Genomic DNA, 57,291 nt, shown 5'->3' with positions numbered 1-57,291 from the left:
ATCCAAATCCTTGTCGATTGGGCCTTTTGCGGCCGTCCAAACGTTGTTTTCGGCATTGATGTCCGGCAATTGTCCTTTCGGATCCAAATTGATCGACTCCAATTCTTCGGTCGATTGATGCTTGAAAGTCCAAGTTGTGTTTCTTTCCCAGATTTCCACCGGAAGCTTCACGGTTTCGGTCTTGCCCGATTTGTATTTGATCTCCATAATGACCGGAGCCGGCATCTGGTTCAGGTTTTCTAGTGTAATGTAAACGCCTTTCGCAGGATTGTTCTTCACATACATGATCTTGCTCACGGCCTGGTCGAGTTGCCATTTGTTGACGAACCACGATCTCCAGAACCAATTCAGGTCTTCGCCAGCGACGTTTTCTATCGTATGGAAAAAATCCTCGGGTTGCGGATGCTTGAAAGCCCAACGCTTGATATAAGTGCGGAAGGCATTGTCGAATCTTTCTTGGCCGATTATCGTCTCGCGCAGCATTTTGAGTCCGGCCGCAGGCTTGTAATAGACGATGAATCCGATGCTGGATTCTTTCATGTTGTCGGGCGCAGTCATGATCGGCTCGAGTTTTTGCGTCATCAAGGCCACTTGCGACATTGGCGTTTCGGGCTGTTTGTACTCACCGTTGTTGAAAGCCGCCGTACTGAAATCGTTGATGAAAGTGTTGAAACCTTCGTCCATCCAACCGAACAATCTTTCGTTCGATCCGACGATCATCGGAAACCAAGTGTGCCCGAACTCGTGATCGGTCACGCCCCAAAGTCCTGCTTCGGTTGACGTATATTCGCAAAAAACGATTCCCGGATATTCCATTCCGCCCACGACTCCAGCGACATTCGTGGCCGCCGGATAAGGAAATTCGAACCATTTCTGGGAGTAATGCTCGATGGAAGCTTTCGTGTATTCTGTCGATCTTGACCACGCTTTCTGTCCGTCGCTTTCTTCGGGATAAGCCGAAATCGCCATACATTTTTTTCCGCTTGGCAAATTGATTTTGGCCGCATCGACTATAAAAGCCGACGACGAAGCCCATGCCACGTCGCGAGCGTTCCTGATCGCGAAATGCCAGTTCAGGTTTTGTTTTCCGGCCGGACGCGAATTGGCCGACGTGACTTCTGCCGCCGATCGTATCATCACGGTTTTGTCGCTTGTCTTGGCTTGGTTCCAGCGTTTGATCTGTTCGGGCGTGTAAACTTCAGTAGGATTCAGAAGTTCACCCGAACAAACCACGATATGGTTGGCCGGAGCCGTGATGTTCACGTCAAAATCCCCGTATTCGAGATAGAATTCTCCCGCTCCGAGATAAGGCGTCGTGTTCCAACCGCGGATGTCATCGTAAACGCACATTCTGGGAAACCATTGGGCGACCTCGAAAATCTTGCCGTTTTTGGTTTCTTGGATTCCCATCCTATCCGATCCGTAAATTGGGGAGACGAACGAAAAGTCGATCTTGAGCGAAACTTTGCTTCCGGCTTTCAGATCGGTCGGAAGCTGGATTTGCATCCTGGTATCGGCAATTGTGAATTTGAGATTGGTTTCGGATGTTTTTCCCTTGTCGGAAGCAACCAATTTGACCGACTTGATAGTATGTCCGCCGTTGAAAACTTCGCCTTTTGCCCCATTTCGGCTACCCGATGGCGGAATTACCGCGTTTCCCCGTGAATCTTTGGCAAAAAGGTTCTGGTCGACGTGAAGCCACAAAAAAGACAGAGCGTCCGGACTGTTGTTCGTATAAGTAAGCATTTCCGAACCCGAGATTTCGCCCGTTTTGTCGTTGAGTGAAGCTGAGAGCTTGTAGTCGGCTTTGTTTTGCCAATATTTCGGGCCGGGCTGGCCACTCGCGCTTCTGTATTCGGTTGCGTTCGTGTTGTAAAATCCGGGACCGAAAGCCGCGCGGGAGTCATAAGACGAGGTTGGCGTCTGTTGGGCATTCATCAAAGCCGAAGTGGCCAAAACGCCCAAAATGAAGGATAATCTCATGTTTGCCTGTTTAAAATTGAATCGAAATTAGGAAATTGGTCTTTCGGTTAAACAAATTGTTACCAAAATAGTGACGAAAAATAGAAAAGCCGCCTAAAAAAGACGGCCTTCCCAATATGCCATGCGCCTTACCTTTCGGCAAAGATCAACTCCACGTTTTATTGCACGGCACTCAAAACATTGATGTTTCCGTATCCGAAACTCGAATCTTTGTTTGGATAAAAATTAGCCGATTGGCGCATGCGGTTCAAAACCTGATCGCGCGACCAAGATGGAAAACGCGACCAGACAAGTGCGGCCATTCCGGCTGTAGTCGCCGTGGCCACGGATGATCCGCCGACGTAATCGCTTTGGTTGTCGTAATAACTGTCAACGGGAACGGTATTTCCCGAAGCCGCGCGTTGCATGGCCACGGTAAATTCCACTTTGCTTCCGGAGTGACAAACGTCGCATTTCGTGTAGCTTCCTTCCTTGACGCCGGTAACGGCAACGACTTCTGTCATCGAAGCCGGGAAAATCACACCGACAAACGTCGTGGCGCTAGTGGAAGTTCCGGCGGCGCAGAAAATCAGCTTTCCTTTCGAATAGGCAAACTTGACACCATCTGAGATTTTTCCGACAGAAAACAAATGTCCCATCGACATCGAAATGATTTTCACATTGGAATTGTTGCCCAAAGCCGTAAAAGCCTTTTTGACGCCTTCCTGTTCCTGATAACCTTCAAGCACGACATTTGACGCGGCTCTGTAAGTGACCAGATTCGCATTATAGGCAACGCCTACGGGCAAACCTTTGTTGTTTCTTGGCGCCGCGGCAGCCGAAGCCATGCTTGTGCCGTGGCCGCACAGATCGTTCACGCCATCTGTCGTTGTGACCCAAGGCCAAACCGAATCGATGTAAACGCCATATTTCTGGATACTTCGGCCAGAGGAAAGTCCGTTGTTGAAACTGCTTCCCAAAAGCGTTTGCTGAGGCGACGTTCCCGTATCGATTATTCCAATGGTAACGCCACTTCCCGTAGCATATGCCCAAGCTTGGGGCACGTTGTGCTGCGTTAAAGTCCAGGCGACTTTCGCGTTTGGAGTTGTGGTCGTAAAATCGGCGGCAGCCAAGGTCACGGCATCGTATCCGCAACCTGAGCCTGAACTCACATCGGAACTCGACTGGCTCAGGTCTTTCGGTTTTGCAGTATTGGAAGCGTAAGCCGAAAAGCGGTAATTCGCGGGTTCGACATATCTCACGTTTTTCATTTGGCGCAAAGCCACGATCGTACTTTCCTTGCGGATCACGACGTCCATCGTATTTAGAATCCCATCGGATATAATCAGGAAATCCTTGGCGTCGCGGCCTTCGGAAGTCCGGATCAAATCGAAGATGTCCTGTTCTATTGATTTTCCTTTAGCCGATTTTGAGCGCTCGATGTCTTTGGAATCCGATCCGAATCCTACAGAAACGATATAATCGCTGTGATGCAACGCGCTCCACACAAAATGATCGCTCGATTGCTTCCAGTTGTAATCGCCCGAAGTCTTGAGCGAATTCTCGATTTCTGCGTTGATTTGAGCAGTTGTGTAAGGTTGCAATTGACGGTCGTTGTTCAATTCTTCGTTTGCGGCTTCCTCTCGCGAACACGAAATCACCGACAACACTGCCGCAACCGCAAGCAGTTTGAGATAATTTTTCGACATATTCTCGTTTATTTAATTGGTTCTCACTAAGATACTAATTCCGTTAACGAAACTTTGGCGAAATCGTTAAAGTTATGAACAGCGGACGCTTTGCGACGTGCAAGATTTTGATGTACATTTGCCGTCCTATGCAAAAAACGGTCAACATCCTTAACAAACGCGCCCGGTTCGATTTCGAGATCATCGAGACTTATACGGCAGGAATTGTTTTGACGGGAACCGAAATCAAATCGATCCGATTGGGAAAAGCCCAGATCGCAGACAGTTTTTGCGAATTCAACGAAGCGCACGAACTTTTCGCGATCAATATGTCGATCGAGGAATATGCTTTCGGGAATACTTTCAACCACAAAGCCAAGTCTGAAAGGAAGCTTCTGTTGAACAGACGCGAACTCAAAAACCTCGAGAAAAGCGTGCAGACAAAGGGTTTGACAATCGTTCCACTGAAACTTTTCACCAATGAGAAAGGGTTTGCCAAACTCGACATCGCGCTTTGCCGGGGCAAGAAAACCTACGACAAACGCGAATCCCTGAAAGAACAGGACACCAAACGCGACATCGACCGCATCAAGAAAGAGTTCCGTTAATTTTTGGGTGCGATGCAGCAATTGTGTGAACTTCTCAAAACCGGCCGCATATCGAAAAACCTCACGGTAAAACAGGTTTCGGACAAACTCAAGATCGACAAAGCACTGATTTCTAAATTCGAGAATGGCCAAAGACGACCGACCAAAAATCAAGTAATTTCGTTGTCGCAACTTTTTGGAATTCACGAGAATGCGTCCGTGCTGGCTTGGCTTACCGAAAAAATCCTATCGGAAATTGACGGTGAAGATTTGGGTCTGAAAGCCTTGAAATCCGCGGAAGCGAAATTGACCTCAAGCGAAATTCCGCAGCAAGTCGACGACCAATTCAACAAATTGCTTCGGGAAATGGAATCGCTCAAAACAATGTTGGGCAAGAAAAACTAGCGTTTCACCATTTTTCTCGTCACCGATTTTCCTTCGGAAGTGATCGTCATGAAGTAGATTCCGGGTTTGAGGAAACTGGTGTCGATCGTGCCCGAAGTCTGTCCGATCTTGATGATTTTACCCGATGCGTCGATTATCGAGAATTGGCTTTCGGATACATTTGAAATCTCGACCGACGCATCGAAAGGATTCGGAACGAGCTGCACTTTGGAAATGTCATTTTGGTTCACCGACAAACTGCAATCGGGATCACTCGAGGCTTGCGTGTTGAAAACGCCCGCGGTTATCCACCAATTTTCCCAACTTCCACCTGACCCGCTTCCAGATTGCCACCACGAATTCGGATTTATGTCAAATGAATTCGTGCCCGCCATCGTGCCCGGAACTTTGTAGACTTTGAGCGCCTGCCCGGAATTGTTCGTGTTCCAGGTCAACGGCGCGCCCGCCTGGCAAACATCTGCCTGAACCATATTGGAACAAGGCGCTCCCACGAAAAACGCAAATTCCTGATAATTCGGATAATCGCCAAAAACGTGGGCTTGTCCGGTTTGGTCGAAACACACCGCGACATACTCGTTGCATGCGATGCCACGAACGTCCTGGACAAGATCTTTTCGCAATCGCGCGATAAAAGCCGAATGGCGGCCGCGGCGATCCGGATCGTCGTAATGTGTATCGGTGATGACGTTTTGAAGCATCGGAACCTCAAGAAAATCGCCGTTTCCGAAGGTCATGTAGTCGTTGTAAGGATTGGCCAAAGCTTCGGCTGTCGTGACCGATCCGTTTTGGGCCGAGAAATAGTTTCCGCCCAAAATCGCCATTCCGGCGCTCGTTCCGCCAATTGGCGCGTGCTTTACGTTGATGTGTTGGTTCAGCAAATCCTCGAGCGCGTTGTTCTTGAAATAGGAAACGTAATTCCATTGGTCGCCGCCCGCAAACCAGATCATCTCGGCGTTGGCGACTTTGTCGAGTACATAAGGATTCGTCGCGCCAGCCACCGAGGTGATCACAAGTGTTTCCACTGAATTCACGTTCACGCCCAAGTCAGAATATAGATAGTCATTATAACCGTTGCTGCCCGACGATCTCAACACGACGACATCGCCTCCGTTGGCTTTTTGCAGCAGCCAGATCATGGCGTTGTCGTGTTCGGTCGCGCCGCCCATCATGCAGACGCCGAATTCCGGCGTTGTGGTGATATTGGTCTGATTTCCGGTAAAATAACTGGTATACCCTTGGGAAAACGCCGAAAATGTGATAAAAAGTGTCGCGAGTAAAGTTTTGCCCATCAATTCTTGTTTTCCAATAAAGGTACGAAACGGAATTCGCCGAACTCGTGTTTCTCGAATTTGGTTTCGTCCTTGCGGATGAGCATCGTCATGATTTGGTGTTTGTCCCCGAAAGGAATCACGAGCCTTCCTCCTATCTTGAGTTGCGACATCAGCGCAGGAGGAATGATCGGAGCGCCCGCTGTAACGATGATACTGTCAAACGGCGCGAAGTTCGGAAGGCCTTTGTAACCGTCACCGAACGACAAGTGTTTTGGACGGATTCCAAGTTTTGGCAACAAGACCGATGTGGTTTTGAACAGTTCATTTTGGCGTTCGACGCTGTAAACTTTAGCGCCCATCATGCACAAAACTGCCGTTTGATAACCCGAACCTGTTCCGATTTCAAGGATTTTGTCGTCTTTGTTTACTTTCAGCAATTGGGATTGGAAGGCGACCGTGTACGGTTGGGAAATCGTTTGTCCGGCTCCGATCGGGAACGCTTTGTCCTGATACGCAAAGTCTTCGAAAGACGAATCGAGGAACAGATGGCGCGGGATTTTTGAAATGGCCGCAAGTACGTTTTCGTCTGTTATCTCTTTCTCTCTCAAGATTTTGACGAGTTGGTTGCGAAGACCTTGATGTTTGTTGGTATCTTTCAATTCGGGTTTGGTTTGGACTCGTAAAAATACGGCTTGTTTGGGTTTTGGCCAAACCTGATTTTGGTTGTTTTCACACAAAACTTCAACATTCGTTGTTCGTTGTTGTTTGTTCAACATTCGTTGTTCGTTGTTCAACATTCGTTGTTCATTGTTTATTATTCTTCAGTTCGAGTTCAGCGTTTTGACTTTTCTAACTCGCGCGGATTGCTTCGCTGCGGACGGACTTTTTACATTGACAGACCTTTTACCGCCAAGTTTTCAACCGATTTTAACCGCGAATTAGCGAATTAGCGATCAAATTTTTGCCACGGATCGAGCGATGCTAACCAAACGAGATTTCGAACGACGAATAACGAATAAGGAATGTTGAGCAGCGAATGCCGAACAACGAATGTTGAACAATGAATGTTGAATAACGAATGTTGAACAACGAATGCCGAACAACGAATGTTGAACAACGAATGTTAATGCGGGTCAGCAGGATTGGCTTCCAAAAAAAATCGATTTCGAATCTTTAAACGAACTTGTGAACTTTGCTTACATTTGTGCAAAACACAAACCAAATGCTTAAAGTTGGAGTTTTGGGCGCCGGCCACTTGGGGAAAATCCACCTGCGTCTTTTACAGCAATCCGAAAAATACGAACTGGTCGGTTTTTATGACGAAAACGCAGACTACGCCGAGAAAATAGCAGCCGAATTCGGTTACAAACGCTTTCCTACCATCGCCACTTTGATCCATGCCGTGGACGTGATCGACATCGTCACACCGACGCTTTCGCACTACAAATGCGCTCGCGTGGCCATCAAATCCGGCAAGCACGTTTTCATCGAAAAACCCATTTCGAATACGATTGAGGAAGCCGAAGAAATCATCGCTTTGGCCAATGAATATGGCGTGAAAGGCCAAGTCGGACACGTGGAAAGGTTCAATCCGGCGTTTATCGCGACTCGCGAAATGATCGAGAATCCGATGTTTATCGAGACGCACAGATTGGCCGAATTCAATCCGCGCGGCACGGACGTTCCCGTTGTGCTGGACTTGATGATCCACGATATCGACGTGATCCTTTCGGTGGTGAAATCGCCCGTCAAAAACGTGCATGCTAGCGGCGTTTCGGTTATTTCTGACACGGCCGACATCGTCAACGCTCGCCTGGAATTCGAAAACGGATGCGTGGCGAATTTGACTGCTAGCCGGATTTCGCTCAAGAACATGCGCAAATCGCGGTTTTTCCAGAAAGACGCTTACATATCGGTCGATTTTCTAGAGAAGAAATGCGAGGTTGTCAAGATGAAGGACGCGCCTGAAAATCCGGGTGATTTCGACATGATCCTGCAAAATGCCGAAGGTGTCAAAAAACAGATTTACTTCAAGAATCCCGATATTTCCGCCAACAACGCCATCCTCGACGAACTCGAAACATTCGCCGACGCCATCGTGAACAACACCAGACCAATCGTCACTTTGGAAGACGGAACGGACGCTCTGAAAGTCGCATATCGCATCATCGAGAACTTTAAGCAACTGGGATGAAAAACCTGTCTGCCAAAACAATAACAAATTTGTCAATCGGTTATTTTGCCGTTGCCGGACTCGTGGTTTTGGTAATGATTTGCGTTTCACAACCTATCGCCTACTTTATCGGATTGGTATTTTTAGGATTATCACTGCTCCCGGTATTTTTGCCTTTCCGAATTTTCAGGCTCGTTTTTGGAATTCTGGCTTTCGCGATTTCGTTCAGCTTGATTCTCGCTTTGGTTTTCCAAAGCTTTGGATGGGATTGGGATTTCGGCCAACTGCTTTCTTTCGCCCTGATCTTTTGCGCTTTGGCCGGCTATCTCGCCGCATCGCTCGGATTGGCACTTTCTGTCATCCAGACTTCCGATCCTAAAAGGTTCACCTTACTTTAAAATACAAACCAAAAACCAACTCTCAAATGAAAATTATCGCCGTAATCGGAGCCGGAACCATGGGCAACGGAATCGCCCACACTTTCGCCCAAAGCGGATTTACCGTAAAACTCGTCGATGTCTCGGAAGCCAATATCGAAAAAGGCATGACGACCATCGCGACAAACCTCGACAGAATGGTCGCCAAAGGCTCGATCACCGAAGAAGAACGCGCCAAAACCATCGGAAACCTCATTACATATACTGACTTGAAAGATGGCGTTACGGGCGTTGATCTCGTTGTTGAGGCCGCCACGGAAAACATTGATTTAAAGTTGAATATATTCCGTCAGCTAAACGAACACTGCTCCCACGGAACGATTCTGGCAACTAACACCTCATCCATTTCAATCACGCAAATCGCCTCGGTGATAACGCATCCGGAACGCGTTATTGGAATGCATTTTATGAATCCCGTTCCCATCATGAAACTGGTCGAGATCATCCGCGGTTACAACACTTCGGATAACGTGACCAAAATCATCATGGACTTGTCTGAAAAACTCTCGAAAGTTCCTGTCGAGGTCAACGATTATCCAGGATTTGTGGCCAACCGCATTTTGATGCCGATGATAAACGAATCGATCGAGACGCTTTATAACGGAGTCGCGGGCGTCTACGAAATCGACACGGTGATGAAACTCGGGATGGCGCATCCGATGGGACCGCTTCAACTTGCGGATTTTATCGGGCTTGACGTTTGCCTTGCGATCCTGAACGTGATGTACGACGGGTTCAAAAATCCGAAATACGCACCTTGTCCATTATTGGTCAACATGGTTCGCGCAGGAAAACTTGGAGTGAAATCAGGGGAAGGATTTTACGATTACAGCGAAAGCAAAAAAGCTGAAAAAGTTTCTAAACAATTTTTGAAAGGAATTAATAATTAACGATTAATAATTAATAATGTACTCCTCGGAGATTACATCGAGAGTTCGAAGCCCTACCACAATTATTCATTATTACTTATTAATTATAAAAATGCCGAAAATTTCGCCATTCAAAGCTGTAAGACCCACGAGAGACAAAGCGGCTCTGGTGACTTCGCGTTCCTACGACGACTATTCGGCGGCAGAATTGGCGTCACAACTCGATTTCAACCCGTTTTCGTTCCTTCACGTTTTGCATCCGGGTTACGTCAATGTCCAAAAGAACGATCCGGTGCGGCGATTTGGGCAGGTCAAGGCGAAATATCTCGATTTCAAGCACGAAGGCGTTCTCAAATCAGAGAGCGACCCTATATTTTATTTGTATGAGATGCGGTCGAAATCGCGCACCTACACCGGAATTGTCGCAGGCATCTCGATCCAGGATTATCTCGACGGCAAAATCAGGAAACACGAAGATACGCTTGAATATCGCGTAGAGCAGTTTGAGGAATATTTGCACATTACGGGCTTTAACACCGAACCGGTTTTGATCGCTTATCCCGAAAACGAAAAGTTGTACAACTGGATTTCTTTGGCGAAAAAACACCGTCCGCTTTATCTTTTTTCGTCTCCGAACCGCGACAGACACACGCTTTGGAGAATCAGGGACAAATCCCAGATCGATTTTCTGGTTTCGGAATTTGATGAGATTCCGGCGCTTTATATTGCCGATGGACACCACAGATCGGCCTCGGCGGCACTTTTGTTCGAGCGCTACAAAGATTCCGGAAACGACAAACTGTCGAATTTCATGGCGCTTCTGGTTTCGGAAAATGAAGTCAGGATCAACGAGTACAACCGCGTTATTCGCGATTTGAACGGACTATCAGATTCGGACTTTCTCTCCAAGATCAAAACTGCTTTCGACCTCGAAGATTTGGGACAGGAACTTTGGAAACCGACCAAAAAAGGCGAATTCGGAATGTATTTCCGACACAAATTCTACAGACTTTCCACCAAAACAACAGCTTCCGATGTCGATGCGCAATTCCTTTACGATGAAGTGCTTGCTCCTATTTTGGAAATTGGCGATCTACGAAACGACGGACGCATCGAATATCTTCCAGGAAACCAACCTTTGACCAAATTGGTCGAGCTTGTCGATTCGGAAGAATTCGAGGTTGGCTTCACCTTGTTTCCGATCGCTTTCGAGCAAATCAGGAAGTTGGCCGACGCCGGGGAAATCCTTCCGCCGAAAAGTACGTATATTGAACCCAAAATCCGTAGCGGATTGGTTATCTACGAGTTATGAAAAAACTGCTGTTTCTATTTTTGCTGATTGCCTTCAAAGGTCATGCGCAAGTCGATCCAAAGGAAGCTTCTTCGGACAAAGCCGCGATGATGGAAGGCCAATTGCGTGGCTCAAAACCGACTTTCGAAAAGAAGTTGACAGACGGAACCGAATTGTCCGTTTGGATACTTGGGACGAAAAACGCCGAAAGCCAATCTGCAAAACACATCGTGAAAGCGTTGGCGAAACGGCAAACTGCTTTGAGCGACGAAGGCAAAAAGACCGAAAAAGCCGACTTTAGCTATGAAAACGGCAAAATATCCGAAGTGCATTTTACCGAAGTCCAAATCATCCAAAAGCCGAATCCGTCGGTTACGAACATGAAAAAGGAAATTGTTTTTACCGATGGCGTGCAGACTTCGCCGACCGTTGGAAGCTTGCCTGAAATCGAGAAATTCGTGAACGAATGCCTGTCTGAAATCAACAAAATTCCACTCTGAAACTGATTTTCATCGCTTGACGAATTTGGATCGCAGCACGGAATTTCCGCCCTTGCACTCCAAAACATAAATTCCCGACGTCAGATCGCTTACATCCAAAGACGAGATCGATCCTTTTGCGATTTTCAGCAAACGTCCGTTGACATCGAAAATCGACGCGCTTTCGAACGGTATTCCATCTGACGAAAAATGCAGTTCGTCGGCAACTGGGTTCGGGTAAATCACGGCTCTTAACGAGTGATCTTTGTCTGACAGATTCTCTCCCAGTTTCAGCACCCAGCTTCGGCCGATATTGGACGTTTCGACCTGACCGTCAGACGATGCCGCGTAGCCGCTCACGACCAATTGTCCTGAAACGTTGTAAGTCATGTCGTACGCCTGCTCAAATTGCGAACCGCCGTAGCAACCGCTCCATTCGAAATTGCCTTCCGAGTCTGTTTTCACCAAATAAACATCTGCCTGACTTGTATTTGCGCTGTGATTTCCAAAAACCTGGCCGTCGTTCAAAGTAGTCGTTTGTCCGGCGAGGTAATAGCCGCCGTCTGGTGCGATCAAGAGTGACTTGAAAATTTCGCCCGATGATCCGCCGATTGTCCTGTGCCAGACGAAGTTGCCCGAAGCCGTGATTTTGGACACCAGGCCATCACTCGATCCGTGATTGCCCGACAATTGTCCGTCATTGGAATATGTGTTTCCCGCCAAAATGTAATTGCCATTTGCGTCTTCGCGGATTTTATTATACCACTCGTCGCCATTTTCGTTTAGCGTGGCCGTCCATAGCAACGCACCTTGCGCATTCGTCTTTACGACAAGTGCCAACTGATTGCCATTGGCATATTGCACCGACGATCCTGTACCGCAAAGTACGAAATCGCCCGTACTGGTTTCGATGATGTCAAGCGCCCGACTTTTCCCGATCGATGGCGTGTAGGTTTGCTCGAATGCGATCTGTCCGGCGGCGTTGAGTTTCATCAGAAAGAAATTTCCACCTTTTTGACCGCATACGACGAAACCGCCGTCAGTCGTCTTTTTTACCGCAAGACCCATTCCGATATTCGAATATTCCGTCGGGCCGAAAAATTGGCTGTTGATGAGATTTCCATCGGCGTCAAGCCAAACGCCCCAAACGAAATACTGGTAATTCTGCTCGCCAAGATCTGCGTAGCCGATTGCGAAAAAGCCGCCGTTGTCCAACTGGACGACAGATTCCAGATAATCGTCGCCGTTTCCACCGAAATCGTACGTCCACAAAAGATCGCCATTGGGCGAAATCCTGGCGACATGGCCGTTTTCGCGAGCCGCCGATCCTACTTGCTGACGCCTTTTCCCGCAGGTCACGAAATCACCGTTTGTCGTCCTGATGATGCAAGATGCCGCGTCGGCTCCGGAACCATATCGCTTTTGCCAGCCGATGCCAGGCATTTGCGCAACAGACGAAATCGTCATTGCTAACAAGATGAGCGTAAAATATTTATACATGTTTGTGGGTGTTTGAGCCAAAAATATACTTTTTGTGACAACCGGAAAGTGATCGTATGGATTAATTTTGTAAAAAACGAGAATATGTCGATAGCCAAAAATCTGGAAGCCATAAAGCTTACCCTGCCCGAAAACGTCACTTTGGTCGCGGTTTCTAAAACCAAACCCGTGCCTGATCTGCTTGAGGCTTACAACGCCGGACAACGCGTCTTCGGGGAAAACAAAATCCAGGAAATGACCGACAAGTGGCAGGAAATGCCCAAGGATATCGACTGGCACATGATTGGGCACGTCCAGACCAACAAAGTGAAATTCATGGCGCCTTTCGTTAGTTTGGTTCACGGCGTCGACAGCTTGAAATTGCTTCAGGAAATCGACAAACAGGCCAAAAAGAATGACAGAACGATCGATTGTCTGCTTCAGATTTTCATTGCCGATGAAGAAACCAAATTTGGACTGGACGAAAATGAGCTGTTCGCAATCCTTGAATCAGATGAATTCAGCAAGCTTGAAAACATTAAAGTAAAAGGTTTGATGGGAATGGCAAGCTTTACTGAAAATCAGACACAAATCAAATCGGAGTTCACTACCTTGAAATCGCTTTTCGACAAACTATCCGAATTGCCAAAAACAAATAACTTCGAGCCTGAAATCCTGTCAATGGGAATGAGCGGCGATTACGAACTCGCGATTTCTTGCGGAAGTACGATGGTTCGGATTGGAAGCAGTATATTTGGCAACCGATGATTCGGAAAGCGATGTCATTTAGTTGCAGTGGCAGTGGCAGTGGCAGATCGAGCCGCAACTGTAACTGGCACTACTGTAACTAGTAACACTGCTACTGCAACTGCCACTGCTACTGCCACTGCAACTGCAACCGCTCTGAACTGCAATTTTTTTCCAAAATGTACGCAATCCTCGACATAGAAACCACGGGCGGCCAATTCAACGAAGAAGGCATTACCGAAATCGCGATTTACCGTTACGACGGACACGAAATCGTCGACCAGTTCATTTCGCTGGTCAATCCCGAAATCCCGATCCAGCCTTTCGTGGTCAAACTCACTGGCATTAACAACGCCATGCTGCAATCGGCGCCCAAATTTTTTGAGGTCGCCAAACGCATTATCGAAATTACCGAAGGCTGCATCGTCGTGGCTCACAACACGGTTTTCGACTATCGCGTGCTTCGGCTGGAATTCCGTCGGCTTGGTTATGATTTCCAGGCCCAGACTTTGGACACGGTCGATCTGGCCCAACGTCTCATTCCCGATATGCCGTCGTATAGTCTCGGAAAACTCGCCAGAGCGTTGGGAATTCCGGTTGCCGACAGACACAGGGCATCGGGAGACGCGATGGCAACAGTGAAACTCTTTAAAATGCTGTTGGACAAAGATCTCGAAAAGACGATCATTTCCACGTTTATAAAAACCGAAGTCGAAAAAGGTCTTGCGCCCAAACTGCTCGATATCGTTGACAAATTGCCTTCGCGCTGCGGCATTTATTACATTCATAAGGAAGACGGCAAAATCGTTTACATCGGCAAAAGCCGAAACATCAAAAAGCGCGTCAATCAACATTTCACGAATCCATCGGCCAAATCGAAAAAGATACAGCTCGAGGTTTTCGACGTGACTTTCGAGGAAACCGGAAGCGAACTGATCGCGCTTTTGAAGGAAAGTGCCGAGGTGAAAGTCAACAAACCCAAGTACAACCGCTCGCAGACCAAGACCAATCTGCAATGGGCGCTTTATCAGGAAACCGACAAAAATGGCTATATGCGCCTTGTCGTCGAGAAATTCGATGCCAATCGCAAGGAAATCACGGCTTTCAACACGATTGTCGAAGCCAAGACAACTGTGCATCGGCTCACGCAGAAATACGATCTTTGCCCGAAATTCACCGGAATCGACGATTCGAAAAACGGCTGCAAGGCACACGAACTCAAGACTTGCGACGGCGCTTGTGTCGGTGACGTTTCCGTTGAGGAATACAATTCGCGCGTCGAGGTTTTCCTTGCAGATTATACGTTCACTTCCGAAAACATGATCATTTTTGACCGCGGCCGAAACGTGAGCGAACGCAGCGCGGTTTTGATCGAGGACGGAATCTACAAAGGTTACGCGTTCTTCGATTTGAACTATCAGGTTAGAAATAGCGCGGTTTTGCACAAGATTTTGGTTCCGATGCAACACAATCGCGACACGACGGCAATCATCCGAATGCATCTGCGCCGGAATCCCAACACCAAGATTGTACACTTCTAGGCGATTCCCTATCTTTAAGTATGAACGAAAGCGCCGACAACAGATTCAGGCATAAACTGCACACGGTCATTTACGAGGCCGACACGCCACTCGGCAAAGTCTTCGATTTGGTGCTTTTGGGATTGATCCTACTCAGTATTGCTGCGGTAATGCTCGAAAGTATCGCTTCGATCAAAATCATTTACGGAGAAGAACTCGCGATTGCCGAATGGATAATCACGGCGTTTTTTACATTGGAATACATCGGACGATTGTTTTCGGTAAAGAAGCCAATCGCCTACGCCACAAGTCTTTACGGGATTATCGACTTGCTGGCGCTTTTGCCTTCCTATGTCGATTTGTTCGTTCCGGGCTGGCATTTCCTGATCGCATTGCGTGCGATCAGACTTTTGCGTGTCTTCCGGATTTTGAAACTGGTACACTTCGTTGGCGCCGCAAACCATCTCAAGGAAGCGCTCAAGAAAAGTCGCGAGAAGATTTTCGTTTTCCTGTTTACCGTTATCGTGCTTTGCGTAATTCTTGGAACAGTAATGTACATCGTCGAAGGTCCGGAACATGGGTTTACGAGCATTCCGATGAGCGTTTATTGGACGGTCGTGACTTTGACGACGGTCGGATTTGGGGATATTACGCCTTCTACGGGGCTTGGGCAATTCATATCGGTGATCATCATGATTCTCGGTTACGGAATCATCGCCGTTCCGACAGGGTTGGTGGGAGCGCAATTGATGAAATCGCAAGACGTGCAGATGAATACGCAAAAATGCCGGAACTGCAACGCCGATCATCATCGGGACGACGCCAAATTCTGCTACAACTGCGGCCATACGCTTAACGGATGAACTACCTCATTACCATAATCGGCCCGACGGCCATCGGAAAAACGGCTTTGAGCATCAAACTTGCCCATGCGTTCGACTGTGAGATCATTTCGTGCGACTCGCGTCAGTTTTTTAGGGAAATGACCATTGGAACGGCGGTTCCCGATGCCGGAGAATTGTCGGCGGCGAAGCATCATTTCATCCACAACAAATCGATTTTTGATTCTTACACCGTCGGGGATTTTGAAAAGGAAGCTCTGGCCAAATTGGACGAATTGTTCGAAAAGCGCGATTTTGCGGTATTGGTTGGCGGATCAGGATTGTATGTCGATGCTGTCCTGAAAGGCTTTGATGAATTTCCGGAGATTGAGGCATCGGTTCGGGAACAAATCACATCCGAATACGAAAAACAAGGCATCGGCTATCTTCAGCTTGAAGTGAAAAAACGCGATCCCGTTTATTTTTCCGAAGTCGACACCCAAAATCCGCAGCGATTGATGCGCGCGCTGGAAATCTGCATCGGAACCGGAAAACCGTATTCGTCCTTCCGAAAGCAAAAAACCAATACCCGAAACTTCACTCCTATCGTAATCGGACTTGACGCACCGCGTGAAACGATTTACGACCGAATCAACAAGCGTGTCGACGTTATGATCGACCAAGGTTTGGTCGAGGAAGCGAGAAATGTGTACCCGAATCGCGACTTGAATGCATTGCAAACCGTGGGTTATCGCGAACTTTTCGATTATTTCGACGGAAATATCCCGCTCGAAACCGCTGTCGAGGAAATCAAGAAAAACACGCGAAGGTTCGCCAAACGCCAGCTCACATGGTTCAAACGCAACGAACAAGCAACTTGGTTTAACATCGGTCAGGATGAAGAAATCGTAAAGTTCGTGAGAAATTCGATTTAGTGACGCAACCGTTTTCGGGAATCGGTATCTTTCCGGGAAACACCCCGATGAAAGTTTTTTGCGCGATCGTACTTGCCTTGTTAGTCCTTTCTTGTGGCGATTCCGTCGATGCAAGTGAGAGGATCGCGTGCGGAATTAAAGTAATAGACAGCCAAGGCAATCCAGTGGAAGGCGCTGTCGTTGCCATTCGATCGGCCAGCGAAATTACAGCTTCGGAATACGATTCGCGTCTCAACGAAATCAAATCGAATGCGAATGGCGACTCTTTTATGGTTTTTCCGAAACCGACCTCAGAAAGGATCAATGTTCAGGTTACCGACAGCACAAAAGTTGGCGGACAGGCTATCGCCGAATACGAAATGACGAAAATCATCGGAGTGCGTAATGAACAATGTGTAGGTTTCCGGTTTCCCATCACGCAAGTCACGGTTTTCAAAACAGCTGAACTGACAGATTTGACTTTTCTGATCCTGAACAACTCAGATGCTGAAATCACCTCTGCCAAACTCGTCGGCGCACTTTCGGGAGTGAGCAATTACAACGACGATTTCGACTTGGAACGCCGACCCGACTATCGCGTGAGGAAGAACCAGACGGTGATGCTGCACTATTCCGTCCGACAAAACGGTTCGGAAATTGAGACCGATCATTCCGAGTCGATCGAAATCGGTACCGAACCCGTGAGTTTTAAGATAACGATCTGACGAATGGGAAAAAAGCTACTCTTTTTGTTGATCGGATTTACGGCTTTTGCGCAATCGGAAAACATGGACTCAAATCCCAGAAATGGCTTGGATTGGAATGCGCGCGTGAGATTTTTCTATCTGTATCCGATCGCTTTCGGACACAACGCCCACTCGGAAACCCAGACCGGTTTTGGCGGACTCGTCGTGAATTATACCGTGGTTACCAAAGGCGCTTTCCAAACCGGATTCGGACTTGAGCGTACGATTTACCAGGTAACCGACAAGCAGTATGTGGGAAGTTTCGGAAATACGGGAAATGCCGACGCTTATCTTTTCGCTTCGTACGCATTTCCTATTTTACACAAAATCAGTCTTGTTCCGGAAATCGCGGGCGGTTATTCGATGCACTATTTCGGAGCGATCCAGGACGGGCGCTCTGCCAATGGTTACACGTTAAGAGTTGGGCTTATGGCCGATTACCGTCGGTACAGATCGATTTCCATAAACGCCGGACTGGTTTTCGCGCACAATCGATATGGCGTAGCGAGCATTCCGGAGTTAAGCGATTTTTATTCCGAAGCGGAAATCCTTCAGGTGCGAGTTGGCGTGACGTTGCATTTTACCGAGATCGTCGCCGGAAAAAAACGCCGAAATGCCGTAAGACGCGAATTGAAACTCGAACGCAAAAACAAGATCAACCCATGAGAAAATTGCCAAGGAAAGAATATCTTTCAGAAAGTGAACCCATACGCTACACCGGATCATGAAAACAAAAATTATGCTTTTGGCGTTGGCTTGCACGACTGCATTTTCGGCTTGCGACGTCAGTTACGACCCAGAAACGCGTTACGTCATCCGCACGCACCTCACCGACCGCGACGGGAATCCTTTGGCCGGAGTGAAAGCCGGATTGACGGTTTCGGACGACGATGCCTCGGATTTGCTTTCTTCGGGAAAAACCGATGCGAACGGCAATTTGACGTTGGTCTTTCCGATGGCCCAAAACGATGCGACTTATCGCTTGCGGTTCAAAAGTCCTTTGGCCGAGTTCGAGGAAGCGAACTTTTACAATATTTCAGATGCGAATTTCAGTGCGAACTACACATTGGTCCTCGACACGCATCTGGATCGCGAAGGAGAAACGCTGAACCTTGAGATCGATTACGTTCAAACGGGTTTCGAGGAATTGGTTAGTGCATATCTGGAAGGCGAAATCGGCTCCGGCAACGTCGATCTGTCGATCAATCAGCAGCCTGTTTCGCAAGCGCGCATGTATCCGAACCAAACCTTGCTATTGCATTATGTGACGCGTCAACCTTCGGGTCAAACGACTGAACACATTGCTGAAATTGAGATCGATTCCCAAAATGTTTCCTTCACTTTAGAATACTGATATGAAAAACGGAATGATTTGCTTGTTGTTTCTAAGCTGCTTTTTTGCGACAAACGCTCAGGAAAACGAGTCGGAATGGGGAAAACCCAAGGAAGACATGCGCACGACCCGTACTTTCTCAGGGATTCCGCAAGGCCGTTTCTATTATTTGTATCCGATTCACTTCGGAGACCAGCAATTTGCAAAAGCCTATGATGTCTCTTTCGGATACGGAATCAATCTCAGCCCGTTGCGCTACAAGAATTTCCGGTTGAATCTGGGATTTGAGCGCACACTTTACAAGGTTGTAGATCATTCGAGAGTTGCCGAACCTGTAGATATATCCACCTACCAATCTTTTTTTACCGAGGTTTCTTATGGTTTGGGTTCAGAAGCGAAATTCTGTGTGAAACCGAGTGTCGGAATTGGGTTTTCGAATTTCTATCTCAAAACCGGAAGTGGCCGTTTCGGAAGCCAGGAAGCTGTCGATTTCCGCTCAGGATTGACCGCAGATTGGGCGGTACTAAATCATTTATCCTTATTTTTGACAGCCCATTACGTCCGATCGAACATCGATGTGGACACGGCCGGTGAATTTCGCGAGTATTATTCGAAAGCGAATTCGGTGCAGCTCGGTTTGGGAATAGTCATAAGATAATGCCGATAGCCCAAAATTTCACGTCTGTTTTTTCCTGCGACTGGAAAATCGATTTCACGCAATGCCTTCCCAACGGCTATTTGCGAATTACTGATTTGTGTAACATCTTGCAACTTACCGCTGGCGAACATGCCGAAATTGGCGGGATTTCGTTCAGCGACATGCAAGCGCACGACCAAGCTTGGGTTTTGAGCCGGATGCGTGTCGAGATTCTGGAGTTGCCAAAGTGGAAAGACCTTGTAACAGTCAAGACCTGGATCGTAAGTTTGGAGAATTCGCGCTCGGTTCGTGCTTTGGAGCTTTACCTGGGCGAGAAAAAAATCATAGGTTGCGAGACTTTTTGGGCAGTTTTCAATACGCGCTCGCGTCGTCCTGAGGCTTTGGCTTTGGAACACGAGCATTTTGAGAAATTTCCGGACAGCTTTTCTACCGAAGACCGCACCTCGAAAGTCGATCTGGGCAATTTGACGTCAAAACTTGCCGATCACAAAGTTTTGCTTTCTGATCTCGATATCGTCAATCACGCCAATAACGTGAAATATCTCGAATGGTGTCTCGATTACTTCGACGCCGGACTTCTTTTGAAAAACAAGGTCAAGGCAATTGACATGAACTTTATGAAGGAGTTGGTTTTGGGTGATGATGTGGAGATTTTTTCGGATGCGGATTCGGTCGACTTTGGGATTTTGAAGGATTCCAAAGCTTGTTTCGGACTTAGTGTTACTGTTTAGGTTTCCTGCTGAATGCTATTTCTAGACGCAATTACCCTCATAACTTGCTTGTTGTGATCTTTTCTTTTTCGCTATGGGACAATTTCGCTGTAAATCTTTGGACTTGTCGCTTTGCTCAATTTGCGATTATGCTCTTCTGCACTTTTGATAAAGAACCACCTTACTATCTCAATTGGTTTTTATAAGCCGAAACGCCTCGCTTCGCTCGGCTTTTTTGGACCATTAAGATCGTTAAGGAAGTTAAGGCGCTTCGCTTTTTTCGGAGTCACAGACTCCGCCACACAACTCGCGAAGTCACAGACTTCGCTTCCCTAAAGTCGCAACAGCAAAAACTCGGCGAAAGCTAAAATCCATCCAAACCAAACTACGTTTTTGAATAATCCGAAATCAAAACGCTGCTTTTGTCTGACAAATGGAAAACGCTGGCAGCCCAAAAAAAAATCCCCGGCGTTAACCGAGGATTTCTCTTATTTTTCAGCACCGTTCTTGACCACGAGCCTGAAACCTTCTCCGTGAATGTTGAGGATTTCCACGTCTTCGTCACGCTTGAGGTATTTTCTCAATTTGGCGATGTAGACGTCCATGCTTCGCGAGGTGAAGTAGTTGTCGTCTCTCCAGATTTTGGTGAGTGCGAGTTCACGCGGCATCAAATCGTTTTCATGCAAGACCAACAGTTTCAAAAGTTCGTTTTCCTTTGGAGACAATTTGATAGGTTCTTCATCTTTGTAAGTCAGGAAACGCAATTTTGAGTTCAGGTGGAAATTTCCAATCGTAAACTCGAATTTCACGTTGTCGTTCTTCGTGTCGGCAGACTTTCGCTGCATGATCGCCTTGATTTTCATCAAAAGCACTTCGGAGTCGAACGGTTTGTTCAAATAGTCGTCCGCTCCTACTTTATAACCTTTCAATACATCTTCCTTCATCGACTTGGCGGTAAGGAAAATGATTGGCACATCTTTATTTTTCTCCCTGATTTCCTTGGCCAATGTGTAACCGTCTTTATACGGCATCATCACGTCAAGGATACAAAGGTCGTAAGTGTCCTTCTTGAATTTCTCGAAACCTTCCATACCATTTTTGGCCAGGGTTACGTCGAAATCGTTCAATGTAAGGTAATCTTTGAGGATGGCCCCAAAGTTTTGGTCGTCTTCGACCAAGAGTATCTTTTTATTTTCCGTTTCCATAGCTGTGCGCTTAGTTTATTAGTGGTATCTTGATTATGAAGGTGCTACCCTTCCCTTTTTCACTTTCAACAAATATTTGACCGTTGTGGTCGTCGACGATTCTCTTGACGTAAGCCAGTCCCAATCCGTGGCCTTTTACGTTGTGGATGTCGCCGGTGTGCTCGCGGTAGAATTTCTCGAAAATCCGCTTTTGGGCCACTTTTGTCATCCCGATGCCGTTGTCCTTGATTCGGATGATGACAAAATCCTTTACGTTCTCTGTCTTCACGTCGATTTCGGGAATTCCCGGCGTGTATTTGATGGCGTTGTCCAGAACATTCACCAAAACGTTGGTAAAGTGCACGTCGTTCAAAAGGACGTCTGTGCGTTTGGCATTGAAATGCGTCGTGATCGAACCTTGTCTGTCCTCGATAATGAGGCTTACGTGTTCTATCGCTTCTTCGAGAATCTCATGCAGGTCGTTGGATTCCTTCGTAATATCGAGCTCCTTCTTCTCCAGTTTGGAAATCCTGAGTACGTTCTCGACCTGTGCGTGCATGCGTTTGTTCTCATCGCGTATCATTTGCAGATAGCGCTTGGTCATTTCCTCGTTTCCGATGACTTTCGGATTCTTTATCGCATCGAGTGCAAGATTGATTGTCGCGATCGGCGTCTTGAACTCGTGCGTCATGTTGTTGATGAAATCGGTTTTGATTTCCGATATCTGACGCTGTTTGATCAACTGGTTCAAAGCACTTGAATAAGCGATGATGATGATCAATGTAAATACGATCGACAAAACGGTAATTCCGACCAATTCCGAGAAAAGGAATTTCTTTTTCTGCGGAAAGCTCACGAGCAATTGGTAATTGTTCATATTTCCGTCATTGGTGAAAATCGGGATGGAATATGAAGTGTACTTGTCGTATGCGAACTTGTCAGATTTCACTTTCGTGGCCAATCCGTTGCTGTAAACCGCGTACTCGAAAGGCGTTTTTACACCCAACTGATCGAGTTCCTTGGAGAGCATTTTCAACAAATCCTCTTTGGTGACGCGCTGTTGCAAAGGCTGCACGGCCGCGATGTCTTTAAAGTACATCTCGAACTGCGCAATGTCGAGCGCATCATCACTTCCCGATCTCTCGATTTTGATATCCGGAGTGAGTTTACCCGTTACTCCCGAAACATCCAAACCTTTGTTGGTGTAGATTTCGGTGGTGCGTTTTGCCGTAAAATTTTTGATCCTTGTACTGTCTGGCAACTTATCAAAGAACGCCGAAAGGTTGTAATCTTCCGAAAGGACACTATTCGAATAAACGATTGTCTCATTGGTCCGTTTGTCGCGCTGATAATATCCGAACTCGAGAAAATCGCTTTTTTCGGGCGCTTTTCCGGTGCTGTCCTTGAGGTAGTTGTACTTGGTGATAAAACTGTACATTTCCTCTTTCTGCAACTGTTCGGCCACGTTGCTCATAACCTGTTTTACGTGGAAGCGGAACTGTTCGTCGTTGTTTTTGAACGACGTACTGAACCAATAAACCTGAACGAGAATGATTCCGATCAGGGACAAACTCATAAGAACGACGAGCAATCGGAAATACAACTTATTCATTAGTCACAAAATTAACATTTTAACATTTAGACGTTTGATAGATTAACCAAACATTAACATCCGCCCAAAAAATTACAGTTTTTTCAGAGTTTTGAGGATTTCGCTAGCCGATTCCCTGGTTTTTTCGAGCAAGATATTTTCGATTGCGAAGTCGCTGAGCGCTAATTTTTTATCGTCGCTCCATTGGCTTTCCATGCGCTCCACGACAGCATCCCTGGTCACATTGTCGCGTTTCATCACACGCTCGATTTTTACTTCTGACGGAGCCGTGACCGCTATGATCTTGTCGCAATCCTTATAACTTCCGCTTTCAAACAGAATGGCCGCCTCGCGAATAACGAACGGGAAATCTGGGAATACTTTTAACCAATCCTTAAAATGTTCTTTAACAGCCGGATGCACGATCGAATTCAACAACTCAAGTTTGGACTTATCCGAAAAAACGATGTCCGAAAGTTGCTTCCTGTCGAGTTCGTCGCCGATAAAAATACGATCGCCGAATGCCGTTTTGAGACGTGCGATCATCTGAGGCGTTTTCATCACTTCCTTGGCCGCGTCATCGGCATAATAAACCGGCACTCCGAATTCTTCGAAAATTTTCGCAACGGTCGATTTGCCGCTTCCGATTCCGCCGGTAAGTCCGATTATCTTGGTCATTTTTTGAAAAATAGTTCAGGAAAGACCTGTTGTGGTTTGCGTTTGAGCAATCTGATGTTGACGAATGACTTGAGAAATCCGGTGCCGTATCCGTAAAATTGGATGGCTATCGCAACGACTGAATAAAGTCCGATCATAAAATTGTTTTGGGTAGCCGATAACAGGAAAGCGAAAATAAAGTACAGGACATACATGAAAAGGAAATGCCAGATTCCAAACAGCGCAAAAAGGACGGAAATCGGGATTCCGAGGATGAAGACCGTCGGCGCAAAAAAGGTGAGTTTGGAATATTTCGGATACCAACTGTCGAGGATCGGGCGCGCCTTTCCGAACTTGTTGACCTGAACATAAAATTTGTTCCAGTCGATGCGACGCTTGTGGAAAACGCCAGCGCGCGCAAAAAGTCGCGTCTTGAAGCCCATTTCCCAAAGCCGGATAGATAAATCGGGATCTTCTCCAGGATGGATATTTCCGAATCCGCCCGATGCTTCGAACGCTTTCCGCGACAATCCCATGTTAAAACTCCTGGGCTGGAATTTGTCCAAAGTCTCCGATCCGCCGCGGATTCCGCCCGTCGTCATGATCGATGTCATCGCAAAATTGATGGCTTTCTGGACGTCCGAAAACGATTCGTGGGCCGCATCGGGTCCGCCGAAACAATCGACGTAATTCTTCTCGAGTTCCATGGCGACAATCGTCAGATACAACTTCGGGATCAAACAATCGGAATCAAAAATCAGGAAATAATCGCCAACGGCTTTGCGCATCCCGAAATTTCGCGAATCGCCCGGACCCGAATTCGGTTTGTCGTAATATGAAATCTGGAGTTTGTGTGCATACTGCTGCGCGACTTCCTTGCATGGAATCGTCGATCCGTCCTCGATCACGACGACCTCAAAAGGCAACGTAAAATCGGTTTGGGATAGGCTTTCGAGAAATTCCCGCATTTCGTCGGGGCGATTGTAAACCGGCACTATGACCGAGAAATAAAGCGGCTTCATGTTAACAAAGATACCCTTAAAAAACGAAAAAGCCACCCGGTCAGGAGTGGCTTCGATTCGTTTTTTTAACAATTATTGCTTGATAAGCTTTACCGTTTGGGTGGCGTTGCCCGAGGTCACTTTCATGAAATAGTTTCCTGTCGGAAGCCAGGAAAGGTCGATTTGTGCCGACGTCGCCCCTACTTTCTGTACCAACAATTGTTGTCCAAGGTTGTTTACGACGGCGATTTCCGAGATCTCGTTTTCGTAACTGACCAGGATTTTGTCTTTGGCCGGATTCGGGTAATAGCGCAAAGCCGAACCGTGGAAACCGGCGTTGCCCAAAGAAGCGTCGTAAGCCGAAACCTTGAAAGTCCCGACAGTGTCGTTGGCGTATTCCCAGACTCTGGCGTAAACGGTCGTTCCCGGCGTCAAATTGTTCAATTGCAACAACGAGAAACCGTCGATTCCGTCGTCATCACTGCATCCGAGTGAAGTCAGACCGCCACCGCAAGTTCCTGAATAGGCTGACATTCCTGTGTCAATCAAGTTCGAATTTGAGTCGGCTTGTGTCTCGAAAGTAAGGCTTCCGCTCGCAGGAACGACAGCACTGAACCAAACGTCTCCGCCAAATCCGAAAGTCGCGCAAGTCACGTTTGGCTCACCAAGAGTCTTGGTTGCTCCGGCGTTTGTGGCCGTGATCGGATAATCGGTGAAAACACCACCTACCTGAAGCGTGAAAGCCGTGGCGCAATCGTCGTTGGCAACAGCCATCGGAGCTGTGGAGAATTCGATCGGACCAGCCCAATCTGACATTCCGTTGGCTCCGCAATTTCCTTGTACGTAAATGTCGTAAGCGGTATCGGCCATCAAATTCGAGAACACGAATCCGCTGTTTACGTTGGTGTAAGTCGGGTTTGCCGAAGGTGCCGCTCCGCCTGCCTCGACGATGTAGACGTTCCACGAAGTCTGTCCGCAACCCGCGCCCCAAGTAGCATTTCCGCTTGACGGATTGACGTTTGAAACTGCGAGATTATAAGGCGCCGGACAAGCTTCGCCTCCAACGATCGTGATGTCGTAATCTTCGACTTCGCCGTAACCGTAAGTGGCACAAGGCTGGATTTCCTGAGATTCCATATTCCAGACGTTTCTTACGCGCATGCGGTGCAAACCGACCGGAGCGTCGCACGAAAGCGAGATGTTGTAACTCACCGTTTCCAAAGATCCGATGGGCGCTGCGGCATACCCGATTCGCTCTTCTTCGCTGAAAACCGCGTCGTCGTTGTAGTCGATCCAAGCCGTTGAACTTTGTCCGCCGTAAGTTCCTACCGTAATTTCGAGTTGGTAATTTCCTCCGGATTGCAGTTCGGCTGTGTAATTCGGTTGGCCTGTAAAATAGGTGTAATAAGGATTCGCAGGCGTAGTTCCCGTGTTGTTGGCCAAAGTCGTTCCCGGGATCGCGACGTTCGAGATCAAATCGCCGTCAGTCATTCCGGATGTGTAAACCGGTGCGCAATAACAGTCTGAAAGCGCACTCATTCCGACCATCCAAAAACTTGTGTTGGCGGTTTGGGCGCCACAACTTACCGCGCATCTGTAATATGTCGTGGAAGTCTGGCTCGTCGTATAAAAAGGTTGGTCCGCTCCGGCGATGTCAGTAAAAGTCACACCGTCAGACGAACTTTGCCATTGGTAAACCAGATTCAGATCGCCTGTCGGATTCCCGATCGCAACCGTGAAATCGATGTTCGGACAAACCAAATCAGGAGCCAATGTAGCGCCTGGAGCTGGCGTTCCCGAACATGGCGTCGGAGGTGTAAAAGTGTACTTTCGTCCCACGACATTTGTAGTGGAATTCACGTTGTTGTTGGCCGTAGCCGATGAAGTTGTGCCAGGCAAGCCAGGTGTGACACTCAGAAAATTGGTCGTATCGTTCAGTCCGATGGATGCCGAAAATAGTCCTACCGCCGTAATAGTCGGTCCGTAGACAAATTCGATCACGCCGGTTGTTTCGTACAATCGCATCTTGAACGACCCAAAAGCTGTCGTGCTCGTGCCTCCGCCTCCACTTGGGTTGATGTTGTTCCATCCGATGTGGACGATGCGGTTTGGAGTCGTGCCCGTCGTGGTGTAATTGATCGAGCCCGTCCCGACGTTGTGATCGTCCCAAAAAGGCGCAATCAACGGACGTTGTGCCGCGTCGTTGGCCAAGGTGTTCACCCAGTTCGTTGCCGCAATGTCATTTCCGAGTCTGATAAAACCGTTCGTACTGATGCTGAACGTTGTATAATTCGTTCCTCCGAAAGGAAACGAAAACCCAAATGGGATCGCGTTTTGCGTCCCGTCGTCACCCGTGGCAGTGGATGCGGGTCCGGCAACGGCCGAATAGGTCTCGGTCGCTTGTGAAAACGAATAGCCCGAAACGTTTTGGGCATTCGCTAAAAATGAAAGAAAAAGGCCGGCGAGCGACCAAAGTGTAGTTTTGCGCATAAGCGATTGAGTTAGTTGATGGTTAAATGCGCCCTAAAATAATAAAAAAAGCCACCCGATTACCGAGTGGCTTTTGTTCATTCGAAAATGTCGGAAAATTATTCCTTGATGACTTTTATCGTGCGTATGACGTCGTTTGCCATAACTTTCACTACATAAGTTCCTTTGGCCAGAGCCGACATGTCAATCTGGGCATTCGCCGCGTCAATTTTCTTGCTGATAACTTCCTGACCCAAAATGTTGTAGACGTGAACATCTGAAATATCGGAAGCGTTTTCCAGTGTCAGGATGTCTTTTACCGGATTCGGATAAGCTTTGAGGCTGTCTTTTTCAAGGTCGCCAGTTCCAAGTTGCTCGTTCGTTGAAATTTCGAGACAGAAAGTGCCTTGAGACGCAGCCGAATATCCTGAAACGCGAACAAAATACGTTTGTCCTACAGTCACGTCAGCATCTGTGATCAAAGAGTTGTAGCTGAATCCGTTGCTCAAGACTGTGGTTCCGCTGTCCTGATCGCACGCGATTGCAGTAAGCTGTCCGCAAACTCCTGAGTAAAGTGCGATTTCGGTGTCAACCAAAGTTCCGCCGGTAAAGTCTGTAGAAACATTGACCGATGCTGTCGTAGCCGGAACCGTAAACTTGAACCAAACATCATTTTGGCCGTAGTTGAAACAAGATGGATTCGCCACACCGGAATTCGTAGCCGCAGCATTGGTTCCGTTGGTGTTTGAACCTGTACAGAAATTGGCATCGACGTTCAAAGAAATGGCGTTGGCGCAATCATCGTTGGCAGGTGGAGCCGGTGGCGTTCCGACGCAGATCGTAAAGTTCGTCGTTGGAGTTCCGCCTGTCGCGTAAGTGAAAACGCGTACATAATAAGTATTCCCGACAGTAAGTCCCGTCACGGTGCTCGTGTTGGGATCGCTGATCAAGAGGCTTGTCAAGACCGCGCAATCTCCAGAGAAAATCTCGTGAACAAGGTCAGTTGGCGTTCCCGTAACGTTCGAAATCGCAATCTGGTGGATAGTATTTGTAGCGACGAATTTGTACCAAACGTCGTCGTCCGGAGTTCCTGCTCCTGTATCGGCTACACCTGAATCAGTCGCGCTTGCAAGCGTCCCCGTTGCTGTAGAAGCACAGTTCAAATCTGGGTTTGCAGTCAAAGTAACCGCACCTGAACAGTTGTCATTGGCCGGAGCTGGTGGCAAGCTTGTCACACAGATGTTGAAAGTAGTCGTTGGAATTCCTCCCGTTGCGTATGAAAATACCCTTACGTAATAAGTGTTTCCGACAGTAAGACCTGTCACGGTACTGGCGTTCGGATCGCTGATGACAAGGCTTGTCAAAACGGCGCAATCCCCAGAGAATACTTGGTGAACAAGATCGGTCGGTGTTCCTGCAACGTTAGACAACGTTACAAAGTGAGTTGTTGCCGTAGCTACGAATTTGAACCAAACGTCGTCGTCTGCCGCGCCAGTCGTACTGGCAACGCCAGAGTTGGTCGCTCCCACCAAAGTTCCCGCAGTAGAAGTCGTGCAAGTCAAAGTTGGGTTTACAGTCAAGGCAATCGCAGCCGAACAGTTGTCGTTGGCAGGAGGCGCAGGAAGTGTTCCTACACAGATGTTGAAAGTCGTAGTTGGAGTTCCGCCTGTTGCGTAAGTGAAAACGCGAACATAATAAGTGTTTCCGACTGTGAGTCCTGAAACCGTACTTTGGTTAGGATCGCTGATCAAAAGGCTTGTCAAAACCGCGCAATCTCCAGAGAAAATCTCGTGAACAAGGTCAGTTGGCGTTCCCGCAACGTTCGACAATGTGATCACCTGACTTGTAGCCGTGGCGACAAACTTGAACCAAACGTCGTCGTCAGGCGTTCCTGCTCCTGTATCGGCAACACCTGAATCAGTTGCGCCTTGCAACGTTCCGGCCGTCGTTACGCCGCAAGCCAAATCGGCATTGACCGTAAGTGCTAGCGCTGCCGAACAATTGTCGTTGGCCGGAGCCGTGAAGAAACTGATCGTTGCCCAATCTGAATTCGTGCCCGTACAAGCCGTGCGGACGTGGAAATAGTATTGGGTTTGCGGCGTCAGGCTCGCAGCCGTATAAGTTGCGCCCGTAATTGCCGTTCCAGTCGCCGGATTGGCCGCGTTCGTATCAAGCACATACTGGTAGCCGTTCGCTCCACTGACTGACGTCCAAGTGATCGTAGCTCCTGTCGATGAAACACCGGAAACGGCGAGTCCTGACGGCGTGACACACGAAAGCGACTTGATTGTAGGCGACGCGAAACAGAAACCGTAGTTCCAGTCTGCCGCAGCCGGATCATCGTCATACGAAATGCGGTAGCGGAAACCTGTCAGCATTGCTGGCGTAAAGTTCGAAATGTCGAGCGTGGCGCTGGTGTAGGTCGTCTTCGTGATAGCACAGAAGTTGTCTGTTGCCGAAGTATTGTTCCCAGGAATATTTGCACCCCAGGCAACCCAAGCCGATGCGATTGCATCCCAATACTCCAGGCGCAATTGGTCATTGGCAAAATAACGGTAACCGTAATCTACGGTAACCGCAATGTTCTTCTCGCCTCCGTTGAAGGCAGCCGTAAGATTGATGATAGGTGATTCGGCGGCGATGTTGTCTTCGTGACCATTTCCGGCATCGTCGTCGTCAAAAGCGAAATTGGCGGTCGTAAGTGGGCTTGCTTCGAACGCCAAAGGATCTGTACTGTAAGATCCCGTTACACTCCAAGCCGTGTTTGGCCAGGCTGCTGACTGATTGAGAATCTGCGACTTAGCGACAAGGCCGAAAAGTAGAAAACCCGCAACCAAAAGATAGTTTTTCTTCATTTAAATAAAATTAGTAGATTAAATAGCGCGCAAAATTATCATTTCATCAATTGATTCTCTAATGATTTAACACTCGCAAACCTACTTTAACACAGCGAAAACCTCAAATAACTGAATGCTAGATTTTTAGTTTTTTGAACGAAAAAAGCCACTTCTTTCGAAGTGGCTTTTGTATAAGTAATTGAATAAAGCTTATTCCTTGATAACCTTTACGGTTCTTTTTCCTGTTTCCGAAGAAAGTTCCACAAGATACGTTCCGCTTGGCAATGTCGACATATTGATGTTTTTGTCAGATGTCACATCTTTTACCAAAAGTTGTTGCCCGAGAAGGTTGCGAACGGTGGCCGACTGCACGTTGGCTTCACCTGAAATGTTCAGTACATCGCGAACCGGGTTTGGAGAAACTTTGATTCCGGCCAAGCTGTGTTGGTCAACAGAAAGCTGGTTTTTCGATACCTCCAAACAGAAGTTTCCGAAATTGTCCTCACTATAGCCCGAAACTCGGATGAAGTAAGTTTCGCCCGCAGTAACAGGAGTATCTAGGATCACGGAGTTCCATGAGAATCCGTTTTCGAGTGTCGTAGTTCCGCCGTCCTGATCGCAATCAAGTTCTGTAAGTGTTCCGCATGTTCCTGAGTAAAGCGCGATTTCGGTATCCCACAATGTTCCGCCCAAAAAGTCTGTAGAAATATCTACTGTTGCAGCGTCATCCGGAGCCGTGAATGTAAACCAAACGTCGTTCAGTCCGTAGTTGAAACAGTCCGCTTCTGCAACACCTGAATCGGTAGCGCCAAGGTTCGTTCCGTTTGTATTTGTTCCGTTACAGAAAGCGGCATCAACCGTAAGAACAGTTGCTCCTGAGCAGTCATCGTTGGCAGGTGCCGGCGGCGGAGTAACAGTAAGCTCTCCACTTCCGTAAGTCGTTCCGTCCCAGATTCCACCGTTGTTTGAAGCATCGATACCACCATACACGTAAGGTCCTGTGTTCAATCTGAAACGGGTTGCGTAAAAGTAAGATCCTGCGTCGAGGTCGTCTCCAATCGTAGCAGTGTACTCGTCGTTGTTACCTGGATTTGTTGCGTTTGCGTTGAAAGTCATCGGGATCCAAGTCGTCCATGTATTAGGATTCGAGTCAGTCGTGCTGATTCCGACCCAAGCCGTGATTCCGGCACCTTGTCCGGCAGGCTCGGTAACTCCCGGCTCATAAACCTGACCGAAAACGTCGAATGTGCCACCTTCAGGGATTGTCGCGTTTGGCGGCCATTGAAGGTTTACGTAATCTGGAGCATCGGTAGTGACCGTTCCACAAATGATAGAACGCACGCGGTTCACGTTTGCCGTTCCGCACTGATCGTTTGTGTGGCTGATGAAACGCACGACTCCTGTGACGTTGGAAACCCAAGTCAATGGTGACGGTCCGTAAGCCAAAGGCGCATCGCCGGCAGCGTTTGCGATCGTTACGAAATCTGTGGTTCCACTCTTGAAAATATAGGTTTGACCTGAAGTCAGATTCACGTTGGAGTACTCACCAGCGTAAGCGTTGGCGACAATTTCGTTCTCAGTAACTCCGTCGCATGTCGCAGGAGTAAAAGTCGCTGCAGGGAAAAGACCCGCAGGCGTGTTCAAGCAATATCCCGGAGGCGCGATTGTCGTGAACGACCACTCTGCGCAACCTGTTGCAGAACCAGCGGCGTTGACCGCAATCACTTGCCAAAAGATTGTCGCACTGTAGTTATTGATCACCAAATTGTTTCCTGTCGAATTCGTCGTGTAGTTTCCTACAAGTGTCAACGCTCCTGCCGCATTTCCGGCGTAAACGTTGTAAGAAGCCGGAGTTCCGCCGGTAGTTGGTACGTCCCAGGTCAAAGTGACCGGACCTGCAGGAACAGTGGTTGATCCGTTGGCTGGGCTAGGATTCGAGGCGCATCCAGGCAAACAAACGTTGTTCAAAGTTGCACTGGTGACGTTACAAAGTGAAGCGTTCGGATCTGTTACCGTAATAACGATAGGCGTTCCGCTGGCGTAAGGCCCAAAAGTCAAAGTTCCCGCTGCAGAGATCGTCTGTGTTGGGCTTTGTTGATTGTCAGTCACTTGATAAGTGGCCGCAGATCCCATGGTTCCCACGTTTACCGTTACATTGAAATTCGCGGCAGGACAGTTGGAAACCGCTGCGAACGTTACTGTTGGAGGCGTACAAGTTCCCGCAGCCACGGCAAGCGTGTAATCTTCGGCTTGTCCCCAACCTGTGTTGATCGTATTGCAAGAATCCGGATTGGTATTGAACCTCTTGATGATTCGCATTCTAGTATTCCCGACAGATGCAGTAGGCGGAACGGCGATTGAACTTGTCAAAGTGATCGCGTCTACACCAGTTGAATTCACGATAGTCCCCAAATCGTAGCTTTCGCTTGCATCGGCAAAATCACCATCTTGGTTCCAATCGATAAAAGCGCGCACATACGTCGTGAAATTCCCATCGGTATTTCCTTTTACAGAAATAGGATAAGTGATTCCCTGACCTACGTTACCAACAATCGCGGTGAAGTTTTCGAGCGCCGGACTGTTAGCGGCGCCAATAGTAGCGATAGTCGTGTTGTTGATACCCGCAAACTGAACCAAGGTGATCGGCTCGACGTTATTGGTAAAATTCACTGCGCAGTAAGGGGCGGGGAACTGCGCTTGCCCTTTCAATGCGAAAATTAACAGCATCGAAAACAAAAGAGTAATTTTCTTCATAAAATACAGTTGTAGTTTTTAATTGCGTTAAATTTATGCAAATAAAAAAAAAGCGCCTCCATAGAGAAGCGCTTTTTTTTACAACGATATAGTTAAATCTCCTGTTCCTTATTTTAGGCTCTCGATCCACACCATTTCATCCGCATCGGCGTTGTAGTCGACGCCTTGCATCTCGAATCCGAAAAGCTTATGGAAGTCGTGGCTGTAACCTTTCAAATCTCCCAATTCGCCTAGCGTATCAGTATCAGCGGTTTTCCACAACTCGGCGACTTTCGCCTGGATTTTGGGATCCATTTCCCAATCGTCTACGCGGATGCGACCTTTCTCGTCAACCGGAACGTCGCCGCCCGTATACAATCTTTCGCGGAAAAGCCTGTCCATCTGTTCGATCGTGCCTTCGTGGACGCCCGCCTCTTTCATTGTCTTGAACAAAAGCGAAATGTAAAGCGGAATCACTGGAATGGCCGAACTCGCCTGAGTCACCAAAGCCTTGTTTACCGAAACGTATGCCTTTCCTCCTATTTCCTTGAGGTCGTCCGAAATCTTGAAAGCCGTGGCTTCGAGATCGTCCTTGGCGCGGCCTATCGTTCCTTTTCTGTAAACAGCTTCGGTCAATTCCGGCCCTATGTACGAATAGGCCAACGTGAGTACGTTATCGGCCAAAACGCCCGCTTTTTTCAAATCCTCGATCCACCATTTCCAGTCTTCACCGCCCATGACGGCAACCGTATTGTCGATATCCTCCTCAACTGCAGGCGCAATCGATACTTCAGAAACTTTTCCGGTGTGGAAATCTACCGTTTTGTTCGTATAAGTCTGTCCGATAGGCTTTAACACAGAACGATGCGTAACCCCGGTTCTGGGATTCGTGCGAACCGGAGAAGCCAAACTGTAAATCACCAAGTCGATCTGACCAAGGTCTTTCTTGATAAGTTCGATGGTTTGTTGTTTTATCTCGTCAGAAAACGCGTCTCCGTTGATGCTTTTTGCATAAAGACCATCGGCATTGGCGAATTTCTCGAACGCAGCCGAATTGTACCAGCCCGGAGAAGCGGTCTTGCCTTCAGACGGTTCTTTCTCGAAGAAAACACCTATCGTGGCAGCGCCCGAACCGTAAGCAGCAGCAATTCTCGACGCGAGTCCGAAACCTGTCGAAGCCCCGATTATCAATGCTTTTTTGGGTCCGCCGGCGACTTCACCTTTGCCCTTTACGTATTCGATCTGTTCTTTAATGTTCTTCTCTGCTCCTTCCGGATGTGCGGTAAGGCAGATAAAGCCCCGCATTCTGGGTTGTATGATCATAAAAAGTGGAATTTTACCTTAACAAATATAGTTCGGTTTTTTTAGTTCAACAAAGCTTTGGCGTGATTGATTGCCGAATCCGAAAGGACCGATCCCGACAACATTTGCGCGATTTCGACGATTCGCTGCTCTTTATCAAGCAGTTTGATTTCGGAAGTGGTCGTATCGGCTTTGGAACTTTTGGAAACTTTGAGGTGTTGGTCGCCTTTTGCCGCGATCTGAGGCAAGTGCGTAATGGCGAAAACCTGCATGTTTTTACTCATCTCGAACATGATCTGTGCCATTTTGTTTGCGATTTCTCCCGAAACACCGGTGTCGATTTCGTCGAAAATGATTGTCGGAAGTTTGGAATAATCGGCCAAAATCGATTTTACGGCCAACATGATACGCGACATTTCGCCGCCCGAAGCCACTTTTTTCAAAGTTCCGAAAGACGAGCCTTTATTGGCCGCGAACAGGAATTCGAGGCTGTCTTTTCCGTTTGACAGATAAGTGCCTGATGGTTTTACCTCGATCTGGAACCTCGCATCGGGCATTCCCAGGAGCGAAAGCAGTTGTTGCAATCTCTGGACTAATTTCGGAAGCGAATCCTGTCTGTTCACATGGATTTTGTCCGCGAAAGCGTCCATCTTGTTTTCGCTATCGGAAATATCTTTTTCAAGCGAGTTGATTTTTTGCTCAATTTCTTCGGCCGAGGCGGTTTTACCTTGAAGTTCGTCGCGGATTTCGATCAGTTCTTCCACGGTCTGGACGCCGTGTTTCCTTTGCAGATTGTAGATCGCCTGCAATTTCTGGTTGACCGATTCGAGCTGTTCCGGATCTTGGTTTAAGCCTGAAGTTGCTCGTTCGATTTCGGACGCGATATCGTCAAGTTCGATCGAAGCGCTTTCCAATCTTTCGGACAGCTGACGGAAATCGTCTGAAAAACCCGAGAGTTTCTGCAACGAGATTCGCATTTCCTTGAGATTCGACAAAATACCGAATTGCTCGTCGTTGGCCAAAGCAGTCGACTTTTCTAGATTTTCGCGTATGAATTCGACGTTGTTGAGTTGCTCGTAAGCGCTTTCGAGTTCGGGCTGCTCGCCTTGTTTTAGATTCGCCGATTCGAGCTCCTCAAAAAGGAAAACGTTGTAATCGTGCTCTTTGAGCGAATGTTGCAATTGTTCCTGAAGAGACGAAAGCTCTGATTTTTGCTTTTTATAAGACTTTAGTTCCGACTGATAATTCACGATCAGCTCGTTGTTGGACGCCATCGCATCGATGATCCGGAACTGGAATTCCTCCCCGGATAACGAAAGCGTCTGATGCTGCGAATGGATGTCGATCAGAAACTCGCCCAATTCCTGCAAATCCTGCACGTTCACCGGACTGTCGTTCACGAAAGCGCGCGACTTGCCGGAAGGCAGGATTTCGCGTCTAATTATAGTAGTGTCGTCATAATCGAAGTCATTGGCTTCGAAGAACGGCTGTAAATCGTAAGGTTTGAGGTTGAAATGTGCCTCGACGATGCATTTTTGTTCTTTGTCCTTGAGTGAGGACAAATCGGCTCTCTTTCCAAGAACCAAGCCCAAAGCGCCGAGCAAAATCGACTTTCCGGCTCCGGTTTCTCCTGTAATTATTGTAAATCCTGCCGTAAAATCAATGGAGAGCTTGTCGATCAAGGCGAAGTTTTCGATGGTAAGGTGACTGATCATTTTGGCGTAGAATAAGATTGTTTCGTATGTGATAAAATCAGGCTAAAGCTTGATGCGCTGCCATTTGCTGGCATTGAGAGGCGATAGTTTGTTGAGATTCTCAACGACTTCGGCAACGGGAATCGTGGGGCCGCCAGAGTAAATGTTCACGAGTTCGTCCGATTTGGCGTCGAAGAAAATCCTCGTCAAAAATGCATTCGGGCGCACTTTAGCGATTTGGGATAAGGTCGCCAAAGCCGTTCTCACGCCTTCTTTTCCAGATTTGGTGTCGCCGGCCATTTTGTCCATTCCAAGAAAATGGTATTCGTACATCGCTTGTCTGAAAGGTTCGAAAGTGCTCGACAACATATCGTTTATCAGGAAATACCTGTTCTGGTTCCCGTCGGTCTGGCTCCAGCCTTTCGCGCCTCCTTGTTGGGCGATCGCCGCGATGTCCTGAGCATTTTCAAGGTACGAAGTTCCACCGCTTGGCGCGAACGAATCCGCATCCATGGCAATGATCATATAGGCGTAAAACGCGATCGTGGAAACGAGGTTCGAATCGTAACTGTTCGGATTGAACGCCAAATTCTGGAATTCCACATAATTGAAGTTGAAATCTTTGTCGTTGTAGTTCAAAATGGGCGACAAATAACTCGAATTGAAAACCGGACGCGCCGATTGCACCTGGATCGAAGCAGCAAAAGCACCCGAATTGTAACCGGTCACATTGATGAACATCGAGCAATTGATGCGCTCGTTGGCCTGGAAGCTTTGTCCGGTCCAGTCTGTCCGGTTCACGAAATCGTTCAGCGCCGTTTCCAGCGTCTTGAAAACCTGGTTGTTCGTGGCCCCGACTTTCTCGGCGTTCACAGTTACTTTGCAATTGAGTTCCTGAGCTTGCGAAACGAGCAAGGAAAACAACGCGATCAGGGAAAATATTTTACGCATAATGGGCAATTACTTTTTGGATGATGTCGTTTGCGACGGCTTCTTTGCTCTTGAGATCGTGACTTTCGGTATTGAAATCACTGTCGATAAACGTCACTTTATTGGTTTGGTGGCCAAATCCCGCACCTTGGTCGCGCAGTGAATTGAGCACGATCAAATCTAAGTTTTTTTTGCGGATTTTTTGCCTGGCATTCTCGATTTCATTCTCTGTTTCAAGCGCAAAACCAATGAGATACTGATTTTGCTTGATTTCTCCCAAAGAAGCCAGAATGTCTTTTGTCTTTTCGAGTTCAATGGTGAATTCGGCTTCGGTCTTTTTGATTTTTTGGACCGCCGGATTCTTGGGACGGTAATCGGCTACAGCTGCAGCTGCAATTGCCACATCACAGTTCCCGAAGTGTTCGTGACAGGCTTCGTACATTTCCTTTGCAGAGGTAACGCGGATCAGGTTCACGTTAGGATTTTCCAACGTCAGATGCGTCGGGCCCGAAACCAGAATGACTTTGGCACCCAAACTCGCAGCCGCTTTGGCAATATCGTAACCCATTTTTCCGGAGGAATGATTTCCTATGAAACGCACGGGATCGATCGCTTCGTATGTCGGACCGGCAGTAACGAGGATTTTTTTTCCTCTCAAGGGCAATTTTCGTTCGATATCGGCTTCGATGAACGCCACGATATTTTCAGGTTCGGCCATTCTTCCCTGACCGACAAGTCCGCTTGCGAGTTCACCCGATTCTGCCGCAATGATGCTATTCCCGAAAGATTTGAGTTTCTCGAAACTGTCGTGGGTCGATTGGTGCAGGTACATGTCAAGATCCATCGCAGGCGCGAAATAGACAGGACATTTGGCGGAAAGATAAACGGCAACCAGGAAATTATCAGAATTCCCGGTTGCCATTTTTGATAAGGTATTTGCCGTCGCCGGCGCGATAAGCATAAGATCGGCCCAAAGTCCTAGCTCGACGTGATTGTTCCACTCGGCTTCTCTTTCATCGTCGTTATAGAACGAGGAAAGCACCGGATTTTTGGACAAGGTCGAAAGTGTGAGCGGCGTGACGAAATCTTTGGCAGACGGCGTCATCACGACTCTCACTTCGGCTCCGGCCTTCACGAAAAGCCGAACCAGCGAGGCTGATTTGTAAGCGGCAATCCCACCGGAAATGCCCAGAACGATTTTTTTTCCGCTTAAAACCGACATGCAGTCTTATTTTGTAGTGTCGCGATAGTAAATTTTCTCGTCTTGCCACTCCTGAACCGCCAAAGCGTGCGGCTTTGGAAGCTTTTCGTAGAATTTGGAAACCTCGATTTGCTCTTTGTTTTCGAAGATTTCTTCCAAACTGTCGTTATAAGTAGCGAATTCCTCCAATTTATCGGTCAATTCTTTCTTGATCTCAGAATTGATCTGGTTCGCTCTTTTTGCCATGATGGTGATCGCTTCATAGATGTTTCCGGTAGCTTCCTCCAATTGAGTCTTGTTGTAGGTTACAGTGTTTACCGGAGCAGTCGTCTTCTTTAAATCCATGGGTTTTTATTTAGCAAATTGTTTTAAGTCTGTTTCGATTTTGGCCAACATTTCCTCGGCATCTTTTCTGTATGCCGATTCCGGGTAAGCCTTGAGCAACGTTGAGTAAGCGCCCTTTGCCTGGTTCAAACGCTCTTCCATTTTTGCCGGAATACTGTTGATGGCCAGTTTATAAGTAGAGTCAAGTCTGTAATAAAGCGCTTTTTCCTTGTAGATCGTTCCCGGAAAATCGGCCACGAAATTGTCAAAAGCCGTGATCGCCGACTTGTAGTCTGAAATCTTGTTGTATCCGTAGGCGATCTCGTAAGCTTTCTTCTCGAGTTTTTCGCGAAGCCCTTTCATGGTTTCGTTTGCTTCTTTCAGATATTCCGAATCCGGATATTTGTCAATGAAAGCCTGCAATTTGTCAACGGCTTTGTCCGTATCGGTTTGATCCAGACTATATCTCGACGAGAGTTTCGCATAACTTTTTGCCGACAGGTAAGCCGCTTCTTCCGCTTTTTCGCTTCTTGGATAACCGGCCGCGAAAGTCTCGAACTGATAGCCCGAAAGGTAATATTGTTCGGTTTTGTAATACGATTGGGCGAACATATAGAACATTTTTTCAGCTTGCGGCTTGCCTTTGTAATTTGGCGCCAATTGCTCAAAAAGTCGTATCGCTTTCGAGTATTTGCCTTGTTCGTATTTTTTTTCGGCTTGGGCGTACTTCACTCCGCTGTCCTCGCTTTTCAGGGCTTTTTGGTATTCACTGCACGAAACCGCGAACGCCGAGGCCAGGATCAGTATCAGAAATCTTTTCATTTGATTGTGGTAATGCTAATTTTTTGCGAGGTTTCCAGCCGTTTGAAAACCAACCGCAAAGGTAGTCATATTATCAGTACGGCAAAATTTAATTTTCAGTCTTGGATCAAGCAGTGGCTTTGCTGCTTTCGGCTGCTTTTCTGGTAAAATCCGAAAGGCGCCGCGCGAGATCTTCGGTCGCGCTCACAAGCGGCAGACGCACCACGTTTTCGCTTAAACCAAGCGTCTTGAAAACCTCTTTGATACCAGCCGGATTGCCCTGTTCGAAGATCATGTCGATCGCATCTAGAAGGTCGTAATGGATTTGGTTCGCCTCATCCACTTTCCTGTCGAGCGCCAATCTTACCATATCTGAAAACTGTCTCGGAAAACCTTCGGCAATGACCGAAATCACGCCGCTTCCGCCGGCCAGAACCATTGGCAACGTGATGGCATCGTCTCCTGAAATCACGAGAAAGTCTTTCGGTTTGTTTTGGATAAGACGCATCGCCTGGACAATATCGCCCGCGGCTTCCTTGATCGCCACGACATTGTCGAAATCGTTGGCAAGCCTGATTACGGTCGATGGCGCCATATTGCTTGCGGTTCTTCCCGGAACGTTGTACAAGATTACGGGAATCGGCGAAGCTTCGGCTACGGCCTTGAAATGTTGGTAAATGCCTTCCTGGGTCGGTTTGTTGTAAAACGGAGAAACCGACAGCACGGCCGCAAAGTCAGACAAATCGCGGGTTTGAAGTTCTTCGACGACTTCGGCAGTATTGTTTCCGCCGACGCCCAAAACCAACGGCAATCTCCGTTTGTTGGCCTCGATCACGGTTTGGATCACAAGTTCTTTCTCAGATTTGGTCAGCGTTGCGCTTTCGCCGGTCGTTCCTAAAACGACAAGGTAATCTATGCCGTTTTCGATCTGGAAATCGACGATACGCACGAGCGCTTCGACATCGACCGAAAAGTCTTTCCTGAATGGAGTGACGAGGGCAACGCCTGTTCCTATTAGTGATTGCATGGTTATAGTTTGTTAAGTATTTTCAAGTATTTGGACAATTCCGACATAAAAACCTCGTGGTTTTCGGCATGCGTGTCGATCATGAAATGGTTCAGTTTTTTGCTTACGGACGCGAACCCGACCTTAAAGACCGCTTTCGACAGATTCGACACGACAAGCAAAGCTGATTTCTCGACATCGTAATAATTGACGAGCAGATCGAACGGCTTTTCGATGAACTCCCTAACGTGGGAATTTCGGAAAGTTGCCCGCCAGCTCAAATCTTTGTGGCTAAAAACCGGATAATCGAAGGTCTCGTTCTTCCTTATCCTGTTTTTGAAAACCAAAATCGTGATGTTTTGCGGTAAAATCCCTTCGCTTTCCAACGCTTGCACGATAGCATCTTTCTCGTTGAAGTAACTTTCGTCGAATACGATACCAACGGTTTTTACCTTGTCGTCCGAAGCGCCCGGCTTAACATTGGACAGGCTTTTTTTAACGATTTTTTTCGTGAAAAGGTTCTTCAGCGAGCTCGAAAACATAGTACTTTTACCCTGTTTGTAAATTTATCGATAATGGTTGATTCGTGGACGGTAAAGCTAAAAAACTCTCGCGTTGCCGTGAAAGCCTTTGTTTTATTATTAACATTTTGTTGTGTCATTTCGTGCGGATCTAAAAAAGCGGTCGTCACGCGGGTTGAAGGCAGGGAAATTCCGGTTACGGCGACCAACGGACAGGACGCAAAAATCGACGCCTTCATCAAGCCTTACCGCGAGCACATAGAAGCCGACATGAGCGTTGTTTTGGCAGTCGCTCCCGTCACACTTGACAAATCGGGACAATGGCAAACGCCTATCGGGAATTTGTTTGCAGATGTGACGTTGCGCAAATGCGATTCGGTTTTCTACAAAAGACAGCAAAAACACCTTGATTTTTGCATGTTGAACGCAGGCGGCGTGCGATCGATCATCCCGGCCGGAAACGTCACGATGAAAACGGCTTTCGAAATCATGCCTTTCGAGAATTCGTGTATCGTGGCCGAAATGAACTCGGAACAGCTTCTGGAAATGATCACCTATATAATCGCCGAAAAAAAACCGCATCCGGTTTCGGGCATTTCTTTCACGATCGGAAAAGACGGACAGGCCAAAGAAGTGATCATCGCCGGAAAACCGCTTGAGGCGAACCGCACCTATTATTGTGTCACGAACGACTATCTGTATATGGGCGGCGACAACATGACGTTTTTTGCCAAAAGCGGAAAATCGTATGCGCTCGATTACAAACTCAGGAATGTGCTGATCGATTATTTCAGGGAAGCAACCACGATAACCGCTCCGGAAAACCCAAGAATCACCGTCGAAAAATAAGCCATGGAACGAAGAAGTTTTTTACAGAAAAGCGTTGCCGGAACGGCATTTGCGGCCGTCGGCGGACTTTCCTTGCAGAGTTTCGCATCGGTTTCAGACAGGAAACACCTCACGATACTTCACACGAACGACGTGCATTCGTATATCGATCCGTTTCCGGCAGATCATCCGAAAAATCCCAACAAAGGCGGCGTGGCAAGACGTGCGGCGATCATCGAAAGCATCCGAAAGGAAAACCCGAATACGCTTTTGCTCGACGCGGGCGACATTTTTCAGGGAACGCCTTATTTCAATTATTACGGAGGCGAACTCGAAATCAAGCTCATGAGCATGATGGGTTACGATCTGGGAACGCTTGGCAACCACGATTTCGACAACGGCATCGAAGGCTTTTACAAGCAATTACCGAATGCGAATTTCAATTTCGTATCGGCGAACTACGATTTTTCGAAGACGATCCTCGACGGAATCGTGAAACCTTACAAAATTTTCATAAAGGACGGAATCAAGATCGGCATTTTTGGACTTGGCATCGAATTGGCCGGATTGGTCGACAAGCGAAACTACAAAGAGACCAAATATCTCGACCCGATCGGCGTTTCCCAGGACGTGGTCCGTCAGTTGAAAGACAAGGAGAAATGCGATCTGGTCATCGCGCTTTCGCATATCGGATACGACTACAAAAACGAATCCAACAAAGTTTCCGATCTCAAATTGGCGGCCCAAACCCAAGATATCGATTTGATCATCGGCGGACACACACATACCTTTCTGGAACGTCCGACGGTCGTAAAAAACGCGGTCGGAAAGGACGTTTTGGTAAATCAGACAGGTTGTTACGGAATCAACTTGGGACGCATCGATTTTTACTTCGAAAATGGAAAACGCGACAATGCTTCACGCGTCATTTCCGTTTGATTTTTCGGTCGCGACCACGAATTCATAGAACGTGTAAAATGCCATCGCGTTCAATCCCATGGCGAGCGGTCGGAAAATGATCGGGGAAAATCCACTTAGGTAAAACTTTTCCACAAACACGATGAAGTGCAAACATCCGAAAAGAATTCCGCACAAAAGCAGCCAGGAATTGCGCTTGTCGTCGTGCATGATGTAATGGGAAAACGAAATTCCGCAGATCACGGAAATCAGGATATTCTGGAAAATCAGCACGAAAAAACTTTCTTCCGGAATGCCGTTGGTGATCATGAAAGTGTAGAAAAACACCATCAGGAAAGGAATCGTGGCGATGATGGCCGGAATGAAATCCCTGAGTTTGAGCAATCGCATCATGTAGTACAGAAGCAATATCCGATGTACGAGAAAAACCACCAATCCGTAAAACAAGTAGGTTTTGGAATCTGGAATGAACAGCACGTTGGTTATCAGCGATAGCGTCATCACGAAGAAAAACAAGACATTTTTTCGGTCGGAAACCACAAAATACAAGACCATCAACAAAAATGGCATCAGCGGTTTCAACACGAAAATCAGCGGCCTGTAGACCAAGAGCTCGCAAATGACCTCGCTCACCGAAACGATAAAGTACAGCGCCGTCAAAACTATTGGGCCGATATTGTCGCGATTCAAGGCCATACGCCCGTGATTTGGAATTTGGAAGGATTACACCGGAAGCAGTTCTTCACTGCTTTCGGCCCGCAAAACGAATTTACAAAGAATGAATTGGCCGATGGCAAACAGCAACATCGCCAGCGCCTGAAACACGTTGAGATTCAGGTAGTACAATCTGATCACGAACAGGAATTGCGTAAAGGCGAACATCATCGTACTTATCAGCAATAACGTACTTCCCACGTCAGATCTCAAAACATAATTTCCCACAGCGAGTCCGCCGAGAAAGGAAATGAACAGACCTTGCAGCACGAACATGAACAGTCCGTCGCCTATGGCCTCGTGCGAAACGTTGACCACATACAAATAGATGAACACGAAAGGCAGACTTCCAAGAAAAATCGGAATCCAACCCGGAAATTTTATCGAACGCAGCACAACGTAAATGACCAGAACGCGGTAACCCACGAATATGTAAGCGCCGGTGGCGACACTTTCGAGCGATCTGCTGATAAAGAACATATTGGCGATCCAACTGAAAACCAATGCCAGAAGAAAAACAAAATTCACCTTTCTCGAAGACAGCCAGTAAATAAGCACCAAAAGCGGATTCATGAACGGTTTGGTAACCCAAATAAGCGGCTCGTCGTAAAAGTATTCGCCCAGGATTTCAACACCTGAAACACAACAGTAAGCCACGATGAAAATTGTGACGACAACCGAACGGGTAATTTTTTCCATTTGCCGATTTTAAGGCATTAGCAGGTTGTCAGGATTGAGTGGCTACTCAAATGTAGATAAAAAATTATGTTAATTCTTGCGATAAATAAAATATTTTATGACAAAGTAATACGAAAAAATTTGTAATGCAATGTCCAATGGCAAGAACTCGGGCGTTGGGATTATCAACATGAAAATCACGAAGAAGATGTCGGAAACGCAATTGAACAAAGCCGTCATCGCCATGTAAAAAGACATGTTCGAATTGCTCATGTGTATGTGATAGGTGGACAAACTCGCCTGCAAGGCCAGGATAAATCCGTAAATCGTCACGGGAAGTTCAAGCGGACGATGTTGCGGATCGAAGAAACTGATCAAAGCAAACCCCGATCCGAATATCAAACCGAACACAAAAAGCCCAACCACGAGCCCTGATTTGCTGAACCTGAGATCGGCATTGTCTCGTATGATAAAGCTCAATAAGATCAGATAAGAAAGCAAGTAGGGCAAAATAATGTAGATCGTCGCGCCTTTGAGTTCGAGCAAAACCACTGTATCGCCAATAAAAGTCAGCATCAGGAATATGCCGTACCAAATGTTGAACTTGCCCTTTTTGACCGAAAGGTAATAAAACAAAATCGCCGGAATCACGATGGGTTTCGAGATTATCAGCAACGTTTCGCTCTTGATGATCGTCGCGAAAACGGCCACCGCGCAAGCAATGAAATATAAGATTATAGCTGGTTTTTCTGTCCTCATTCGAGAATCTTGGCGAATTCGTTTTCAGACAGGATTTTTACGCCCAGTTTCGTAGCTTTCTCAAGTTTCGCCGGTCCCATATTTTCTCCTGCGACCACAAAATCGGTTTTGGCCGATATCGAACTTCCTACTTTTCCGCCGTTATCTTCGATCGCGACTTTGATGCCGTCACGTGAAAAGTTCTCGAAAACGCCCGATACGACAAAGATTTTTCCTTCGAGTTTATTGGTCGCATTTGGATTCACGCGCTCGATCGCCTCGAGTTGCACGCCGTAATTCCTGAGTCGGTCGACAATCTCTCTATTTTCGGGATTCTGGAAAAAGTCCATCACGCTTTGGGCGATCCTTTCCCCGATTTCGTCTACATTCACTAAATCTTGCAAAGTCGCGCCCGCCAAAGCGTCGATAGTCTTGTAATGCTTGGCGAGTTTTTTGGCCACGGTTTCCCCGACGTAGCGGATTCCGAGCGCATACAAAACGCGTTCAAAAGGGATTTCCTTCGATTTTTCGATGCCATTGACCAGATTCTCCGCCGATTTTTGGGCCATTCGCTCGAGAGGAATCACTTGGGCAACCGACAAATCGTACAGATCGGCATAGTTGTGAACGAGTCCGTTCTGGAACAAAAGCGCCACGGTTTCTCCGCCAAGACCTTCGATGTCCATGGCTTTTCTTGAGATGTAATGTTGGATGCGTCCGATGATTTGCGGCGGACATCCGTAGAAATTCGGACAGTAATGCTGGGCTTCTCCGGGAACGCGTTTGAGTTCGGTCTGACATTCCGGACACTGCGTGATGTATTGCGTCGGATGCGTGTTCTCAGGACGTTTGCTCAAATCGACCGCGATGATTTTGGGGATGATTTCTCCGCCCTTTTCGACAAAAACCTCGTCGTTTACGCGAACGTCGAGTTTTTGGATTTGGTCGGCGTTGTGCAAGGACGCGCGTTTCACGATCGTTCCGGCAAGTTGGACGGGTTCCAGATTCGCGACAGGCGTGATCGCGCCCGTTCTTCCGACCTGATACGAGATCGAGTTCAGACGTGTCGAGACCTGTTCCGACTTGAATTTGTACGCGATTGCCCAACGCGGAGCTTTTGCGGTATAACCGAGTTCGTCCTGATAGTGAAAACTGTTGACCTTGATCACGACACCGTCGGTTTCATAGGGAAGATTGTGGCGGTGTGTGTCCCAATAATCTAGAAACTCGAAAACCTCGTCTACGTTTTTGGCCAGAATCGCTTCCTTCGGAACTTTGAAACCCCAACGACGCGCGGCTTCCAAGCCTTCGAAGTGTGTGGCGAATGGCAATCTGTCGGCAACGACAGTATACAAAAGACAATCGAGCGGACGTTTTGAAACTTCGGAACTGTCCTGCAATTTGAGACTTCCTGAAGCTGTATTTCTGGGATTGGCGTAAGTCGGAAGGCCGAGCTCAACCAGATCGTTGTTCATTTTCTCGAATCCGGCAAGCGGCAAAATTATCTCACCGCGGATTTCGAACTTTTCCGGAAAATCGCCTTTCAACTGCAAAGGCACCGACCGGATCGTCTTGATGTTCGTCGTGACGTTATCGCCCTGAAATCCGTCGCCACGCGTTAGGGCTTGCTTGAGTTTTCCGTTTTCATAGGTAATTGAAATCGACGCTCCGTCATATTTCAGCTCACAGGTGTATTCCACCGGAATATCGCCCAAAGCACGACGGATCCTGGCTTCCCAATCAAGCACGTCTTCTTTCGAGTACGAATTGTCGAGCGAATACATGCGGCGTTCGTGCACGACTGTCTCGAAATTCTTCGTAAGTCCGCCTCCTACTCTTTGGGTTGGCGAATTCTCGTCGAAAAATTCCGGATGTTTCGCTTCCAGATCCTGAAGTTCGCTGAGCTTTCGGTCGAAGTCGAAGTCAGAAATCGTCGGATTGTCGAGCACGTAATAGTTGTAATTGTGCTGCTCGAGTTCGGCGCGCAAGGCTTGTATGGTTTGGGAAACGTCCATGGAAATTGGAATTTGCCGCAATTTAGAAAAAGGTTTTGGGTTTTGGATTTTGGATTGGCAGATTTTCCGGTTTTGGGATTTACAGATTGGGAGATTTTGGACGCTCCGATTCGCGGATTGGGCAAACTTTATTCGAAGGGCGACAGTTTTAGACCTGTCAGGTCTTAAAGACGTGTCAGGTTGTAACCGATGGCCGATTGCCGTGATTTTCCAGGAACGCGGATGCAAACTGATTTCACGGATCAACGCAGATTTTTCGAATCAACGCAGATTTTTCGGATCAACGCAGATTTTTCGGATCAACGCCGATTTTTCGGACGAGAAATACGATTCCACCGATTTTTGTAAACGAACTCAATTGCCGCGTTAGGGATTGAGGCATTTGTTTAAGCTCACGGCTTTGCGACCAGCAAAAGCCGTAGCGAGTGCCGAAAGCCCGGCCGCGACCTGATTTTGGTTTTCGGAAACAAGATTTCGCCAGTCGCGGCAACGCCCAAATTTTTACTGCCAATTTTCCAATCTTTCGGGCGCAATGAAATAAATTTGGACAATTTCAAGTTATACTATACCAGAAACGCCATCCAAATGAACAGACTTTTCCTGCTGCCACTCGCCTTTTTCGCGTTTTCGTGCGCGACCGAATCACTCGATGAGGACTCGATCGACAATTCGGCCGAGGAAACCGTCTATCGCCAGCAAATGCGCGATTTCGTGATCGGGATCAGTGAGTCTGCGAAGGCCGTGAATCCTGACTTTGCGATCATCCCGCAAAATGGGATCGAACTTGTGAGCATCGGCGGGACAAATCCGGCAACGGACTATCTGAACGCGATCGACGGAAACGGACAGGAAGATTTGTTTTACGGCTACAACAGCGACAATCAGGCGACTTCTTCGAGCAAGACGAATTACCTCAAGAATTTGTTGAACATCTCCAAGAACGCGGGCAAAACGATTTTGGTGACCGATTACTGTTATTCGCCGAACAAGATTGCGGATTCGGATGCGAAAAATGCCGATGCGGGTTATTTGTCGTATGCAGCAATCGAGCGCCAATTGAACGTGATTCCTTCAATAGCGCCGCATCAGGTGAATTCAGAAAACATCACGACGCTTTCCCAAGCCAAAAATTTCCTATTTTTGATCGACAGCGAAACCTTTGCGTCCAAAAATGATTTTATCGCCCAGGTTTCGCAGACGAATTATGACGTGATAATCATGGATTTGTTTTTCGAAGACCAGATTTTCACCGCTGAAGAAATCGCCCAACTGAAATACAAAGCCAACGGAGGCGAGCGAATGCTTGTTTGCTATATGTCGATTGGGGAAGCCGAAAACTATCGCTACTACTGGAATCCTTCGTGGACGAACCTGCATCCAGGTTGGATGGAAAGGGAAAATCCTGATTGGCCCGGAAATTATAAAGTCAAATATTGGGATCCGAGTTGGCAGCATATCGTCTACGGAAATCCAGATTCGTATCTGACAAAAGTTCTGAACGCCGGATTCGATGGCGTCTACCTCGACATCATCGACGCTTTCGAGTATTTCGAGGATTAGGAGTTGATGATCTTGAAAAGTTCGTTGTAGAAACGTCCGTCTGACAAAAAGGCGCCTTGTTGGATCAAATCGAAAATGGCGGCATTTCGCTCTTTATCGTATTCTTTTTTCCCAGTCTTGATCTCGATTTTGTCGGTGAACATATTTTCGGACAGGAATTGCAAGCCTTCGCGCGTGAGCAAATCAACAGACTTGTCCTGCACTTGCAAAATGATCGAATGGATGTGCGTTTCGGCGCAATGGAACAAAAATCCGTGCGACTTCGAGAAATGTTCGAGATATTCGGCCCGGTTCAGAACGCCTTCCCAAATCAGTTCAGAAAAAACGTCGAGCTCTTGTTCGGCCACCTGCGGCTTTTCCTGCTTGATCTTGTCCCATTCTTTTTTGTCGATCGATTGTGTCGCCAGGAAATTGATGAATTCCGGATGCAGTTCTTCGAGTTGTTCTTTGGTGAGTCGGGTGTATTTCATGGGAGTGCCTGAGTTCCTGAGTTTTTTTTTGGACGCAAAGGTCGGGATTTATTTTTGATGTGCCGAAAAACACCACATTTGATGCTTGTTTTGAAAGATCGGATGCGATTTGTCTTCGTACCTTTTCTGATACAAAAATCCCGCAATATGAAAATCAGGATGATTTGGGCGAATCTGGCCGTTGAAGATCTGAAACGCACCGCAACTTTTTACAAAGCTTTGGGCTTTAGGCCTAATAGAGAAATGACTTCGGACAAACTCGTGAGTTTCGCTGTAGGAAATTCTGATTTTATCCTGAATTTCTTTAAACGCTCTGAAGTCGATACAAGCGTCAATGCCGAAATCGGGAAATGGTCAGGACAGAGTGAGATGCTGTTTTCGCTTTCGGCCGATACCAAGGATGAAGTCGATCATTGGAAAGAAATTATTTTGGAAGCCGGCGGTGATGTGGTTTCGGAACCTCAGGATTATCTGGAAGGCTATACTTTTTGCTTTTCGGATTTGGATGGGCATAAGTATAATGTTTTGTATTGGCCTGGGATGTAGAGCGAAGTCTTTGACTTCGCGAGTTGTGTGACCGAGTCTGCGACTCGGAAAATCAAAAGCTTAGACACTTCGCCTCTCAGGAACTTTTTCTTTCGGACACTTTTTCCTCTCAGGAACTTTTTAACTCAGGCACTTTTTACCTCAGGCACTTTTTCCTCTCAGGAACTTTTTACCTCAGGCACTCCAAAAAAAAACCTTCCCATAAAGAGAAGGCTTTTCGATATAACCAGATTTTGATCAAGCTTGTGCTTCAGCAACGATCTCGTAAGGAAGGTCTACGATCACTTCGCGGTGCAAACGAACGCTTGCAGAATATTTACCGGTTCTTTTCACGATACCAGAAGTAATGTATTTACGGTCGATTGGTTGACCAGCTTTCTCAAGAGCTTCGGCGATGTCTGCATTGGTTACAGAACCAAACAATTTCTCGCCACCTGCTTTTGCAGTGATTTTGATGTCAAGCGCTCTCAAAGTTTCAGACAATGATTTCGCATCAGAAACCAATTTCGCTTCCTTGTGTGCTTTTTGTTTCAAATTCTCAGCCAAAACTTTTTTAGCTGACGGAGTTGCCAAAGAAGCAAATCCTTGCGGGATCAAAAAGTTACGTCCGTATCCAGGCTTAACTGTTACGATATCGTCTTTGAAACCCAAATTTTGAACGTCTTGTTTCAAGATCAATTCCATGTTGATGTCCTTTTGTTAAAGAAGTTAGGTTCCGGCTTTACGGAAAACCAACAACTATGTTAGAAATTTATTTCAGCAAATCTGCTACGTATGGCATAAGTGCCAAGTGACGGGCGCGTTTCACGGCTACAGACACTTTTCTTTGGTATTTCAATGAAGTACCTGTAAGACGACGCGGAAGGATTTTTCCTTGCTCGTTTACGAATTTCAACAAGAAATCCGGGTCTTTGTAGTCCACATATTTGATACCTGATTTTTTGAAACGGCAGTATTTTTTCTGCTTGTTCGTCTCAATGTTCAAAGGCGTAAGATATCTGATATCCCCGTCTTTTTTCCCTTTTGCTGATTGCTCTAGATTAGCCATTGTGATTAAGCGTTAGTGGTTGCTGCTGAATTTTTTTGTTTTGCTCTTCTTCTTTCGGCCCAAGAGATCGCGTGCTTGTCAAGAGTGACAGTCAGGAAACGCATAACGCGCTCGTCGCGACGGAACTCAGTTTCGAATGGCAAAAGGATCTCTCCCGGCGCCGTGAATTCGAACATGTGGTAAAAACCACTTTTCTTGTGTTGGATCTCGTAAGCCAATTTTTTTAGGCCCCAATCCTCTTCAGCAACAAATTCAGCTCCTCTAGAAGTAAGGAAATCCTTGAACTTGCTCACTGTTTCCTTTACCTGAACGTCAGATAAAACGGGATTCAAAATGAAAACAGTTTCGTAATGATTCATAAATTGAAAATTTGATTTATTAAAAATGAGTGCAAAAGTAATGATTCTATTTTAATATGCAAGTAGAATACCACTTTATTCGGTAAACTGCAAAAAAATCCGATTAATGTTAGGCTGGTTAGAAAAAACTATATATTTTCGCTTTACCAAATCTATAATAAATAAGAATTATGAAGTTAAATTGTGTCGTTGTAGATGACAGTTCGATCCAGCGGATGATCATCGCAAAGTTAGTGAATAATCACCCCAACCTACATTTAGTGGGCGATTTTTCCAATGCTATTGAGGCCAAAAACTGCATGTCTGTCCACACGGTAGACCTTATCTTCCTGGATATCGAGATGCCAGTTATTTCCGGATTCGACTTTTTGGACGGATTGAAAGTGAAACCCCAAATCATTTTCATCACGTCAAAGGCCGAATATGCTATGAAAGCGTTCGATTACGACGCTACAGACTACCTACAGAAGCCAATCGCCGTAGACCGTTTCAACGCATCAGTAAAACGCGCTATGGATTTCCACATGTTAAAGCGTGAAAATCAGGAAGAAGAAGGAGAACACATTTTTATTAAGAGTAATCTTAAGAAACTGAAAGTGTACACGAACAAGATCAAATGGATCGAAGCTTTCGGAGATTACGTAAAAGTGGTAACCGAAGAAGACAGCAACCTGGTTCTGTCGACGATGAAGTCATTCGAGAAAGATCTTTCTAAAGACAAATTCATCCGCGTACACAAATCCTATATCATAAATATAGACAAGGTTGAGCGTTTCAACAGTAAGTTCGCCGAGATCGGTGTAACCAAGATTCCGCTAAGCCGAAACAAAAAAGACGATTTGATCCGAGCACTCGCGATCGCGTGATGGTCTTGCACATATCTAGAACCGCTGATTTTCGAATCGGCGGTTTTTTTTTGAGGTCGGAGTTCCTGAGTGCCCGGGCAAATTTCAATCCATGCACAAACAATCCAATAAAGTTCTTTAAATCATCAAAGCTTTGCCATTGCCTACAAGATCGTCCGGACGCAACATGTCAGGAAATCAGTCACCTCATACTCGGCACTTATTCAATAAAAATCCACATTCACGACAACCTTGATGGCCCGAAAGTGCGCCACAGACTCAAAACTGTCCAAAACCTTGCGGATCGTGCGTTTGGTGTTGCCAAGCGGCTTGTCGTTCGGAATCTTGACCATTATAGTGCGGATGTATTCATTGCGGATGCGCGCAATCGGCGGTTCTTCAGGCCCTAAAACCGGCATCTCAAGATTTTGGGTCAAGACCGATGCAAGCCATTGCGAACCTTGTTTGAGTTTGTCGAAATCCCGATGCTTCAAAGTAAGCCGGATCAACTTGAAATACGGCGGATACTTGTAGATTTTGCGCTCGTACAACTGTTCCGAAAACATGCCGAGGTAGTCGCCGGCCGTTACCTGACCGATGACGTTGTGATACGGATTATACGTCTGGATGACCACCTTTCCGCGTTTGGAAGAGCGCCCTGCCCTACCCGAAACCTGCGTCATCAACTGGTAACTTCTCTCGAACGCCCGAAAATCCGGATGGTACAACATATTGTCGGCGTTCATGATTCCGACAAGGCTGACGTTATCGAAATCAAGCCCTTTCGCCAGCATTTGCGTTCCAACGAGAATATCGACCTCGCGTTCCTTGAAACTGTCGATGATCTTTTCGAATCCGAATTTCCCGCGCGTCGTGTCCTGATCCATTCTCCCGATTTTCGCATTCGGGAACAGTTCCTCGAGTTCGTGCTGGATTTGTTCGGTTCCGAAACCTTTGGTGGTCAAATCTGTAGAATGGCAGGCGTGGCACTGTCGCGGAAAAGCCATCGACGATCCGCAGTAATGGCAACGCAATTGCTCTTTTCCCTTGTGATAGGTCATGCTCACGTCGCAATTCGAACATTGCGGGACGTGTCCGCAGGTCAGGCATTCTACGACAGGTGAAAACCCGCGACGGTTCTGGAACAGAATGATTTGTTCGCCCAAGGCAAGCGCTTCGGCAATGTGCTCGAGCAAAGTGTCAGAGAAATGCCCAGACATTTTCTTGCGGAAGTATTTGTCCTTTAAATCGACGACCTCGATCTCCGGAAGCAGCACATTTCCATAGCGCTCGCTCAAATCGACGTGCCCGTACTTTTGGTTTTGAGCGTTGAAATAAGTCTCGATCGAAGGCGTCGCCGAACCAAGTAACGTCTTGGCCTTAAATTGGTTGGCAAGCACGATGGCCGCGTCTCTCGCATGATACCTCGGTGCAGGATCGGCTTGCTTGAAAGTCTGTTCGTGTTCTTCGTCCACAATCACGAAACCAAGGTCGTGAAAAGGCAAAAATAGGGCCGAACGCGCGCCGATCACGACTTGCGCCTTTTGTGAATTCGAAAGAATCTGGTTCCAGGTCTCGACGCGTTCGTTGTTCGAATATTTGGAGTGATAAACCGCGACGGTATTGCCGAAATGCGCCGTCAGACGCGAGACGAGCTGTGTTGTCAAAGCGATTTCGGGCAACAGGTACAAAACCTGTTTTCCCGTGGCTAAAAACTCCTCGATCAATTTGATGTAAATCTCTGTTTTGCCGCTGGCGGTAATGCCGTGCAAAAGCGTCACATCTTTGGTTTCAAACGACTTGCTGATTTCGTCGAAAGCCTTCTGTTGGGCGACGGACAAAATCAATTCGCGGCTTTCAAGCCTGTCTTCGAAATCGATGCGGTCGTGCTGCAACTGATATTCCTCGAAAATGCCTTTGTCGACCAAAGCTTTCACCGCGGCTTGCGATACGTCGATGTTTTCGAGCAGTCTCTTGACCGAAATCGGCTTTTTGTCGATCGCCTTGATTTGGAAATACTGTAATATCAATTCTTTCTGTTTGCTCGCGTTTTTGAGGATTTCGAGCAATTCCTGAAGGTTTTCGGCTCGCTCGAACTCGGGTTGCAACCGAATATAGCGCACCAATTTTGGTTTGTAGGTTTCCGAAATCTCTTCCTGAAGCAAAATCACGTTTTTGGCGAGCATTTTCCGAAGTGTAGGGAAAATGCTTTTTTTGCCCAAAATGGCGGAAATTTCGTGAACCGTGAGAGACGATTGTTGCTGTAAGGCTTGATAGATCAGGAATTCTTCGTCCGAGAGTTCGCTCGCGTCAATAGAAAAGTCGGTGTTTTGCTGAATCGTGGTCTCGCTTTCGAGAATCAACGCCGACGGCATCGCGCTGCGGTAAACATCGCCGATGGCGCACATGTAATAGGACGCGATCCAATTCCAGTGCCTGAGTTGGTTCTCGGTGACGATCGGCGTTTCGTCCAGGATTTGCTGAATAGGTTTCGCCTCGTAAAGTTGAGGCGGATTTTCGTGTGTCTCGACAGCCAAAGCCGTATAAATCCTGTTCTTGCCAAATGGAACGGCAAGCCGCATTCCAGGACGTATCGCGTAAAATTCCACATCGGAAACGCTATAAGTAAAGGTTTTGGCGAGATTTAACGGCAGGATGACTTCGACGAAAAACGGCATTTACGGCTTGTAGTTTAGAGTCGTAAAGATAGTTGATTTTGAAAAATGAATGCCGAATCCTGAATCAGTTCAAGCCAGCGATTTTGTGTTCGATTATTTTTTCGATGTACTCGACCAAACCTTCGCGTTCGAGCCAAAACAGTTCTGATTTCGGAACCTGCGTTTCGTAAAGATCGGCGATGTTTTCGGGATTTTTGTTGCCCGAAAAATAGTGCTTTTCCACAAAGGATATGATTCCGTTGAGGAATTCGTCATAGACCTTGCTGCGATGGAGCGCATTTTCATCGCTTTCGCGGATTTTCTGCTGTTCGAAATAAGGACGGTCGACGGTGAGATACGAATTGTCGACGGCTACTTTTGCCAGCATTTCCTTCGTGACTTTTCCCGATGCCTTGCAGTAAGCACATTTTCCAGGAAGCCACTTGAGCATTCTGTCCAACCGGCGGATATCTTGCCAATCGACGACGCCTTTCCCAAGACATCGTGGGCATTCCAACTCCGGTTTTTTGAAGAAATTGTCGAAGAATCCCATTTCGTTATTTTACGCGATACCAATATTGCGAACGTCCGATAAGCGAAACACCGATGTAGCCGCGCACTTTGAGCTTGTCTGCCGACTCAAGCGTGATGTAACACTTGTAGAGTTTTCCGTTTTTGGGATCGAGCACTTTGCCGCCGTTGTATTCAGTTCCGTCTTTTACAAGACCTTTTATCACTACCATTCCCAGAATGGGCTTGTTTTTGTCCGATCCGGAGCAATTGGAACAGACGCGGTTGCGGTTGGCTGGATTCAGTATCTCGTGGACTTTGCCGTAGACTTTGCCTCCGCTTTCATAGATTTCGACAATGGAAACGGCTTTTCCGGTTTCGTCGTCTATGGTTTTCCATTTTCCCACTACCGATGCATTCGGAGATGTGAACGAAGTCAGGAATACAAGTGCGATCAGCGATAAAAGATTCTTCATGGCTTTGGTTTTTTAGCCCGGATGCAAGCGGTTAGCCTTTTGCAGGAAACGGCCTGGTTTTTCGCTTTTGCGACAGCGACCGAAGGAAGCTCGTCTCAAACGCAGAAAAAGCGGTCGTTTTCAAGAAAGCTAAAAGCGGGTCAGCCGGATTTTGCTCCTTATAAAATCAGGAATGTTGCAGCTGTTTGTGCTTGGCGCGATTCACGGCCGCATTGAGCTCGAATCCCAGCAACAGTACGATGCAGTTGATCCAAATATAGAACATTAGCACCAATAATGTGCCGATCGATCCGTACAATTCGTTGTAGCGCGAGAAGCGGACAACCCAGATCCCGAAGAAATAAGACGCGATGATCACGAGGATCGTCGTGAAGATCGAACCTATCGAAATGAAGGCGCGCTTTCCCGTTCGCTTGGTTCCGAACTTGAACAAAATGGAAACCGTGAACAGGATCATCGCCATCAAAAAGATGTAGCGCGTGACGACCAAAATTGGGATCGTGTCGCTGAAAATGTCGGTAATTTTGATCTTTTGCAGAAAAACTTCAAGCGTCACTATCGTCGCCACGGTGAACAAAAGTGTGAAAACCAAGATGATGGACATGCCGAGCGCCACGAAATACTGACGGAAAAAGCCGCGTTTGACCAAGACGTGATGCGAGGTTTCGAATCCGCCCAGAATCGAGTTCAAACCATTGGCCGCGAGGAAAATCGAAAGGATGACCCCGGTGGAAAGCAATCCGGAATGCGAGTTGTTCAGGATGTCGTTCAGGATTTTGGAAACCGCGTCATAAGTGTTCGGCGGAACATTCTGGGCCACGAAATCCATGAAATCCTGCTGGAAATTGTCGATAGGAATATAAGGAATGCAGTTCAGGATAAACAGCGAAAACGGAAAAAGCGCCATGAAAAAGCTGAACGAGATCGCGGCGGCGCGGTATGTGAGCGCACCTTCTACAATTCCGACGAAATAGATCTCGATAAGCTCGTAAAGCGTCAAACCTTGCAAGAACCGCAATTTGACGCGCTTGGTGAGGCGCGCAAGGTTTCTTACGACAGGGATTTTCTCGATTTTGGCTTCTATTTCGTGGGACATTTTTTCAATTAATAAGTAATAATTAACAATTAATAATTAGCAGCTGGATTAAGTGACAATCAGTCGAAACCCCAATGTGTTCCATTCATTATTCATTATTCATTATTCATTATTCATTATTCATTATTAACTATTCATTATTAATTAATTATCAATTATTCCGCTTTCAGACTCAAATCCATATTGTAAACCGAATGCGTCAGAGCGCCCGAAGAAATATAGTCGACGCCGCATTCTGCATAATTCCGGATGGTTTTTTCGTTGATATTGCCCGAGGATTCCATCAGTGACTGGTCTCCGATCATTTTCACCGCAGCTTTCGTGGTTTCGTAGTCGAAGTTGTCGAGCAGGATTCTGAAAACGCCGCCAGCTTCGAGGATTTGGGCAACTTCGTCCAAATTGCGGGCTTCGACGATGATTTTTAGGTCGAGCGCGTTTTGTGACAGGTATTTTTTGGTTTTTTCGATCGCCAGACCGATTCCGCCAGCAAAGTCGATGTGGTTGTCTTTCAGCATGACCATGTCATACAATGCAAACCTGTGGTTTTCGCCTCCGCCAATTTTCACGGCCCATTTCTCGATCGCGCGGATTCCGGGAGTCGTTTTGCGCGTATCGAGGATTTTGGTGTTTGTGCCTTCAAGTAAATCGACATACTTCTTTGTTTTTGTAGCTATCGCCGACATGCGCTGCATCGAATTGAGCACGAATCTTTCGGCTTTCAAGATCGATTGTGAACTTCCCGAAACCCTGAAAACCACGTCCCCGTATTTTACCTCCGAACCGTCTTCGATCAAGGTTTCCATCTCGAGTTCGGGATCCACTTCATGGAAGATCATTTTGGCGAAATCCACACCGGCTATTACGCCTTCGTCTTTCACCAGCAGTCTTGCTTTACCTTTGGCTTCTTCCGGGATGCAGGCCAACGAACTATGGTCGCCTTCTCCTATATCTTCGCGCAACGCGTTTTTTATTATCAGATTGAATTCTTGCTGGAGTTGGTCTTGTGAGATCATGGCGTTTTATTGTTGGGCTAAAATACAGTTTTTTTTTGCGAGGTGTCGCGCTCTTTTTTGGAGCTTTTTCCGGCTAACTGGCACTAGCTTTCTTTAAAAATCCGGTTTTTCTGGAGGTTGCAACGAGCTTCCTTCGGTCGCTGTCGCAACCTAAGAAAAATGCGGTTTTTTCTGCGAAAGGCTAGTTGCCGTTATCCGGGCTATTTTCTTTTAGCCGCAAAATGTTTTTCTTCAGTTTCTCCTGTGGAACCGGAAATTATTGCCTCACTGTGTCGAATAAAAAATGAGCTTCGCTCATTTTATGTCTGCGGCAGCTTTCGCTGCCGGATGCTGTAGTTCGTCGCCTTCCGCGGGACTACTTTTGCCTGGCCGCAAAAGTAGCAAAAAGGCCTTGCGGCTGAACCAAAAACGCGACCTGACAGCCTTGAAATTTGGACCCGAGCAACGCGAACTGACGGAGCTTGCGGAGTAAAAGAGGC

The 57,291-nt window shown here is 47.1% G+C and carries 54 protein-coding genes (1 of these 54 only partly in view); 21 read left to right on the top strand and 33 right to left on the bottom strand.

Annotated features, from left to right (window positions below; all coding sequences use genetic code 11):
- Positions 1-1,983, bottom strand: partial view of a M1 family metallopeptidase gene (locus tag EOO49_RS14755; RefSeq protein WP_290847033.1) — the 5' portion only. The gene continues 237 nt to the left of window position 1, outside the view; only the first 1,983 of its 2,220 coding nucleotides appear in the window; the start codon lies at positions 1,981-1,983; the stop codon falls past the left edge of the window.
- A gap of 158 nt (positions 1,984-2,141) precedes the next feature.
- Positions 2,142-3,671 (bottom strand): S8 family serine peptidase, encoded by a 1,530-nt coding sequence (locus tag EOO49_RS14750; protein ID WP_290847031.1) that lies wholly within the window; start codon positions 3,669-3,671, stop codon positions 2,142-2,144.
- Positions 3,672-3,799: 128 nt separating this feature from the next.
- On the opposite strand from EOO49_RS14750, the gene smpB reads away from it, so the two are divergent.
- Together smpB and EOO49_RS14740 are read left to right on the top strand one after the other, a co-directional pair.
- Positions 3,800-4,258 (top strand): SsrA-binding protein SmpB, encoded by a 459-nt coding sequence (gene smpB / locus EOO49_RS14745; RefSeq protein WP_290847066.1) that lies wholly within the window; start codon positions 3,800-3,802, stop codon positions 4,256-4,258.
- 12 nt (positions 4,259-4,270) lie between these two features.
- Positions 4,271-4,642 carry a helix-turn-helix transcriptional regulator gene (locus EOO49_RS14740; protein ID WP_290847029.1) on the top strand — a complete coding sequence of 124 codons (372 nt, stop codon included), beginning with the start codon at positions 4,271-4,273 and terminating at the stop codon, positions 4,640-4,642.
- Here the strand turns inward: EOO49_RS14740 and EOO49_RS14735 are convergent.
- A complete protein-coding gene (locus EOO49_RS14735; RefSeq protein ID WP_290847027.1) occupies positions 4,639-5,931 on the bottom strand; it encodes a T9SS type A sorting domain-containing protein in 1,293 nt (430 codons plus the stop codon). The genes EOO49_RS14740 and EOO49_RS14735 overlap by 4 nt on opposite strands.
- Entirely contained in the window at positions 5,931-6,572 is a 642-nt protein-coding gene (locus EOO49_RS14730) for a protein-L-isoaspartate(D-aspartate) O-methyltransferase (RefSeq protein ID WP_290847024.1), read from the bottom strand. Before EOO49_RS14730 ends, EOO49_RS14735 begins: the two co-directional genes overlap by 1 nt.
- A 563-nt stretch (positions 6,573-7,135) precedes the next feature.
- Between EOO49_RS14730 and EOO49_RS14725 the strand changes: the two genes are divergently transcribed.
- From EOO49_RS14725 to EOO49_RS14705, 5 genes are all read left to right on the top strand, one after another.
- Entirely contained in the window at positions 7,136-8,107 is a 972-nt protein-coding gene (locus tag EOO49_RS14725; RefSeq protein WP_290847022.1) for a Gfo/Idh/MocA family oxidoreductase, read from the top strand.
- Positions 8,108-8,136: 29 nt separating this feature from the next.
- Positions 8,137-8,484, top strand: coding sequence for a hypothetical protein (locus tag EOO49_RS14720; RefSeq protein WP_290847020.1), 348 nt, complete (start codon positions 8,137-8,139; stop codon positions 8,482-8,484).
- 26 nt (positions 8,485-8,510) lie between these two features.
- Complete coding sequence (locus EOO49_RS14715; RefSeq protein WP_290847018.1) at positions 8,511-9,413, top strand: 3-hydroxyacyl-CoA dehydrogenase family protein; 903 nt, start codon at positions 8,511-8,513, stop codon at positions 9,411-9,413.
- Positions 9,414-9,504: 91 nt separating this feature from the next.
- Positions 9,505-10,704, top strand: a complete 1,200-nt coding sequence (locus tag EOO49_RS14710; protein WP_290847016.1) for a DUF1015 domain-containing protein — start codon at positions 9,505-9,507, stop codon at positions 10,702-10,704.
- Positions 10,701-11,183 carry a hypothetical protein gene (locus tag EOO49_RS14705; protein ID WP_290847014.1) on the top strand — a complete coding sequence of 161 codons (483 nt, stop codon included), beginning with the start codon at positions 10,701-10,703 and terminating at the stop codon, positions 11,181-11,183. The genes EOO49_RS14710 and EOO49_RS14705 overlap by 4 nt, the downstream gene beginning before the upstream one ends.
- 9 nt (positions 11,184-11,192) lie before the next feature.
- Here the strand turns inward: EOO49_RS14705 and EOO49_RS14700 are convergent, their stop codons facing one another.
- Positions 11,193-12,662 (bottom strand): T9SS type A sorting domain-containing protein, encoded by a 1,470-nt coding sequence (locus EOO49_RS14700; RefSeq protein ID WP_290847012.1) that lies wholly within the window; start codon positions 12,660-12,662, stop codon positions 11,193-11,195.
- 84 nt (positions 12,663-12,746) lie between these two features.
- On the opposite strand from EOO49_RS14700, the gene EOO49_RS14695 reads away from it, so the two are divergent.
- The 9 genes from EOO49_RS14695 to EOO49_RS14655 all read left to right on the top strand — a co-directional run bounded on the left by EOO49_RS14695 (position 12,747) and on the right by EOO49_RS14655 (position 20,111).
- Positions 12,747-13,409, top strand: coding sequence for a YggS family pyridoxal phosphate-dependent enzyme (locus EOO49_RS14695; RefSeq protein ID WP_290847010.1), 663 nt, complete (start codon positions 12,747-12,749; stop codon positions 13,407-13,409).
- A gap of 158 nt (positions 13,410-13,567) precedes the next feature.
- Entirely contained in the window at positions 13,568-14,929 is a 1,362-nt protein-coding gene (locus EOO49_RS14690) for an exonuclease domain-containing protein (protein WP_290847008.1), read from the top strand.
- A 20-nt stretch (positions 14,930-14,949) separates the two neighbouring features.
- A complete protein-coding gene (locus EOO49_RS14685) occupies positions 14,950-15,771 on the top strand; it encodes an ion transporter (RefSeq protein ID WP_290847005.1) in 822 nt (273 codons plus the stop codon).
- Positions 15,768-16,664, top strand: a complete 897-nt coding sequence (gene miaA, locus EOO49_RS14680; protein ID WP_290847003.1) for a tRNA (adenosine(37)-N6)-dimethylallyltransferase MiaA — start codon at positions 15,768-15,770, stop codon at positions 16,662-16,664. The genes EOO49_RS14685 and miaA overlap by 4 nt, the downstream gene beginning before the upstream one ends.
- Before the next feature lie 47 nt (positions 16,665-16,711).
- Positions 16,712-17,368 carry a hypothetical protein gene (locus tag EOO49_RS14675; protein WP_290847001.1) on the top strand — a complete coding sequence of 219 codons (657 nt, stop codon included), beginning with the start codon at positions 16,712-16,714 and terminating at the stop codon, positions 17,366-17,368.
- A gap of 3 nt (positions 17,369-17,371) precedes the next feature.
- On the top strand, positions 17,372-18,055 hold the full coding sequence (locus EOO49_RS14670; RefSeq protein ID WP_290846999.1) for a hypothetical protein: 684 nt from the start codon (positions 17,372-17,374) through the stop codon (positions 18,053-18,055).
- A gap of 58 nt (positions 18,056-18,113) precedes the next feature.
- Positions 18,114-18,743, top strand: a complete 630-nt coding sequence (locus EOO49_RS14665; protein ID WP_290846997.1) for a hypothetical protein — start codon at positions 18,114-18,116, stop codon at positions 18,741-18,743.
- Positions 18,744-18,756: 13 nt separating this feature from the next.
- Entirely contained in the window at positions 18,757-19,380 is a 624-nt protein-coding gene (locus EOO49_RS14660; RefSeq protein WP_290846996.1) for a hypothetical protein, read from the top strand.
- Entirely contained in the window at positions 19,380-20,111 is a 732-nt protein-coding gene (locus EOO49_RS14655) for an acyl-ACP thioesterase domain-containing protein (RefSeq protein WP_290846994.1), read from the top strand. Before EOO49_RS14660 ends, EOO49_RS14655 begins: the two co-directional genes overlap by 1 nt.
- Before the next feature lie 467 nt (positions 20,112-20,578).
- On the opposite strand, the gene EOO49_RS14650 is transcribed toward EOO49_RS14655, so the two are convergent.
- The 15 genes from EOO49_RS14650 to EOO49_RS14580 form a co-directional block, all read right to left on the bottom strand.
- Positions 20,579-21,295: a response regulator transcription factor gene (locus EOO49_RS14650; RefSeq protein WP_290846992.1), complete on the bottom strand. Its 717-nt coding sequence runs from the start codon at positions 21,293-21,295 to the stop codon at positions 20,579-20,581.
- Between the two features lie 10 nt (positions 21,296-21,305).
- Positions 21,306-22,886, bottom strand: a complete 1,581-nt coding sequence (locus tag EOO49_RS14645) for a HAMP domain-containing sensor histidine kinase (protein ID WP_290846990.1) — start codon at positions 22,884-22,886, stop codon at positions 21,306-21,308.
- A gap of 72 nt (positions 22,887-22,958) precedes the next feature.
- Positions 22,959-23,543: a dephospho-CoA kinase gene (coaE, locus tag EOO49_RS14640; RefSeq protein ID WP_290846988.1), complete on the bottom strand. Its 585-nt coding sequence runs from the start codon at positions 23,541-23,543 to the stop codon at positions 22,959-22,961.
- Positions 23,540-24,544, bottom strand: coding sequence for a glycosyltransferase (locus tag EOO49_RS14635; protein ID WP_290846986.1), 1,005 nt, complete (start codon positions 24,542-24,544; stop codon positions 23,540-23,542). The genes coaE and EOO49_RS14635 overlap by 4 nt, the downstream gene beginning before the upstream one ends.
- Before the next feature lie 72 nt (positions 24,545-24,616).
- Positions 24,617-27,013 carry a GEVED domain-containing protein gene (locus EOO49_RS14630; protein WP_290846985.1) on the bottom strand — a complete coding sequence of 799 codons (2,397 nt, stop codon included), beginning with the start codon at positions 27,011-27,013 and terminating at the stop codon, positions 24,617-24,619.
- 98 nt (positions 27,014-27,111) lie between these two features.
- Complete coding sequence (locus tag EOO49_RS14625) at positions 27,112-29,847, bottom strand: T9SS type A sorting domain-containing protein (protein WP_290846983.1); 2,736 nt, start codon at positions 29,845-29,847, stop codon at positions 27,112-27,114.
- Positions 29,848-30,039: 192 nt separating this feature from the next.
- A complete protein-coding gene (locus tag EOO49_RS14620) occupies positions 30,040-32,583 on the bottom strand; it encodes a T9SS type A sorting domain-containing protein (protein WP_290846981.1) in 2,544 nt (847 codons plus the stop codon).
- Positions 32,584-32,691: 108 nt separating this feature from the next.
- A complete protein-coding gene (gene fabV / locus EOO49_RS14615; RefSeq protein ID WP_290846979.1) occupies positions 32,692-33,885 on the bottom strand; it encodes an enoyl-ACP reductase FabV in 1,194 nt (397 codons plus the stop codon).
- Between the two features lie 41 nt (positions 33,886-33,926).
- A complete protein-coding gene (gene recN / locus EOO49_RS14610; protein WP_290846977.1) occupies positions 33,927-35,579 on the bottom strand; it encodes a DNA repair protein RecN in 1,653 nt (550 codons plus the stop codon).
- A gap of 42 nt (positions 35,580-35,621) precedes the next feature.
- Entirely contained in the window at positions 35,622-36,509 is an 888-nt protein-coding gene (locus EOO49_RS14605; RefSeq protein ID WP_290846975.1) for a DUF4835 family protein, read from the bottom strand.
- Positions 36,502-37,710: a bifunctional phosphopantothenoylcysteine decarboxylase/phosphopantothenate--cysteine ligase CoaBC gene (coaBC, locus tag EOO49_RS14600; protein WP_290846973.1), complete on the bottom strand. Its 1,209-nt coding sequence runs from the start codon at positions 37,708-37,710 to the stop codon at positions 36,502-36,504. Before coaBC ends, EOO49_RS14605 begins: the two co-directional genes overlap by 8 nt.
- Positions 37,711-37,716: 6 nt before the next feature.
- Positions 37,717-38,034 carry a DNA-directed RNA polymerase subunit omega gene (locus EOO49_RS14595; protein WP_290846970.1) on the bottom strand — a complete coding sequence of 106 codons (318 nt, stop codon included), beginning with the start codon at positions 38,032-38,034 and terminating at the stop codon, positions 37,717-37,719.
- 6 nt (positions 38,035-38,040) lie between these two features.
- Positions 38,041-38,835 (bottom strand): outer membrane protein assembly factor BamD, encoded by a 795-nt coding sequence (gene bamD, locus EOO49_RS14590; RefSeq protein WP_290846968.1) that lies wholly within the window; start codon positions 38,833-38,835, stop codon positions 38,041-38,043.
- A gap of 106 nt (positions 38,836-38,941) precedes the next feature.
- Positions 38,942-39,841 (bottom strand): 4-hydroxy-tetrahydrodipicolinate synthase, encoded by a 900-nt coding sequence (gene dapA / locus EOO49_RS14585; protein WP_290846966.1) that lies wholly within the window; start codon positions 39,839-39,841, stop codon positions 38,942-38,944.
- A gap of 2 nt (positions 39,842-39,843) precedes the next feature.
- Positions 39,844-40,362 carry a hypothetical protein gene (locus EOO49_RS14580; RefSeq protein WP_290846964.1) on the bottom strand — a complete coding sequence of 173 codons (519 nt, stop codon included), beginning with the start codon at positions 40,360-40,362 and terminating at the stop codon, positions 39,844-39,846.
- Between the two features lie 33 nt (positions 40,363-40,395).
- Here EOO49_RS14580 and EOO49_RS14575 point away from each other — a divergent pair, with 33 nt between their 5' ends.
- Both EOO49_RS14575 and EOO49_RS14570 read left to right on the top strand, forming a co-directional pair.
- Entirely contained in the window at positions 40,396-41,190 is a 795-nt protein-coding gene (locus EOO49_RS14575; RefSeq protein ID WP_290846962.1) for a 5'-nucleotidase, read from the top strand.
- A gap of 3 nt (positions 41,191-41,193) precedes the next feature.
- A complete protein-coding gene (locus tag EOO49_RS14570; protein WP_290846960.1) occupies positions 41,194-42,108 on the top strand; it encodes a bifunctional UDP-sugar hydrolase/5'-nucleotidase in 915 nt (304 codons plus the stop codon).
- Here EOO49_RS14570 and EOO49_RS14565 read toward each other — a convergent pair.
- The 4 genes from EOO49_RS14565 to ligA all read right to left on the bottom strand — a co-directional run bounded on the left by EOO49_RS14565 (position 42,088) and on the right by ligA (position 46,232).
- Positions 42,088-42,783, bottom strand: a complete 696-nt coding sequence (locus EOO49_RS14565; protein WP_290846958.1) for a hypothetical protein — start codon at positions 42,781-42,783, stop codon at positions 42,088-42,090. The two genes, EOO49_RS14570 and EOO49_RS14565, sit on opposite strands and share 21 nt — an antisense overlap.
- 27 nt (positions 42,784-42,810) lie before the next feature.
- The gene (locus EOO49_RS14560; protein WP_290846956.1) at positions 42,811-43,500 is read right to left on the bottom strand and encodes a lysoplasmalogenase family protein; all 690 of its coding nucleotides are present in this window, start codon (positions 43,498-43,500) and stop codon (positions 42,811-42,813) included.
- A gap of 69 nt (positions 43,501-43,569) precedes the next feature.
- Positions 43,570-44,238, bottom strand: coding sequence for a lysoplasmalogenase family protein (locus EOO49_RS14555; RefSeq protein ID WP_290846954.1), 669 nt, complete (start codon positions 44,236-44,238; stop codon positions 43,570-43,572).
- Positions 44,235-46,232 (bottom strand): NAD-dependent DNA ligase LigA, encoded by a 1,998-nt coding sequence (ligA, locus tag EOO49_RS14550; RefSeq protein ID WP_290846952.1) that lies wholly within the window; start codon positions 46,230-46,232, stop codon positions 44,235-44,237. The genes EOO49_RS14555 and ligA overlap by 4 nt, the downstream gene beginning before the upstream one ends.
- Before the next feature lie 585 nt (positions 46,233-46,817).
- Here ligA and EOO49_RS14545 point away from each other — a divergent pair.
- Positions 46,818-47,792: an endo alpha-1,4 polygalactosaminidase gene (locus EOO49_RS14545; protein ID WP_290846950.1), complete on the top strand. Its 975-nt coding sequence runs from the start codon at positions 46,818-46,820 to the stop codon at positions 47,790-47,792.
- Here EOO49_RS14545 and EOO49_RS14540 read toward each other — a convergent pair.
- Positions 47,789-48,262 carry a DUF6495 family protein gene (locus EOO49_RS14540; RefSeq protein ID WP_290846948.1) on the bottom strand — a complete coding sequence of 158 codons (474 nt, stop codon included), beginning with the start codon at positions 48,260-48,262 and terminating at the stop codon, positions 47,789-47,791. The genes EOO49_RS14545 and EOO49_RS14540 overlap by 4 nt on opposite strands.
- Before the next feature lie 147 nt (positions 48,263-48,409).
- Between EOO49_RS14540 and EOO49_RS14535 the strand changes: the two genes are divergently transcribed.
- The gene (locus EOO49_RS14535) at positions 48,410-48,808 is read left to right on the top strand and encodes a VOC family protein (RefSeq protein WP_290846946.1); all 399 of its coding nucleotides are present in this window, start codon (positions 48,410-48,412) and stop codon (positions 48,806-48,808) included.
- A gap of 237 nt (positions 48,809-49,045) precedes the next feature.
- On the opposite strand, the gene rplI is transcribed toward EOO49_RS14535, so the two are convergent.
- From rplI to rpsF, 3 genes are all read right to left on the bottom strand, one after another.
- A complete protein-coding gene (rplI, locus tag EOO49_RS14530; RefSeq protein ID WP_290846944.1) occupies positions 49,046-49,492 on the bottom strand; it encodes a 50S ribosomal protein L9 in 447 nt (148 codons plus the stop codon).
- Positions 49,493-49,559: 67 nt separating this feature from the next.
- Positions 49,560-49,856, bottom strand: a complete 297-nt coding sequence (gene rpsR, locus EOO49_RS14525; protein WP_191020444.1) for a 30S ribosomal protein S18 — start codon at positions 49,854-49,856, stop codon at positions 49,560-49,562.
- A gap of 5 nt (positions 49,857-49,861) precedes the next feature.
- Positions 49,862-50,215 carry a 30S ribosomal protein S6 gene (gene rpsF / locus EOO49_RS14520; RefSeq protein ID WP_290846941.1) on the bottom strand — a complete coding sequence of 118 codons (354 nt, stop codon included), beginning with the start codon at positions 50,213-50,215 and terminating at the stop codon, positions 49,862-49,864.
- Between the two features lie 170 nt (positions 50,216-50,385).
- On the opposite strand from rpsF, the gene EOO49_RS14515 reads away from it, so the two are divergent.
- Positions 50,386-51,081 (top strand): LytTR family DNA-binding domain-containing protein, encoded by a 696-nt coding sequence (locus EOO49_RS14515; RefSeq protein WP_191020442.1) that lies wholly within the window; start codon positions 50,386-50,388, stop codon positions 51,079-51,081.
- Positions 51,082-51,284: 203 nt separating this feature from the next.
- Here the strand turns inward: EOO49_RS14515 and priA are convergent, their stop codons facing one another.
- The 5 genes from priA to nadC all read right to left on the bottom strand — a co-directional run bounded on the left by priA (position 51,285) and on the right by nadC (position 56,812).
- On the bottom strand, positions 51,285-53,738 hold the full coding sequence (priA, locus tag EOO49_RS14510) for a primosomal protein N' (RefSeq protein ID WP_290846938.1): 2,454 nt from the start codon (positions 53,736-53,738) through the stop codon (positions 51,285-51,287).
- Positions 53,739-53,802: 64 nt separating this feature from the next.
- Complete coding sequence (locus EOO49_RS14505; protein ID WP_290846936.1) at positions 53,803-54,270, bottom strand: hypothetical protein; 468 nt, start codon at positions 54,268-54,270, stop codon at positions 53,803-53,805.
- A gap of 4 nt (positions 54,271-54,274) precedes the next feature.
- Positions 54,275-54,703: a DUF2147 domain-containing protein gene (locus EOO49_RS14500; RefSeq protein ID WP_290846934.1), complete on the bottom strand. Its 429-nt coding sequence runs from the start codon at positions 54,701-54,703 to the stop codon at positions 54,275-54,277.
- Positions 54,704-54,869: 166 nt separating this feature from the next.
- A complete protein-coding gene (locus EOO49_RS14495) occupies positions 54,870-55,799 on the bottom strand; it encodes a YihY/virulence factor BrkB family protein (RefSeq protein ID WP_290846932.1) in 930 nt (309 codons plus the stop codon).
- Positions 55,800-55,954: 155 nt separating this feature from the next.
- A complete protein-coding gene (gene nadC / locus EOO49_RS14490; protein ID WP_290846930.1) occupies positions 55,955-56,812 on the bottom strand; it encodes a carboxylating nicotinate-nucleotide diphosphorylase in 858 nt (285 codons plus the stop codon).
- Between the last annotated feature and the right edge of the window lie 479 nt (positions 56,813-57,291).

The sequence above is a fragment of the Flavobacterium sp. genome (assembly GCF_004295795.1).
In the GTDB taxonomy this organism is placed as follows: Bacteria; Bacteroidota; Bacteroidia; order Flavobacteriales; family Flavobacteriaceae; genus Flavobacterium.
The sequence above is the reverse complement of the archived record's forward strand: the minus strand, read 5'-3'. Positions and strand labels throughout refer to the sequence as shown.

What these genes read in the sequence shown, in the direction of transcription:
- EOO49_RS14750 (WP_290847031.1), bottom strand. Translation starts at nt 3,671, where the DNA reads ATGTCGAAAAATTATCTCAAACTGCTTGCGGTTGCGGCAGTGTTGTCG.
- smpB (WP_290847066.1), top strand. Translation starts at nt 3,800, where the DNA reads ATGCAAAAAACGGTCAACATCCTTAACAAACGCGCCCGGTTCGATTTC.
- EOO49_RS14740 (WP_290847029.1), top strand. Translation starts at nt 4,271, where the DNA reads ATGCAGCAATTGTGTGAACTTCTCAAAACCGGCCGCATATCGAAAAAC.
- EOO49_RS14735 (WP_290847027.1), bottom strand. Translation starts at nt 5,931, where the DNA reads ATGGGCAAAACTTTACTCGCGACACTTTTTATCACATTTTCGGCGTTT.
- EOO49_RS14725 (WP_290847022.1), top strand. Translation starts at nt 7,136, where the DNA reads ATGCTTAAAGTTGGAGTTTTGGGCGCCGGCCACTTGGGGAAAATCCAC.
- EOO49_RS14715 (WP_290847018.1), top strand. Translation starts at nt 8,511, where the DNA reads ATGAAAATTATCGCCGTAATCGGAGCCGGAACCATGGGCAACGGAATC.
- EOO49_RS14710 (WP_290847016.1), top strand. Translation starts at nt 9,505, where the DNA reads ATGCCGAAAATTTCGCCATTCAAAGCTGTAAGACCCACGAGAGACAAA.
- EOO49_RS14705 (WP_290847014.1), top strand. Translation starts at nt 10,701, where the DNA reads ATGAAAAAACTGCTGTTTCTATTTTTGCTGATTGCCTTCAAAGGTCAT.
- EOO49_RS14700 (WP_290847012.1), bottom strand. Translation starts at nt 12,662, where the DNA reads ATGTATAAATATTTTACGCTCATCTTGTTAGCAATGACGATTTCGTCT.
- EOO49_RS14695 (WP_290847010.1), top strand. Translation starts at nt 12,747, where the DNA reads ATGTCGATAGCCAAAAATCTGGAAGCCATAAAGCTTACCCTGCCCGAA.
- EOO49_RS14690 (WP_290847008.1), top strand. Translation starts at nt 13,568, where the DNA reads ATGTACGCAATCCTCGACATAGAAACCACGGGCGGCCAATTCAACGAA.
- EOO49_RS14685 (WP_290847005.1), top strand. Translation starts at nt 14,950, where the DNA reads ATGAACGAAAGCGCCGACAACAGATTCAGGCATAAACTGCACACGGTC.
- miaA (WP_290847003.1), top strand. Translation starts at nt 15,768, where the DNA reads ATGAACTACCTCATTACCATAATCGGCCCGACGGCCATCGGAAAAACG.
- EOO49_RS14675 (WP_290847001.1), top strand. Translation starts at nt 16,712, where the DNA reads ATGAAAGTTTTTTGCGCGATCGTACTTGCCTTGTTAGTCCTTTCTTGT.
- EOO49_RS14670 (WP_290846999.1), top strand. Translation starts at nt 17,372, where the DNA reads ATGGGAAAAAAGCTACTCTTTTTGTTGATCGGATTTACGGCTTTTGCG.
- EOO49_RS14665 (WP_290846997.1), top strand. Translation starts at nt 18,114, where the DNA reads ATGAAAACAAAAATTATGCTTTTGGCGTTGGCTTGCACGACTGCATTT.
- EOO49_RS14660 (WP_290846996.1), top strand. Translation starts at nt 18,757, where the DNA reads ATGATTTGCTTGTTGTTTCTAAGCTGCTTTTTTGCGACAAACGCTCAG.
- EOO49_RS14655 (WP_290846994.1), top strand. Translation starts at nt 19,380, where the DNA reads ATGCCGATAGCCCAAAATTTCACGTCTGTTTTTTCCTGCGACTGGAAA.
- EOO49_RS14650 (WP_290846992.1), bottom strand. Translation starts at nt 21,295, where the DNA reads ATGGAAACGGAAAATAAAAAGATACTCTTGGTCGAAGACGACCAAAAC.
- EOO49_RS14645 (WP_290846990.1), bottom strand. Translation starts at nt 22,886, where the DNA reads ATGAATAAGTTGTATTTCCGATTGCTCGTCGTTCTTATGAGTTTGTCC.
- coaE (WP_290846988.1), bottom strand. Translation starts at nt 23,543, where the DNA reads ATGACCAAGATAATCGGACTTACCGGCGGAATCGGAAGCGGCAAATCG.
- EOO49_RS14635 (WP_290846986.1), bottom strand. Translation starts at nt 24,544, where the DNA reads ATGAAGCCGCTTTATTTCTCGGTCATAGTGCCGGTTTACAATCGCCCC.
- EOO49_RS14630 (WP_290846985.1), bottom strand. Translation starts at nt 27,013, where the DNA reads ATGCGCAAAACTACACTTTGGTCGCTCGCCGGCCTTTTTCTTTCATTT.
- EOO49_RS14625 (WP_290846983.1), bottom strand. Translation starts at nt 29,847, where the DNA reads ATGAAGAAAAACTATCTTTTGGTTGCGGGTTTTCTACTTTTCGGCCTT.
- EOO49_RS14620 (WP_290846981.1), bottom strand. Translation starts at nt 32,583, where the DNA reads ATGAAGAAAATTACTCTTTTGTTTTCGATGCTGTTAATTTTCGCATTG.
- fabV (WP_290846979.1), bottom strand. Translation starts at nt 33,885, where the DNA reads ATGATCATACAACCCAGAATGCGGGGCTTTATCTGCCTTACCGCACAT.
- recN (WP_290846977.1), bottom strand. Translation starts at nt 35,579, where the DNA reads ATGATCAGTCACCTTACCATCGAAAACTTCGCCTTGATCGACAAGCTC.
- EOO49_RS14605 (WP_290846975.1), bottom strand. Translation starts at nt 36,509, where the DNA reads ATGCGTAAAATATTTTCCCTGATCGCGTTGTTTTCCTTGCTCGTTTCG.
- coaBC (WP_290846973.1), bottom strand. Translation starts at nt 37,710, where the DNA reads ATGTCGGTTTTAAGCGGAAAAAAAATCGTTCTGGGCATTTCCGGTGGG.
- EOO49_RS14595 (WP_290846970.1), bottom strand. Translation starts at nt 38,034, where the DNA reads ATGGATTTAAAGAAGACGACTGCTCCGGTAAACACTGTAACCTACAAC.
- bamD (WP_290846968.1), bottom strand. Translation starts at nt 38,835, where the DNA reads ATGAAAAGATTTCTGATACTGATCCTGGCCTCGGCGTTCGCGGTTTCG.
- dapA (WP_290846966.1), bottom strand. Translation starts at nt 39,841, where the DNA reads ATGCAATCACTAATAGGAACAGGCGTTGCCCTCGTCACTCCATTCAGG.
- EOO49_RS14580 (WP_290846964.1), bottom strand. Translation starts at nt 40,362, where the DNA reads ATGTTTTCGAGCTCGCTGAAGAACCTTTTCACGAAAAAAATCGTTAAA.
- EOO49_RS14575 (WP_290846962.1), top strand. Translation starts at nt 40,396, where the DNA reads ATGGTTGATTCGTGGACGGTAAAGCTAAAAAACTCTCGCGTTGCCGTG.
- EOO49_RS14570 (WP_290846960.1), top strand. Translation starts at nt 41,194, where the DNA reads ATGGAACGAAGAAGTTTTTTACAGAAAAGCGTTGCCGGAACGGCATTT.
- EOO49_RS14565 (WP_290846958.1), bottom strand. Translation starts at nt 42,783, where the DNA reads ATGGCCTTGAATCGCGACAATATCGGCCCAATAGTTTTGACGGCGCTG.
- EOO49_RS14560 (WP_290846956.1), bottom strand. Translation starts at nt 43,500, where the DNA reads ATGGAAAAAATTACCCGTTCGGTTGTCGTCACAATTTTCATCGTGGCT.
- EOO49_RS14555 (WP_290846954.1), bottom strand. Translation starts at nt 44,238, where the DNA reads ATGAGGACAGAAAAACCAGCTATAATCTTATATTTCATTGCTTGCGCG.
- ligA (WP_290846952.1), bottom strand. Translation starts at nt 46,232, where the DNA reads ATGGACGTTTCCCAAACCATACAAGCCTTGCGCGCCGAACTCGAGCAG.
- EOO49_RS14545 (WP_290846950.1), top strand. Translation starts at nt 46,818, where the DNA reads ATGAACAGACTTTTCCTGCTGCCACTCGCCTTTTTCGCGTTTTCGTGC.
- EOO49_RS14540 (WP_290846948.1), bottom strand. Translation starts at nt 48,262, where the DNA reads ATGAAATACACCCGACTCACCAAAGAACAACTCGAAGAACTGCATCCG.
- EOO49_RS14535 (WP_290846946.1), top strand. Translation starts at nt 48,410, where the DNA reads ATGAAAATCAGGATGATTTGGGCGAATCTGGCCGTTGAAGATCTGAAA.
- rplI (WP_290846944.1), bottom strand. Translation starts at nt 49,492, where the DNA reads ATGGAATTGATCTTGAAACAAGACGTTCAAAATTTGGGTTTCAAAGAC.
- rpsR (WP_191020444.1), bottom strand. Translation starts at nt 49,856, where the DNA reads ATGGCTAATCTAGAGCAATCAGCAAAAGGGAAAAAAGACGGGGATATC.
- rpsF (WP_290846941.1), bottom strand. Translation starts at nt 50,215, where the DNA reads ATGAATCATTACGAAACTGTTTTCATTTTGAATCCCGTTTTATCTGAC.
- EOO49_RS14515 (WP_191020442.1), top strand. Translation starts at nt 50,386, where the DNA reads ATGAAGTTAAATTGTGTCGTTGTAGATGACAGTTCGATCCAGCGGATG.
- priA (WP_290846938.1), bottom strand. Translation starts at nt 53,738, where the DNA reads ATGCCGTTTTTCGTCGAAGTCATCCTGCCGTTAAATCTCGCCAAAACC.
- EOO49_RS14505 (WP_290846936.1), bottom strand. Translation starts at nt 54,270, where the DNA reads ATGGGATTCTTCGACAATTTCTTCAAAAAACCGGAGTTGGAATGCCCA.
- EOO49_RS14500 (WP_290846934.1), bottom strand. Translation starts at nt 54,703, where the DNA reads ATGAAGAATCTTTTATCGCTGATCGCACTTGTATTCCTGACTTCGTTC.
- EOO49_RS14495 (WP_290846932.1), bottom strand. Translation starts at nt 55,799, where the DNA reads ATGTCCCACGAAATAGAAGCCAAAATCGAGAAAATCCCTGTCGTAAGA.
- nadC (WP_290846930.1), bottom strand. Translation starts at nt 56,812, where the DNA reads ATGATCTCACAAGACCAACTCCAGCAAGAATTCAATCTGATAATAAAA.